Below are 57,671 nucleotides of genomic sequence, written 5' to 3' on the forward strand. Positions count from 1 at the left end.
GTCAGCTTCGGCGGCCCCTTGCCACATCTTCGCGCCTGGGCTTCACCAGCGCCGCACCGCACCAGCACTCCCCTAGTTCATCACAGCAGAGGAAAGCCCCCGCACCTGGCTGCTCCCCCGCGCGACAACGGCATTCGCGAACCCATAGCAAGCTGAACTAACGTTCGAATGGTGCTTGGACATTCACATGCGACCAGTGGCGCGTTGGCCTGGTCGGCGGCAGTGGCGACGCTGCCGGTAACGATCTTGACGTTTCCTGCTCTCCAGGATGCGACGGGGCATCTCGGTACCGTCGATCTGTTGCTGGGGGTCTTTCTCACCGCCGGGGCCGCGCTGCTGCCCGATGCGGACCACCCTCAGGGCACGATCTCGCACGCCCTAGGTCCGATCACGCACACTGCGTGCAAGCTGATCTCCTGGGTCTCGGGCGGCCATCGCGGTGCCACCCACTCCTTGGCATTCGTCGCGGCCGTCGCCTACGGCACGTGGGCCGGCGAACACTGGCTCGGACGCTGGTTCACCCTGAGCCTGGTCTTCTTCCTTCTGGCCCTGGCCGTGCGCGCACTGCACCTCTGCCCGTCCGGCAACAACTTCAAGGCTTGGGGTCCGATCGTGGCGCTCGCCTCCGCGGGCACCTTCGCGATGGAGCATTGGATCGCCGACAAGCCGGTCTGGTTGCCGTTCGCGGTGGGGCTGGGCGCGCTGGCCCATCTGATCGGCGACTGCCTCACCGAGCGTGGCTGCCGCCTGTTCTGGCCCTTCGACCTCCGCGTCAGCCTTCCCATCATCGATCGCACCGGGAACAGGGTCGAAACCTTCATCGTGGCACCATTGTTCACGCTCGGCACACTGGCCATCCTCTGGTACACCATCACACACCAGCCCTGATACCTCGGCGCTGCTGTCCAGGCTCCGGCGAAGAAGTCGCGACGAACGCCGGCAGCAGCGCGACTCCGGGTAAACCTGCCTGCTACGCGTAGCCGCCGCCGGATCCGTTTCCTCAGACCCCCTCCCCTCTTTGCTGTTTTGGATGTCTTGGAGCTGGGCGGGGGTGGTAGGAGACACATTGTTAGATGCGCATATCTACGTAAGGGCATATTTTACTTCCAATGCCCACCTTCGCCGAAGTGGGCTCGCCTGCCCGGCATCGTTTCTCCCGGAACTCCGCACTCACGGGGCTACCCTGATGCCATGCTCGCCTCGACCATGCAGCCGCAGCGGTGGACGCCGCCGCCCTCCCCCGCTCGGGCACGTCAAAGCCGCAGTACCCCTCCCCTTCCGGGAGTACGGCGTCTCGAATTGCCCGGCGCCGGACCGGAGGATGTGGCGCTCTCCCCCGACGGCAGGATCATCGCGGGCGTAGCGGGCGGTGCGATTCTCAGCATCGATCCGGCGACCGGAGACGTACGGGAACTCGCCAACACCGGCGGCCGCCCGCTCGGTCTGCATGCCGACGCCGATGGGCGTCTGCTGATCTGCGATTTCGAGCGTGGACTGCTGGAGCTGGACACTTCGGGCACGCTGACCGTACTGGTGGACGAGATCGATGGAGAGCGACTCCGATTCGCCAGCAACGTCGTGCGCGATCCCGACGGCACGATCTACTTCTCCGCGTCGTCGCGCCGGTACTCGCTCGACGAGTACATGGGCGACATCCTGGAGCACTCGGGTACCGGTCGCTTGTTCCGCCGGGATCCCGCGGGCAAGGTGGAAACGCTCATTCACGATCTGCAGTTCGCCAACGGCGTCGTCCTCGCGCCCGATCGTTCCAGTGTCGTCGTCGCGGAGACCGGCGGCTACCGGCTCACGCGCTATTGGCTCACCGGCCCGAAGGCGGGCACGCAGGAACGGTTGATCGAGAATCTGCCGGGTTTCCCCGACAACCTGGGGCTCGGCAGCGACGGCCTGATTTGGATCACCCTCCCTTCGCCGCGAAATCCTCTGCTGGACCGCCTCCTTCCACTTCCGGGCATTCTGCGGCGCATCGTGTGGACGCTGCCGGAGTGGGTGCAGCCGAAGCCGGCGCGGACGGTGTGGGTGATGGCGGTCGATTTCGAGGGTGAGGTCGTGCACGACCTCCAAGTGGAGGGCACCGATTATTCGATGGTGACCGGTGTGGTCGAGCAGGACGGCGTGCTGTATCTGGGCAGCCTCAGTGAGCGGGCGGTGGCCGTGTCGCGAGTGCCGTAGGACTCCTCCGCTCACTTTTTCAGTGCACACTTGTACACTCATGCCATGACGGAAGAGGCGCGCCGACGGCAAGCGGAGGTCAGGGCGCTGGCCCGGCTGGCTGGTGACGAACTCGGTGGAGCGGTCGACGGGATCGCGGCCGTGCACCGCGCGATCGCGCAGCGAGTGTTCGCGGCCGTGCGCTGGGGCGTCGGCCCGGCGGCGGCTCCGGTCGAGCTGATGCACGATGCGATCGCCGAGAGTGTCTATCGTGTGGTCAGCGGATCGGCGGTGGCGGCGGGCATGGTCGCGGAACGGACCGCGGATCTGCCGGGGGCCGCGCCGTCACGCACGGTGTACGGGTCGGGTTTACTCGCGGCGGTGCAGGGATTCATCGGTGACGAGCTCGAGCGGGAGCGACCGATTCTGGCCGGGCCGATGACCTTCCGGATCGACGGTGCTCCCGTACCCGCCGAGCTGGTCGGCGCGCGTGCGCGGCGGCCGGGTGCGCATATCGTGGTTTTCCTGCACGGGTTGGTGGAGACCGAGCATGCGTGGCGGTTGGGCGGCGGACCGACCTATGCCGAGCGATTGGAGTCCGATACCGGCTGTACGGCGCTACAGGTCCGGTACAACAGCGGTCTGCACATCTCCGAGAATGCGGCACAGTTCAGCGAACTGATGCAATGCCTGGTCGAGCGGTGGCCGGTGCCGGTGGAGCGGGTTTCGCTGGTGGGTCATTCGATGGGCGGGCTGGTCGCGCGGGGCGCGTGTTTCGTGGCGAGCGAAGCCGGGGTGCCGTGGGTGCGGCTGGTGCGGCAGGTGGTGTGTCTCGGTTCACCCCATATGGGCGCGCCGCTGGAGCAGTTGGTGCACTACGCGTCGGCGGCGCTGGTGCGGTTGCCGGAGACCCGGCCGTTCGGGCGTCTGTTGCGTCGTCGCAGCGCCGGCATTCGTGATCTTCGGGATGGCTCGTTGGTGGACGAGGATTGGCGGGATCTGGATGCCGACGCGTTGCGTCGCCGGGTGATCCGCGAGGTGCCGCTGCTGATGAGTGCGGAGCACTATTTCGTCACGGCTACCGTCACGCGCAGTCCGCGGCATCCGCTGGGCCGCGTGATCGGTGACGGGCTGGTTCTCGCACCGAGCGGCGGCGGGCGGAACCGGACGCGTCGGATCGGCTTCGACGTGGACAAGGGTATGCATCTCGCGTCGGCGCATCACTTCACGCTGCTCAATCATGATGCGGTCTACCGCGCGCTGCGCGCCTGGTTGGCCTCGGAAGCGGCACTGGTTCCCGGCGAAGTCTCCTGTTGAGCGATCCTCGGGCGGGACAGGGCGCGGCCGTGTCCCGCCCGAGCGTTCAGAGGAGGTCTTCGGGGTCGGCGTCGGCTTCGAGGCGCACGTCTTCGGCGAAGTGGGATTCGGGGTCGGCGTGGTCGGTGTTGGCGGCGTAGAGCAGCAGGCAGCCGCGGATGCCGTCGAGGAGGTCTTCCAGGAGGTCGAGGGCGGGGCGGGCGGGGTCGAGGCGGCTGATGCGGAAGCCGGTGAGCATTGCCTCGCGGGTGTCGGCGTCGACGCCGAAGCGGTGGGCCTGGGTTTCGATTTCGGCGACGCGGGCGACGAGGCTCCACGGGGCCGGGACGCGGCCTTCGTGCACGGCCATCGCTTCGGCGATCAGTTCGAGGACGACTTCGGTGGGGGTATCGCCCGCGGCGAGTCGTTCGAGCACGAGGGTGGGGGTCTCGACTTGGAGTGCTTCGATGTCGTCGGCTTCGGCGACGACATCGGTGGTGGGTACGCTCGCGGCCTCTCCGGCGACTTCGGCGGCGGCGTAGAGCCAGTGCGCGGCGGCGACGGAGGCGGAGGCGGGGTCGAGTTCGGTGAACAGTTCGATGCTGCCGAGCGGGTCGGCGCGCAGGAGTGCGTCGGCGGCGTGGACCTGGGCCGGGGAGACGTCGGGGCGGGACAGTTCGACGGCTTGGCGGGCGCGGGCGGAGAGGTCGCCGCGTTCGGCGGATTCGATGGCTTCTTGTTCGGTGCGTACTTCGGCGGCGATGGTGTCGAGCAGGGTGTCGTCGTCGATGTCGTGCAGGGTGCGTCCGATGCGGTGGGCGGATTCGACGACGCCGCTGTAGGAGACGAGCAGTCCTTCGTCGGTGGGCAGGTGGGGGCTGCGCAGTCCGGTTTCGACTTCTTTGAAGTTCCGGCGTTCTTCGGCGCGGCGCCATGCTTCGCTGTTGGGGACGTCGGGGTCGCCCGCGGCGCTGGCCGGGTGGGTGTAGGTGCGCCATTGGAACCGCGAGAGGGTGGTGAGGTTCGACGCCAGATCGGTTGCCTGGTCCTTGGTCACCTGCGGGGGCAGGGTGGCCACCGTCTGGGCGAGGTCGCCTCGTCCGGTCGCCCAGGTGGCGACGAGGGCGGCGCGGTCGGCGTCGAATGCGTATCTGGTCACTGGGCAAGTCTGGTCGATCGGCGGCGGATGTGCTCGGTCAATTGCTTCGCTCGTGGGAGGTTGTGCGGCGTTTCGCCTGGACGCGCTGGAAGGATGGGGGCATGACTGTCGATCATGGTGCTCCTGGTGACGGGCCTTCGGTGCCGCCGCCGCTGGCTCCGGTGTTGAATCCGGCTCGACCCTCGGCCGCGGAGGAGGCGAGAACCGTTGCGGCGTCGGTGAATACCGCGACGCTGGCGAGCCTGGCGGAGGATGGTTCGCCGTGGGCGTCGTTGGTGACGTATGGGTTGTCCGCGGGGCAGCCGGTGTTGTGTGTGTCGCGGCTGGCCGAGCACGGGCGCAATCTGGCCGCGGACGGGCGGGCGAGCTTGGCGGTGGTGGCGCCGGATCCGCCCGCGGACCCGTTGGCGGGGGCGCGGATCACGCTGTCGGGTGTGGTGGAGCGGCCGGTGGGTGGGGAGGCGGTCGCGGCGAGGGAGGCGTATCTGGGGGCGGTGGCGGCGGGGCGGATGTACATCGACTTCAGCGATTTCTCGTTGTGGGTGTTGCGGGTGCGGCGGGTGCGCTGGGTCGGCGGGTATGGGCGGATGGATTCGGCGAGTGCGGAGGAGTATGCGGCGGCGGAGCCGGATCCGGTGATTCCGGTGGCGGCTCGGGCGGTGGCGCATCTCAATGATGATCATGCCGAGGCGTTGCTGGCGATGGCGCGGCGGTTGGGCGGGTACCCGGATGCCACCGGGGCGAGTTGTGAGCGTGCCGACCGATACGGTTTGGATATGCGGGTGGTGACGCCGCGGGGTGTGGCTCGCACCAGGGTTGGGTTTGCGGAGCGGATCAATGCGGTCGAGGAGTTGCGGGCGGCGACGGTGGAGTTGGCGCGGCGGTCGCGGATGGCGTGAGCGCGGATCGTGACGGTTGCGCGACCGGCGACACGCGATTTCCTGCCCAGGCAGCCAGCAATCTGACAGCTACGCTACGGCGATGCGTACACGCACTCACCGGCGCGGGTTCGCCGCGCTGTCGGCTGCCGCGGCGGTGCTGATTGCTTCGGGTGTTTCCGCTGCTCAGCCGAGTCCGGCGCTGCCTGCGTTCGATGCGGAGTTCCTGTGGGGTGTGGCGTCGTCGGGGTTCCAGTCCGAAGGTCATGCGCCGGACAGCAACTGGTCGCGTTTCATCGCGGCGGGTGGGACGGCGGATCCGTATCGGGATTCGGTGGACTTCGCGCGCCGCTATATCTCCGATATCGATCTGGCGGCGCGTCTGGGGGTGCGGGTCTACCGGGTGGGTATCGAGTGGGCTCGGCTGCAACCGGCGCCGCATGCCTGGGACGAGGCGGCGTTCGGGTTCTACGACAATGTGATCGCGCGGATTCTGGCGGCGGGGATGCGGCCGATGCTGACCTTGGATCACTGGGTGTATCCGGGGTGGGCGTTGGATCGGGGCGGGTGGCGTAACCCGGGCATGGTCGAGGATTGGCTGGCGAACATGCGCAAGGTGGTTGGCCGGTACGCCTCGCGTGATCCGCTGTGGGTGACGTTCAACGAGCCTGCCGCGTATGTCGGCACGGAGTTGCGGACGGGTGGGATCGGTGGCGATGAGGCGCCGGTGATGCTGGATCGGATCGCGCTGGCGCACAACGAGATCTACGACGTCATCCACGGTTATCGGCCGGATGCGCAGGTGACCAGCAATCTGGGTTATGTGGCCGGTGCGGAGACGGAGGTGAATCGGCCGGTCGTGGATCGGATCTCGGCGAAGCTGGATTTCATCGGTGTGGATTACTACTTCGCTCCGCTGCCGCAGACGGGTGAGTCGGCGCAGGGCGGTGCGGAGGGAGGTCCTGCGATGTGGGAGCTGCCGGTGCATCCGGAGGGTATCTACTACGCGTTGCGGCATTACGCGCGCCAGTTCCCGGGGCGTCCGCTGTATGTGGTGGAGAACGGTCTTCCGACGGAGAACGGGCAGGTCCGTCCGGATGGGTACAGCCGCGCCGATCATCTGCGGGACACGGTGTATTGGCTCCAGCGGGCGAAGGCCGACGGGATGAATGTCATCGGTTACAACTATTGGAGTCTGACGGACAACTACGAGTGGGGTTCGTACGCGCCGCGGTTCGGGCTCTACACGGTCGATGTGCTGACCGATCCGACGTTGGCGCGCCGCCCGACCGACGCGGTCGATGCGTATGCCCGGCTGATCCGCGCGGGTGGTGTGGGGCCGGATTATCAGCCGACGCGGGCTCCGCTCCCCTGTGTCCGGATCGATGCGCCGGACACCTGCGCCGGGGACGACCCGGCTTAGGACCGCGCGTGGGCGGATGCCGGTTGTGGCCGAGCGGTGGTGGTGTTCCGGTAACGTCGGCGGGAGTGCACGTGTCGCGTTCGCGGGTGGGGCAGCGTCCACCCGGAAAGGTGATCATGACGACCGATAGTCACCTGCCGCTCGGCTTGCAGTACCCGGCGGCGTCCTTCTCGGAATTTCTGCGCCGGTACGCGCCGCGGTTGTTGCCCGATGTGGGTTTCGAGGCGGGCGGCGGTGGGGACGGCGCCGCGGCGCACGGGACGACGATCGTCGCGATCAGTTATCGCGGTGGTGTGCTGGTGGCCGGTGACCGCCGGGGCACGATGGGGCATCTGGTGGCGACGCGGGATATGCGGAAGGTCTTCGTCACCGACACCTATTCGGCGGCCGGTTTCGCGGGCACGGTCGGGATGGCGTTGGAGATGATCCGGTTGTTCGCGGTGGAGCTCGAGCATTACGAGAAGATCGAAGGGGCCCCGCTGACGTTCGACGGCAAGGCCACGAAGTTGTCGGCGATGGTGCGCGCGAATCTGCCCGCGGCGTTGCAGGACATGGCGGTGATTCCGGTGCTGGTCGGCTATGACCTGGACGCTGCCGAGCCGCAGCGGGCGGGGCGGATCGTGTCGTACGACGCGGTGGGTGGCCGGCAGGAGGAGCGTTTCGGTTACACCGCGGTCGGTTCGGGGTCGGTGTTCGCGAGGTCGTCGTTGAAGAAGACCTATCACCGCGATATCGATGAGCAGGCGGCGTTGCGTCTTGCGGTGGAGGCGCTGTTCGACGCGGCCGATGACGATACGGCGACGGGTGGCCCGGATCTGCTGCGCGATCTCTATCCCACCGCGGTGCTGGTCGACGCCGAGGGCGCGGTCGAGGTTCCGGCCGAGCGCCTGGCGGAGATCACCCGTGGGGTCGCCGACGCGCGGGTGGCGGCGGAAGGACGCTGAACGGCGGCGGGTCGTTCGCAGTCCGGTTGTGCGCCAGATGATGACCGGGTGGCGGGACCGGATCGGCGAGCGTCCGCTCTCGATATGGGCGTGACCCGGTTTCGGAGGTCTCGGCCCGCTGCGGGTGGTGCTGATCGAAATACGGTCCGGCACCGTGTTTTCCATTTTCCGGATGTTTTCACCGGATGTGGTGCAAGTTTGTGACCGACGTCGCAGTGCGCACTTGTTAGGCCTGTCACAGCAATTCGGTTGCGCCGGGCAAGTAATTGTCGCGGCGAAACCGTGAAGGCCGAGTTCAACGCTGTGTACGAAATGTTACTCACCGGTTGGGTCACTCTGCGGTCGGACGCGGCGGGAGCTGCGGTGATGCGTGGGACATCGATCACGCTTGCCCGGTGTCGCCGCGGTGCTTACGGTAAATTCCGTCGATGGCCGATGACGCCCGATCGAATTTCTTCTCATTGATGTGCCGCGTTTTCCGCCCTTCAGGCAATTTTATTGTTATTGCTCTGGGCGGCAGCGGAATTCATGCGGCACCGGCGAAACTGGAGCAATGGTACAACCAACCCCCTGGCAGGTAACCGAAGCGCGACACCGCCGGAGCCGTGGCTCCGGACGCCCGGCACGAAGCGCGACGCCACCACGGGGAGTGGACTGGGGGTTCTTGTTCGCCGCGGCCACGAATGCGGTCACGTTCGCCCTGCTGTTCCAGCCGTGGCTGTCGGCGTCGGGTTCGGGTGGCGAGGCGCGTTCGGACGCGTTCGGCCGGGTCACCGGTGTCACGAACGGTTTCGACGAGTGGTCGGTGTCGAAATTCCGTGAGATGAACATCAGCGGTGCCTGGGGTCTGCTGGCCGCCGCCGCGGCGGTTGTCACCGTGTTCGCCGCGGTCGCGCAGGTGCGGTCGCGCTCCCGTGCGCTCGCCGCTCTGGTGATGGGATCCAGTGTGGCCGTGACGGTTCTGGTGCTCATCTGCTTGCTGTATCTCGATGCCAAGGGGCCGGAGTTGCGGACGCTGATCGATCCGGGTGAAGGTTTCGGTTCGGGGTGGCTGCGCCGGATCTTCGACGAGGACGGTACGGCCGTTTCGGGTGCCGGTGAGCAGCGGATGGCAGGCGCCGGACTGACCCCCATGGCGTTGTTCGCCGGGGTGCTGAGTTCCGCCGCCGCGGTGGCCGCCGTCGCGCAGGGCGCCCGTCGTTACGGCCTCAGCACGATGCGGGCGTTGTCCTGGCTGGTGACGCCGCTGCCGACCGAGCCAACGCCGCCTCCGGCGGCCGCGGCCGCGCCCCGTCCGGTTGCGCAGCCGAGGCCGGATGCCGCCGAGCGGGTGCTGTGGGACGAGCTGGTCTTCGATGACGACCTCGTCGCCAACGTCACCTGGGTGCGGAATACGAACCCGCCGGGGAGCGAAACCTCGGCGCACCGTTCGACGCCGGTCCTCACCCGGTAGCGGTCGGCGGCTCGCCGGTCCCGCGGCTGTGCTCGCGTCCGGGCGGCCACGACGCGCGTGATCTGCGGATGAGCCCCGCCGCCTCGATGGCGAAATGGCTGCGGGCTCATCTCGCCGAGGGGTGTGAGTGCGCCTCAGTCCGGTAGCGGGGGTAATTCGAGGTTTTCACGGAAGGTCGCGCCGACGTAGTCGGAGCCGACGATGCCGCGGCGGCGTAGTTCGGGCAGCAGTCCGTTGACGACGAAGTCGCGGGTGCGTTCGTCGGCGAGTCCGCCGAGGGAGATCACGTCGAGGACGCCCGCGTCGTAGCGTTCTTCGATGGCGTCGGCGAGTTGCTCGGGTGTTCCGACGGCCGCCCAGTGGCCGGTGTCCTTGGCGGCGATGATGAGCTCGCGCAGTGTTTTTCCCGATCGGGCGAAGTTGCTGAAGATCTCCACGCGGCCGCGTCTGCGGTGCACGGACGTCACGTCGGGCAGCAGGCTCTCCGGCAGGGGCTTGTCCAACGGTAGGCCGGACAGGTCGACGCCGCCGCCGAGCATGTCGGCGAGGGCGGCTCGCCCGGCCTCGAAGTCGGTGGCCTCCGTTTGTTCCCGCGCCAGGCGCCTGGCTTCGGATTCCGTGGCGCCGTAGGTGGCGTGGAAGGAACTCATGATCAACGGCAGGCCGTCGGCGCGGCCGAGTTCGTTCGCGCGGGCGCGGATGCGCTTGGTGTAGGTCACCGCGTCTTCGAGGGTCGGCAGCGAGGTGAACACCACTTCGGCCAACCGCGCGCCCAGTTCGATGCCGCCGGCCGACTGCCCTGCCTGGAACTGGACCGGCCTGCGCTGCGGCAGGGGCGGGATGTTCAGCGGCCCGCGCACGGTGAAGTACCGCCCGGTGTGCTCGATGGGCCGCACTCGGGTGGGGTCCAGGATCGCGCCACCGTGCCCGTCGGCGCTCAGGGCGCCTGGCTGCCAGCTGTCGAACAGGGCGTTGACCACCTCGAGGGATTCGGTGGCGCGGGCATAGCGGTCTTCGGGGCTCGGCAGTTCCTGATCGCCGTAGTTCTCCTCGCCCACCGAGGAGGTGACGGCGTTCCAGGCCGCGCGGCCGTTGCTGATGTGGTCGAGGGTGCCGAAGAGCCGGGCGAGATTGTAGGGGTGGTGGAAAGTGGTGGTCACCGTCGCGATGAGCCCGACGTGCGAGGTCACGGCGCTCAACGCGGACAGGAAGATCAGTGGTTCCTGCGCGCCGATCGCACCCTGCGCACCGAAACTCAGGAGGTCGGCGGCGAACAGAGCGTCGAACTTGTGTCGCTCGGCGATCTTCGCGACCTCGATCGATGACGCGACCGTGGTCGCGTCCGGATCGATGGCCGCCGCGTACACGCCGACCGCACCGCTGACTCCCGTGACGGTCTTCAGCGGCCGCCGCCGCCCACCAGCTTTGCCCATTGCGGCGACGCTACCGGCGCGCGCCGGCGAGGTAACGGTTTGCGATCAGCGAGATGTTTTCCGCGCGAGCGGGATCCGACGTGTCATGCCTGCTCCCGTTGGTCGCCGGCGGTGGGTGGTTGCGCGCGCGGTACCCGGACCACGCCGGTGTCGAGATCGATGTCGAACCGCGGCGTGTAGGCCTGTCCGTCGCTGTCCTCGCTGCCCTCGTGGGTCAGCTTCTTACCTGGGAACAGCTCCCCGATGACGCCCATACGATCACGATACGCCGGGAGCGGGATGGCGAGTCGCCACGCGATAGCCAAGAGACGGTTCCATTTCGGCACCTGTGGGGCTGGGGCTCGGTTAGCATCAGTTTGCTCCGATCGGCCGAGGACCGCGGCACGGGAGTACTGGGCGACCCGACACCGTAATCGAACGACAGATCGGCCACCGCATGGAACAAGACGCCGACCTCGCCCAGGCCCGGGTCTTCTTGGAGTTGCTCACCCGGCGAGCCCAGGCATTGGCGCGGGATATCGAATTCTCCCACCGCGGCGATCCCGCCGCACGCCACGAGTTGCACAGCGAGTTGTGCGCCGTGCGCCGCTTCATCGACCGGTTGCACCGCAGATTCCCGGAAGCAGCGCAGCCGCACGCCGATCGGCAGCCGGCCGCTGTCCCGGCGAGCCGCGTCGGGGCGCGGCGGACGTTGGGTTGAGGCAGCCGTGCCGGTATCCGGTCGCGCCGGTGTCAGCGGCGCGGGGCGGCGGCTGGGTGGTCGTGGACGGGCACGGTGAGCATGGCGACGATCATGTCCACGATTTCCGCGGCGTCTGCGGGGTGGGCGGTGCGGACGCCCGATTCCAGGGTGCGCTCGTAGTCGGCGATCAAGGCGAACATGACGGTGGCCATGGTCTCCAGGCGCTGTCTGCGCAGTCGCCGCGGCAGCCCGGTCAGCGCGGCGTCCAGGCGGGTGGTGATGATGCGGACGGCGGCGCGGTCGGCGCCCGCGAGGCGGTGGGCGTCCGCCACCACGGGGTGGGTGCGCACGACTTCCAGGAACCGGCCTAGATGGGTCACCCGGTCGTGGCCGAGCAGTTCCAGGATCGGGGTGACGAGCATGGCGACGAGAGCGTTCACGTCGTTGGCGCGGCCGTCGGCTTCGTGGACGGCCAGCAACTGCATGCGGCGCTGTTCGAGCCGGTTCATCCGTCGCTCGACGATGGCTTCGATCAGTCCGGTACGCGATTCGAAGTAGTAGTGCACCGCGGAGTTGTTGCGCTGACCGGCGGCGGCGGCGATGTCGCGCAACGGCACGTCGACGCCGCGTTCGGCGATGAGGCGTTCTCCGGCATCGAGCAAGGCGGCGCGCGATTCGTCGCTCGGCATATCCGCACTGTACTGAACACGAGCCTTGACGCTGTTAAACACAGATGATTAATTGAACGGCGTGGATGATGTGGCGGTGGTCACCGGTGCCGCGCGGGGCGTCGTGCTCGTGGCGCCCGACAAGGTGGCCGCTCACCGATGGTGTCCGAACTGGATGAGCCGCCTCGGGGGCCGAGGATGATCACCGGTGGCCCGATCTTTCAACTGTGCTGGGTGGTGGCCGATCTGGCCGCGGCCACTCGGGCGTTCACCACTCGGTACGGAGTCGGCGACTGGTTCACCATCCCGGAGGTCCATTTCGGGCCCGATACCGCCGAACTGCGCGGGGCAGCCGCCGATTACACGATCGGCGTGGCGCTCGGTTACGCGGGCGGGCAGCAACTGGAGCTGATCGAGCCGCGTGGCGGGGTGAGCCTGTATTCCGAGCACCTGGCACGTTTCGGTCCCGGCCTGCATCACGCCGCCTGGGTGCCCGACGACTACGACGCCGCGCTCGCCGAGGCCACCGAGGCCGGCATCGAGATCGCCGCGCGTGGCAGGTTCGAGGGCGTCGGGATGGAGTTCGCCTACCTCGACGGTGGGCCGATCGGCTCGTACATCGAACTGCTGCGGCTCTCGCGGGAGATGAGGGAGATGTTCGACCACCTGATTCCGGAAGGCTTCACCAACCCATGGCAGTAGGCGGTGATCCACCGGGCGGCCTCGGCACCATCGAGGTGGCCCGGTTCCGCTTGCGGCAGTTCCTCTCACGTCTCGGCGCCGGCCCATTCCCCCGGCACCGGCGCCGGGACCCGCGCGGCGCGCTGGACGCGCCAGGAAGGCGAGCACCATGCGCTTCACCTACGCCGAGACGATGACCGATCCGTCGTATTACCTCGCTCTCGCCAAAGCCGCCGAGGAGGCCGGCTACACCTCCATGGCGGTCGCCGACAGCGTGGCGTATCCGAAGGAGTCCGACGCGAAGTATCCCTACACCCCCGACGGCAGCCGCGAATTCCTGGAGGACAAACCGTTCGTCGAGGCGTTCGTGCTCAGCGCGGCGATGGCGGCGGTCACCACCACGTTGCGTTTCACGCCGTTCGTGCTGAAGCTGCCGATCCGGCCGCCCGTGCTGGTGGCCAAGCAGGCCGCTTCGGTCGCCGCGCTGAGTGGCAACCGGTTCGGGCTGGGCGTCGGCATCAGTCCTTGGCCGGACGATTTCGAGATCATGGGGGTGCCGTTCGACAAGCGCGGCGCGCGGATGGACGAGTGCATCGACATCGTGCGCGGGCTCTCGGCGGGCGGCTACTTCGAATACCACGGGCAGTTCTACGACATTCCGCCGATCAAGATCAGCCCGGTGCCGACCGAACCCGTGCCGATCCTCGTCGGCGGGCACAGCAAGCCCGCGTTGCGCCGGGCCGCGCAGCGCGGCGACGGGTGGATGCACGCCGGTGGCGACGGCGCCGAACTGGACCGGCTGCTGGCCGAATTGGACGCCCTGCGCGCGGAGTACGGCACCCGCAAGGATTTCGAGGTGCATGTGATCTCGCTGGACGGGTTTACCGTCGACGGCATCAAACGCCTCGAGGACAAAGGGGTCACCGACGTGATCGTCGGCTTCCGGCTTCCCTACACCACCGAGCAGGACACCGAGCCGCTGGAGACGAAGATCGCCAACCTGTCGCGCTTCGCGGAGAAGGTCATCGCGCGGGTCGGCGGGTAGGCCCGGACGCGAGCGCCGCGGTGGCCGCGGCGAGGGTCTGCGCGCGGTAGCCCGCGCCGAACAGCACGAGGTGCACCAGCAGCGGGTGCAGTTGATGCAGCGGCGTGCGGGTTCGCCATCCGTCGGCCAGCGGATGGGTCTCGTGGTAGGCGGCCTGGATGCGGTCCAGGTGCGGAATGCCGAAGAGGGCGAGCATGGCCAGGTCGGTCTCGCGGTGGCCGGCGTGCGCGGCGGGATCGACGAGCATCGCCCGTCCCCGGGTCCACAGGACGTTGCCCGACCACAGGTCGCCGTGGATGCGAGCCGGTGGTTCGGCGGGCCCGGCCAGGTCATCGATGCGATCGATGACGCGCTCGATCAGGCGTGTTCCGTCTTCGCCGAGATGCGGGGCCGCCCGGGCGAGGTAGGGAGCGAGGCGGTATTCGGCGTACCACCGCGACCACGGTCCGCTGGTCGGGGTGTTGGGCAGGGGCAGGCTCGCGATCCACCCCTCCCACGGCGCACCGAACAGCTCGGCTCGGTGGGCGTGCAGTGCGGCCAGTGCGCGACCGAATCGCTCGGCGGCCGCGGGGGTGGGGCCGGTTTCCTCCAGCCACGGCAGCACCAGCATCCGGTCGTCGACGGCCAGCACCTCCGGCAGCATGGCCTGGCCGCCGTCGCAGGCCGGGCCGGGCGCGGTGTCTCGCAGCCAGGTCAGACCCGCCGCTTCCGCCGCGAAGACGGGTGTCGGCTCGGCCGTCGCCTTCACGAACAGCGCTCGGCCGTCGGCCGTTTCGGCGCGGTGCAGTGTCCACCCGTGATGGGGGCCGAGGTCGGTGACGGTACGCACGGGCACGGTCAGCAGCGCCGACAGCTGGGCCGCGCGGATCACCGGGCGCCCGCGGTGAGCCGCTTCATGGTGTCCTCGTCGGCGGGGAAGAACGACTCGATGGCCAGTTCGGCGACGGTGACGTTCATCGGGGTGCCGAACACCGTGGTGACGCTGAGAAACGACAGCTCGTTCCCGTCGTGCTCGATCCGGAGCGGGACCACCGCCTGGTCGGGTTCGGGGACGGCGAGTTCCACTTCGCCGCCGGGATAGGACCGCAGCTCCTCGAGCAGATCGGCCAGGTCCCGGGACCCGGTGACCTCGGCTTGGCGCGCCAAGCGGGCGAAGATGTGGCCGCGCCACTCGGCGAGGTTGCGGATGCGGCCTGCCATGCCGTCTGGGTGCAGGCTCAGGCGCAGAGCGTTCACCGGCGGTGTGACCAGTGCCGGATCGATGCCCGCGATGAGCACGGACACGCCGCTGTTGGCGTCGACCATCGTCCAGTTCTGGTCGATGGCCAAAGCGGGATAGGGCTCGTGACCGGCGAGGATCTGGCGCATGGCGCCGCGAACGGCGTCCATCGCGGGGGTGTCCAGGCCGGGTTGCGCGTAGGCGGGGGCGTAGCCCGCTGCCAGCAGGACGCGGTTGCGTTCGCGCAACGGGATCTCCAGATGCTCGGACAGGTGCACGATCATGGTGCGGCTCGGGGTGGCGCGCCCGGTTTCGATGAAGCTCAGATGTCGCGCCGAGGTGTCGGCCCGTCCGGCCAGTTCCAGCTGGCTCAGCCTGCGTTCCAGACGCCAATGTCGCAGCAGGTCACCTGCCGTTGGAGTGCTCACGTCCCGATCCTACGAACGGCCGGGGGGCGAGGCCATTACCTCTCGGGTAATGACGACTACGCCTGCGCGGCACGCGGATACCCGGCCGGAAAGCTCGCTTTCCGGCCGGACGTCCGTGCTTTCACGCCATCTCGGGTACGCGAAGGTGCGCGAAGGCCAGATCGAACTCCCCCACCTCCAGGACGTTGGCGCCCACCCGCTGGGTCGCCGTGGCCCTGATCTGATTGGTCTGCTCGCGGCTGCCGTCCATCGCCTGCCGGTTCTCCCATACGGTCGCCCCCACCGCTCGGCCGCTGTCGCGGTCGATGAACAGGCTCGCGCTGCAGAATCCGTCGAGCATCTCCGTCTGCGGCAGCACTTCCATCTTGAACATGTCGGCCAGCCGGTCGACCTGGGCCGGATCGACCTGGACCCAGGTGCAGCGGGTGCAGGCATCGTTGCCTGCCGGGTGGTCACGGTGCATCACCGCGATCTCCCACTCCTCCACGCGCTCGGCCCGCCCGCCGAGGCGCCGGGCCATGCCCTCACGCAGTTGCTGGACGCGTCCTCTGCTGGCATGCAACGCCTCCTCGGTCTCCCACGAAGTCGTCGCGATGCAGCGTCCCGTCGACCGGTCGGCCATCAAGGACAAACCGACCCACCCCTGGATCTCGGACAGATTCGGCATCAGTTCATCACGCAGATATGCGAGCCCGTCGTCCATCGATGACGGTTGCGCCGCGATCGTGCTGGAACGTGCGTACACGGGCCACCTCCTGCCCTGTCAGGGTGGCGCCCCGGTGGCGCCACCGGACACAACTCACCTTCCTCCAGCCCACGCCCGCACGCAATGCCCGCACCCGTGGGCACAGTGCCCGATGTGGGCGGGACACTTCCCGACGGCCCGATCTAGCTGCCGTAGCCTGGGACGATGACCGACGGGGGGATGCTCGAGGATTCGGAGTCGCTGCGCTTGGCGAGCCTATTCCTCGGCGGGACAGTCGATCTCGTCATCGACCGTCCCTACGGGAGCCGTCACCCGCGGTGCGGTTTCCGCTACCTCGCCAACTACGGCTACGTGCCGCTCACCCGTGCTCCCGATGGGCAGGAGCTCGACGCCTACTATCTCGGACCGTCCGAACCGTTGATTTTCGCGCGCGGACATTGCGTCGCGATCATTCACCGGCTCTACGACGATGACGACAAACTGGTCGTCGTCCCGCCGGGCAGTCCCGTCCCGGACGACGCGGCGATCGATGCGGCGGTCGCGTTCCAGGAGACCGCCGGGCACTATGTCCTCCTGCGGAACCGACCGGCGATAGCTGGACGCGTGCCGATTGGGCGCGCGGATACCGGGTAGGACCCGGGCATGGAACTGTTGGTGATTCTCGCACTCGCGGTGCTGGTCGGCGCCGTGATCCTGTATCGGAAGAGGACCGGTAAACGGCCCGGGGCACCCGAGGTGCCGGGCAACGACGGCGAGTAGGGAGCGGCTATGAGTGCGATGGACCCCGATCCCGCGAAAACCCCCGATCTGGAACCGGGCGGTGGAGTGGCGCCGGGCGCGACCCCGCCGGACACCCCGCAGACCTCCGGGCTGTCGGCGCCGGAGCCCAGCACCAGCCATCACTTCCCGGTCACCGGGGTGGTGGCGATGCTCATCGGGGCGCTGGTGATCTTGTTGTTCCTCGCCGTGGCGGTCGGCATCGTGGTGTCGATGCTGTGACCCGCCCCCCGCTCCCGGTCGGCCGTCACGGCCGACCGGGCGGGTCATCGCGCGCGAAACGTCACAGGATCGGCCTGCCACCGGTGACCGCGATGCGAGCGCCGGAGACGTAGCTGCCGTCGTCGGAGGCCAGCATGACGTAGGTCGGCGCCAATTCGGCCGGTTGACCGGCGCGGCCCAACGGCGTGTCGTCACCGAACTTCGCGACCTTCTCGACCGGCATGGTGGAGGGGATCAGCGGGGTCCAGATCGGTCCCGGCGCCACGCTGTTGACCCGGATTCCCCGTTCGCCCAGCAGTTGCGCGAGGCTGGCGGAGAAGTTCGCGATGGCCGCTTTGGTCGCGGCGTACGGGGCCAGGGTCGGCGAGGGCATGTCGGAGTTGACCGAGGAGCTGCCGATGATCGACGACCCCGCGGGCATGTGCGGCAACGCGGCCTTCACCAGGTAGAAGTAGGCGTTGATGTTCAGTTTGACGGTGTGCTCGAATTCCTCGTCGCTGATCTCCTCCAGCGTCTGGTGTGTCATCTGGAAGGCCGCGTTGCTCACCAGGATGTCGATCTTCCCGAATTCCCGCACGGCCCGATCGATGACGGCGCGGCAATGGGCGGCCTCCGACAGGTCGCCGGGCACCAGGACGGCTTTGCGTCCGGCCTGCGTCACCAGGTCGGCGACTTCCTTGGCGTCCTCGTCCTCGTCGAGGTAGGAGATCAGCACGTCCGCGCCCTCGCGCGCGTAGGCGATCGCCACCGCACGGCCGATTCCGCTGTCGGCGCCGGTGATGACGGCGGACTTGCCGGTCAGTTTGCCGGAGCCGCGGTAGCTGTCCTCACCGCAGTCCGGCACGGGGGTCATCCGGGCCTGGATGCCGGGTACTTCTTGCTGCTGCTCGGGAAACCCCATGTCGGTGTTCTCCTTCTCCGCTTCGTGGGCTGGTTGTGATTCACGTGTCCTGGTTCTGCCGCCAGTCGCGCACCGCGTCGCGGGCCCGGTCGAACACCGCCAGCGGCGGGCCGGCCAGCAGGTTCGCGAGCGCGGACTCTCCCGCGTGGGGGTGCGGGCGGGTGGGGGCCACGGCTTCGGCGGCGCGTACCGAGCCCGCCATCCGCCGCAACTGGCTGGTCGAGAACTGCGCGCGCAGCAGGGTGAACTCCTCGGTCTCCTCGTGCGCGGCGTGCTCGGCCACGGCGTCGGCGAACTTCGCGAGCCGGGCGTCGAAATCGGGATGGTCCACCCCCAGCTCGTACAGGTCCGCGAGGGCGCGTTTGGCCGCGTTCTCCTCCTCCAGCCGCGGCTGCACGATGTCGGCGTCCGCGCCGAAACGGGCCCGCCCGGCGACCGGATGCACGACCTCCTCCTCGGCGCTCTCGTGCACGGCCAGCAACCGCACCAACTCGGTGAACAGATCCTGTTTCCCGTCCTCGCCCGCCTTCAGCCGCGCCAGCAACGCGAAGATCTCCTCGTGCTGGGCGGTCAGCAGCTCGACGACATCCTGTTCGGTCATCGCACACTCGTTTCTGTCGCTACGGAATGAACTCCTGGACTTTGGCTTTCGCACCCTGCGCGATCAGATGCCAGGCATCCGGGTCGCCGCGCAGCACGGCTTCGGCGGTGTCCTTCATCTGATCCCAGGTGGCGTGCGGCGGGATGGGCGGCACGTCGGGGTCGCAGTGCACGTCGAGCACCACCGGGCCGTCGGCGTGCAGGGCGCGGTCCCAGGCCGGTCCCAGCTCCTCGGGTGTCCGCACGGTGATGCCGGTCAGGCCCGCGCTGCGGGCGACTTCGGCGTAGGAGACGTCGGGAAGGGCCTGCGACTGCTCGAATTTCGGTGCGCCGCCCATGGCGCGCAGCTCCCAGGTGACCTGGTTGAGGTCGTTGTTGTGGAAGACGCAGACGATCAGGCGCGGGTCGCTCCAGCGGGGGCGGTAGCGGGCGATGGTGAGCAGTTCGGCCATCCCGTTCATCTGCATGGCGCCGTCGCCGACCAGCGCGATCGCGGGCCGGTCGGGGTGGGCGAACTTGGCGCCGATGGCGTAGGGCACGCCCGGCCCCATGGTCGCCAGGGTGCCCGACAGTGACCCGCGCATCCGGCCGCGCAAGCGCAGGCAGCGGGCATACCAGTTGGTGGAGGACCCGGAATCCGCGGTGACGATGGCGTCGTCGGGAATGCGCTCGGACAGTTCCCACACCACCCGCATGGGGTTGACCGGGCGGGCGTCCAGCAGGCACTGGCGTTCGATGGTCTGCCACCAGCGGGCGACGTTCTTCTCGATCTTCTCCCGCCAGCCGCGGTCGTCCTTGCGCCGCACGAGCGGAATCAGTTCCGCCAACGTCGATCTCGCGTCGCCGACCAGGTTCACCTCGGTCGGGTACCGCATGCCGATCATGGTGCCGTCGATGTCGATCTGCACGGCGCGGGCCTGCCCGAATTCGGGTAGGAACTGGCTGTAGGGGAAGTTCGATCCGACGATCAGCAGCGTGTCGCAGTCGCGCATGAGTTCGTAACTGGGCCTGGTGCCGAGCAATCCGATCGCTCCGGTGACGAAAGGCAGATCGTCGGGCAGGACGTCCTTGCCCAGCAGAGCCTTCGCCACGCCCGCGCCGGTGCGCTCGGCGAGCTCCAGGACCTCCTCGGCGGCCGAACGGGCGCCCTGCCCGATCAGGATCGCGACCTTGGATCCGGCGTCGAGCACCTCCGCGGCGCGCCGGATGTCCTCGTGCGCGGGAATCACGCGCGCCGTCGCCTGTCCGGGCGGGCTCGACGGCACCTGCTTGAAGGCGTGCTGCGGTGGCTCGTAAGGCTGCTCCTGCAGGTCCGACGGCAGGATCACCGCGGTCGGGGCCCGCCGCGCGATCGCGACCCGGAAGGCGCGATCCAGCGCGTTGGGCAATTGGGCGGCGACATTCACCTCGACCAAGTAGTCGGACGCGACGTCCTTGAACAGGTTCTGTAGATCGACTTCCTGCTGATAGCTGCCGCCCATCGCGCTGCGCGCGGTCTGCCCGACGATCGCCACCACCGGAACGTGATCGAGTTTCGCGTCGTACAAACCGTTGAGCAGATGGATCGCCCCCGGGCCCGAGGTCGCGGTGCACACGCCCACCTTGCCGCTGAATTTGGCGTACCCGGTGGCCTGGAACGCCGACATCTCCTCGTGGCGGGCTTGGATGAACGCCGGGTCGTCGTCCGCGCGGCCGAAAGCGGCGATCAGGCCGTTGATCCCGTCGCCGGGATAACCGAAGACCTGCTCCACGCCCCACTCCCGCAGACGTTGTACGACGTAGTCACCGACCTGTCGAGCCATAGGGGTCCTCCTGTCCTGTGCCGGTGGCAGGGTCCGTCGCCAGGCGGGTACCCGGGCGGTGCGGCGCCAATCAGCGCGCCACCAGCGCTGGTGACTGCGCCTGGGGCAGCAACCGAGGAAGCAGCACGGCGGCGGCGGTGGCGGTCGTCGCGCAGGTGGTCGCGATCCCCCATCCGACGGGATCCAGCGGGCGGCAACCGAAATAGGTGCACAGCCCCGGTGTCATCACCACCGCGCCGAGCACCGCGCCGCTCGCGGCGGTGGTGAGCCACACCAGCGGGCTGCGGTAACCGGAGACCAGCGTCTGGCCGAGTTGGGTGCCGATGAGCGCGACCAGGCCGATGGTGGCGGCGCGCCGCTGGGTGCCGGTCACGCGGCCGAGGGTCCACGCGACCGAGGCGCTGGTGGCCGTGGCGACACCGCGGACGCCGAGGGTGCGCAGCAGATCCGTGCCCAGGTGCGCACGCGGGAGTTCGGCCAGGCGTTCGGCCGCCCGCTCCGCCTGGGCCTTCGGGTCGTCGGTGTCGTCGGGATCGACCGCGTCCCCGTCCCGCGACAGCGCCAGCGCCATCGCGGGGAACATGTCGGTGAGCATGTTCACCAGCAGGAACTGCCGGGTGCCCAGCGGCGCTCGGCCGCTGACGGCGGTGCCGTACAGCGTGAAGGCCACTTCGCCCGCGTTGCCGCCGACCAGCACGCCTACCGCGTCGGTGACCCGCTGCCACATGCCGCGCCCTTCGACGAGGGCATGCAACAGCACGAGGGGGTCGGGGCGGGTGAGCACCATGTCGGCGGCATTGCGCGCGGCGATGGAACCCTGTGCGGCCAAACCGATTCCGACGTCGGCGGTGCGGATGGCGGCGGCGTCGTTGCTGCCGTCGCCGGTCATGCCGACGACGTGACCCGCGCGGCGCAGCGCCGCCACGATGCGCACCTTCTGTTCGGGATCGACGCGGGCGAAGACGGTGCCCTGTTCGATCAGCTCGGCTTGGGCGGTCTCGTCGAGGCGGTCGAGATCCGCGCCGGTCACGACCTCGCCCGTCTCGATGCCGAGCTGGCGGGCCACCGCCGCCGCGGTCACCGGGTGGTCGCCGGTGATCATGCGCACGCTGATGCCGTTGCGTTGCAGCGCGGTGACCAGCGGCAGCGTTTGCGGCCGGGGGGCGTCGGCGAGGCCGAGGAACCCGAGCAGGGTGAGTTCCACGACCGCCGCCTCGACGTCGTCGGGTTCGGTGGAAAGGTCGCGCCGGGCCACCACCAGCACCCGCAGGCCCTGCTCGGCCAGATCGCGCACCGCTCGTTCGGCGCGTTCGCGCATGCGCTCGTCGAAGGGGTGGTCGGTGTCGTTCACCCGCACCCTGGTGCAGCGCGACAGCACGACTTCGGGTGCGCCCTTCGCGATCAGCCGCAGTTTGCGGGCGGTGTGGCCGAGGGTGGCGGCGTATCCGCGGTTGGATTCGAACGGGATCTCCTCGATCGCATCCCAATGCCGGGCGTCGTCACCGAGTATCTGGGCCGCGGCGTCGACGACGGCGCGGTCGGTGGCGTGCGCGATCGGTCCCTCGGCGGGATCGGGGCAGGCGCGGGCCGCGGCTCGCAGCAGACGGTGCGCGTCTTCGGAGCCCGCGTCCGGGGACCACTGGTCGTCGAGATCGGCGAGGGTGGTCAGGCGCAGCCGCCCCTCGGTGAGGGTGCCGGTCTTGTCGAAGCACAGGGTGTCCACCCGGCCGAGGGCCTCGACGGTGCGGCTGGCGCGCACCAGCACACCGTGCCGCGACAACCTGCGGGCGGCGGCGAGCTGAGCGACCGTGGCCACCAACGGCAGTCCTTCGGGGACCGCGGCGACCGCGACCGCGACGCCGTCGGCGATGGCAGTGCGCAGTGGCCTGCCGCGCAGGATGCCCAGCCCGGTCACGACGCCGCCGCCGGACAGGGTCAGCGGCAGGGCGCGGTCGGTCAAGCGGCGCAGTTGCGCCTGCACACCGGCCTTCTCGGGCGGGATGGCCCCGGCGGCCGCGCGGCCCGCCTGGGTGTCGTGGCCGACGGCCACGACGATCGCCCGCCCGGCGCCGTTCACCACGGTGCTGCCTTCGAAGACCATGCAGGCGCGGTCGGCCACCGACGTGCCCGGGGTGGCGGGGACCTGCTTGTCGACGGTGATCGACTCGCCGGTGAGGCCGGATTCGTCCATCTCTAGGTCGTCCGCGCGCAGCAGCCGCGCGTCGGCGGGAACCACGTCCCCGGCGCGCAGCACGATGACATCGCCCAGTGCCAGCAGGTTCGCGGGCACGCGGGTTTCGCACGGTTCGCCGGCGTCGAGTTCGGCGCGCTCGATCACCCGGGCGGTGAGCTGCTCGCCTTCGAACAGCCGGTGCAACGCGCCCTCGGCGCGCTGCCGCTGCCAGGCGGACACCAGCGCGTTCACCGCGAGGACCGACGACAGCAGCACGGCGTCCGACGGGGCACCGAGCACGGCGGTGGCGACCGCGCCGACGCCGAGGATCGGGGTCAGCGGGTCGGCCAGTTCGCGGCGCAGTTGGCCCGCGAACGACGCCGCCGAGGTGAGCACGCGCACCCCGGGGATACGGGCGGCGGTGTCCGGCTGGGCTCGTTCCTGCACCGGCCCGGGCTGCGGCAACCGGCTCAATACCTCGCCGGGTTCGAGGGCGTGCCAGGGCAGCAACGGGGCGAGGGTGGCCGGTGGCTCGGTGCGTGCGGTGCGCCATCCGGTGTAGGCGCCGCTGAGCAGACCGGTGTAGTGGGCGGCGGTCATGGGCGAGGCCCGGCCCGCGCTGTCGGGGGCGACGGCCAGCAGCAGCCCGCCCAGCGCGGCCGCCGACAGCGCCAGCGAACGGCCGCGTTCGCTCACCTGCCGGGCCGGGGCGACGGCGGCGAGGACGCGGTGCGCCTGTCCGAGGTCGCGGCAGACCGCGTCGGCGGTCCAGGGCATCTGGAGGGCGCTGCCTTCCCGCACAGCCAGCCCGATCCCGACATCGGCGCAGGCCAGGGCCTTGTGGGCGCGGGGGCTGAGCACCGCGACGACGTGGCCGTCCTGTTGCAGCGTGCGCACCCGCTCGCTGAGCGAATGCGACGGGGAGACGAATTCGTCGGCCATCGACCGCAGTTCGGCGGCGTCGGCGCCCGCGGCGAGGGTGACGCGCAGGCCCGCGCTGCGCGCCCGGCTCAGCAGCGCGTGTGCCCGCCGGTCGAGTTCGCGGCCGATCAGGACTCGTCCGACCGGTTTGCCGTTGTCGTGGAGTTCGCGCCACACGGGGCGGGGTGTGGCACCGTCGTCGGGTTTTCCGGTGGCCGGGTGCACCAGTGTGCGGTGGCCCCCCGACGACAGGTAGCGATCGGTGTCGTCCGGCTGCGCTTCGTTGTCCGCGCCTTCGCCGGCCTCCCGCTCCCACAGCAGGCGCTGGCCCGCGCTCCACACGTCGGCGACCGACCATCTCTGGTCGGTCGTTTCGGCGTCGAGTACCAAGCGGCGTGAGGTCAGCAGCGATTCTCCGTCGATGACCAGGGCCGACAATCGGTCCAGTCGCCGCCAGACCCGTGGGTGCAGCGTCAGCACGCCCGCGCGGCCGAGCACCGTGGAGACGAGGGCGCCGTAGGCCTCCCGGCTGGCCCGCGCCGCCTTGGGCGCGCCGAGTTCCAGCGCGTCGGCGGCGCCGAACAGGCCACGCCCGCCGAGGACGGAGGTGACCGCACCCACCAGCGCGCCCGCCGCTGTTTCGTCGGCGACCCGCTCGATCGGACCCTGCGGCATCTCGACCACGCGGATGGACGGTGACAGCGGATCGCACACTTCCGCCGGACGGCGGTCGATCTCGGTCTCCCAGTTGCGCCACTGCGCGTACCTGGTCATCGACTCGGTCAGGGTGAAACCGCGATGCACCGCGTCGATGACCAGATTCGCCGTGCCCGCCGCCGCGCTGTTGCCCAGGGCGTTGCCGATGGCGTTGGCGGTGGTGAGCACCATATCGGTGCGTGTGCGGCCGAGCTGTTCCTCCAGCCGTTTGCGCAGCCGGGGCTGGGTGTCGACGAAGGCCGCCGCCGCGCGCAACATTCGGGCGGGCCCGCGCAACGGCAGCACCGCGCCCACCGCGGACAATCCGATCGCACCCACGTCGCCCGCGACCTGGATCGCGGCCGCGAGCATTGGTTCCCGGTCCCCGGGGTGCTCGCAGCCGCGGCTCCAGTCCAGGTCGCCGACCGCGGTGTCCGCCTCGACGGACTCGATGGCCGACACCAGGGCGGGCAGGTCGGCCGCGCCGTGCTCGAGCGCGGCGACCACGCGGCCGGTCACCGCGTTCACCCGCCACCAGCGCACATCGCGGCGCCGGTCCAGCGTCCGGTGCAGCGCCTGCGTGACGTCATCGCTCTTACCGGAGTCCAGCCCGCGCACCTCGACGGTGGCCCGGTCCTCGTAGAGCGCCACGCGGCGGCGTGAACGCAGCGCGTGCGGATCGATCAGGGCCGCGAACTCGTCGCGCAACTCCTCGTCGCGTCCCAGGTTCAGCAGCGACGCTCCCGCCCGCGCGCCCGCGGCCACCGCCTGCACCGGCGCCTGTGCCGCTTTGGTTCCCAGATCGACGACCTTCTCCACCCCGGCGCGGGCCATCTCCGCCGCCACGGAGGTCGGCGCCTCGAGCCACCACGGTGAGACGACTCCGCGTAGTAAAAAGCTCATACCCGGCAGCTACCCAGGCAAAGACAGAGCAAACCGCCCGCGGCCGGGGTCTCGGACCTCGGCCGGGCCGGTGCACCGGTCAGTTCGTGGCGGTCGGGTCGAGCACCACCTTCACCGCACCGTCGGTCTTCTGCTGGAACATCGCATAGCCCTCCGCCGCGCCGGTCAACGGCAGACGGTGAGTCGCGAAGGTGTCCACGCCGAGCGGGTCGCCGTCGCTCAGCAGCGGCATGATGTCCTCGACCCACCGCTTGACGTTCGCCTGGCCCATCCGCACCTGGATCTGCTTGTCGAACAGCACCCGCATCGGCAGCGGGTCGAGCATGCCGCCGTAGACGCCGATCACCGAGATCGTGCCACCGCGCCGGACGATGTCGATCGCGGAGTTCAGCGCTGCGAGCCGGTCGACGCCCGCGGTGTCCATCACCTTCTGGGCCACCAGATCCGGCAGGAACGCCGCCGAGCGCTGGGCTGCCGACGCGATCGGCGACCCGTGGGCCTCCATTCCCACCGCATCGATCACCGAGTCGGTGCCGCGGCCATCGGTCCAGCCGCGGATGATGTCGCCGACCGGCTCGTCGACGGCGCCGATGTCGATCACCTCCACACCGCGCGCGGCCGCCCGCCCCAGCCGTTCGGGCACTCGGTCGACACCGATGACGCGATAGCCGCGATGCGCCGCGACCCGGCAGGCCATGTCCCCGATCGGGCCGAGGCCGAGCACGGTCACCGACCCGCCGTCGGGCACCGCGGCGTATTCCACCGCCTGCCAGGCGGTGGGCAGCACGTCCGACAGGTACAGGAAGCGGTCGTCGGCCGGTCCCTCGGGCACCTTGATATGGGTGGCGTCGGCATGCGGCACCCGCAGATACTCGGCCTGGCCGCCGGGCACCTGCCCGTAGAGCTTGGAGTAGCCGAACAGGGCCGCGCCGCAGCCGTATTTGCGGACCTGCGTCGTCTCGCACTGGGTGGGCAGGCCGGTGCGGCACATGTAGCAGGCGCCGCAGCTGATCTGGAACGGGATGACGACGCGATCCCCGCGGGCCAGGCCGGTGACGGCCGAGCCGGTCTCGACCACACGTCCCATGGGTTCGTGGCCGAGGACGTCGCCGTTGCTCATGTACGCGCCGAGCACTTCGTACAGGTGCAGGTCGGATCCGCAGATTCCGCTGGAGGTGACCTCGATGATCGCGTCCGTCGGAGCCTCGATCCGCGGATCGGGCACCGTCTCCACGGCGACTTTGCGTCGCCCTTGCCAGGTCACTGCCTTCATCCGCGCGCTCCTCCGGTCGAAGTCGATACAGTCCCCGTCCTACCCGGACGCCTGTGCCCGAAACGAGCGGCGACCGGGTTCGCGAGTGCGGACGCCGGTAGGCGCGGAACGCGACCGCATCGCCCGGCCCGGGAGGGCGCGACCGTATGGTCGCCGCACGCCCGGGTGCCCCGTCCGGACCTGGATCCGGTCGCCGATGCCGAGCGGTGGTCGCCGTCGGGCGGCGGTCCGGAACACCGACGGACTCATCCCATTGCGCGGCACGGGGATTCGGGGCACTGTCGGAGACCGCGGCGGTGGGGGTGCGCGGGATGCCATGAGCCGGCGGTGCGCCGGATGTGTGCCGCCGCAGATCCGGGGTAGGCGGTAGCCGTGGACCATACACGAGCTCCTCTCCTGGAAGCGCTTGCCGACTATCACCGGCTGGGCCGCTACGGCTTCACGCCGCCCGGGCATCGGCAAGGACGCGGAACCGACGAACGCGTCCTGGAGGTGATCGGCCGGGACGCCTTCGGCTCCGACGTGCTGGCCACCGCCGGGCTGGACGACCGGCTCTCGCGCGGCGGCTATCTCGCGCGGGCCGAAGCGCTGATGGCCGACGCGGTCCGGGCCGAATCGGCGTTCTTCTCCACCTGCGGCAGTTCCCTGTCGGTCAAGGCGGCCATGATGACGGTAGCGGGCGGCCACGACGGCGGCCTGCTCGTGGCACGCGACAGCCACAAATCCGTCGTCGCCGGGCTCGTCTTCTCCGGCGTCCAGCCGCACTGGATCACGCCGCGCTGGGATGCCGAGCACCATTTCGCACACCCGCCCTCGCCGCAGCAGGTCCGCGAAGCGTGGGACGCGCACCCCGGCGCCGCGGGGGCGCTGGTCGTGAGCCCGAGTCCCTACGGCACCTGCGCGGACATCGCGGGCATCGCCGAGGTCTGCCACGAGCGGGGCAAGCCCCTGATCGTCGACGAGGCATGGGGCGCGCACCTGCCCTTCCACGAGGACCTGCCGACCTGGGCGATGGACGCGGGAGCGGATCTGTGCGTGGTCAGCGTGCACAAGATGGGCGCGGGCTTCGAACAGGGCTCGGTGTTCCACCTGCAAGGCGATCTCATCGACCCGGTCCGGCTCAGCGAATGCGCCGACCTGCTGATGACCACCAGCCCGAACGTGCTGGTCTACGCCGCGCTCGACGGCTGGCGCAGGCAGATGGTCGAGCGCGGCCACGAACTGCTCGGCGACGCGCTGCGGGTCGCCGAAAAGGCCAGGCGGCAACTCGCCGAGATACCGGATATCGAGGTGCTCGAAGACGAACTGCTCGGCGCGGAAGCCTCGCACGACCTCGACCGGCTGCAGGTCCTTATGGACGTCTCCGGCACCGGGGCCAGCGGCTACCAGGCCGCGGACTGGTTGCGCGAGCACCGCCGCATCGACATGGGGTTGAGCGATCACCGCCGCCTGCTGGCCACGCTGTCGATGGCCGACGACAAGGACACCGTCGACACCCTCGTCGACGGCGTCGCCGCCTGGCGCGATCAGCTGACCGATCCCCAGCCGCCGCGCATCGACCTCCCATCACCCGAGGACCTGCAGCTCGAGACCGTGATGCTGCCGCGCGACGCCTTCTTCGGCCCGGTGCAGACGGTGGACGCGCGCGACGCCGTCGGCCGGATCGCCGCCGAGCAGCTCACGCCCTACCCGCCGGGCATTCCGGTGGTCGTGCCCGGGGAACGCATCGATGCCGCCGTCGTCGAGTACCTGCGCACCGGGCTCGACGCGGGAATGAACGTGCCCGACGCCGCCGACTCCCGGCTGCGCACCATCCGGGTCGTCGCCCGCGACTGAACCGGAACACCTTGTGAACCAGGAGGTTTCCTTCATGGCCGGACCCACCGCACTCGCGCTGGTGTGCACCCTGAAGAAGTCGCCCGCCGAATCCAGCAGCGACCTCATCGCCCGCCAGGTGCTCGACGAACTGGCCGGGCACGGCGTGCGGGGCACGGTGCTGCGCGTGGTGGACTACGACGTGCTGCTCGGCGTCACCGCCGACGAGGGCCCCGGCGACCAGTGGCCCTCGATTCGCGAGCAGGTCGCGGCGGCCGACATCCTGGTGGTCTCGACCCCCACCTGGGTCGGGCACATGTCGTCGGTGGCGCAACGGGTGCTGGAGCGATTGGACGCCGAGCTGTCGGAAACCGACGACGCGGGCCGTCCGGCGATGGTCGGCAAGGTGGCCACGGTCGCGGTGGTCGGCAACGAGGACGGCGCGCACAAGATCGTCGCCGATCTGTTCCAAGGGCTCAACGACATCGGATTCACCATTCCGGCGCAGGGCTGCACGTACTGGAACGATCAAGCCATGGGCGGCACCGATTACCAGGATCTCGATTCGGTGCCCAAGGCGGTGGCCTCGGCCACCGCCGCGCTGGCCAGGAACGCCGCCCACCTGGCCCGGCTGCTGGGCGTCCAGCAGTACCCGCCCGCCGACTGACCGCCCACACGACGGCGCCGGCGCCTCCCCCGAGGCGCCGGCGCCGTCGTCTGTTCAAGCCAGCACGGCGTCCACGGTCTTCTTCAGCGCCGAGGGCTGGGCGGGCGAGGTCGGCGCCTTCTTCCTCAGTTCCTGCATCCGGGCCCCGATCTCCTGAAGCTGCTTGCGCCCCAGGCTTTCCCGCACCTTCGGGAACCACTCGTTCTCTTCCTCGTCGATGTGGTGGTCGACGTTCTCGATCAGCACGGTGGTCTTGGCGGTGAAGCGCTCGTCGTCGGGCTTCATCATCGACAGCTCGGTGACCAGCACGTCGGCGACGTGATGCTCCTCGTAGGACTCCAGGATGTCGTCCTCGAGCTCCGGAACGAGTTTGCGGACCTCGGGGTACATGCACTCGTTCTCGAGATACGTGTGCACGGTGAGCGCCTCGATGATCTTCTTCACCACCTTGCCCTTGGTCTGCGTGGCGTCCTCGCCCGCCTTCTCGAACTCGCGGAACAGTTTCCGGATCGCCTTGTGGTCGTCGCGCAGCAGCACGATCGCGTCGGTCGTCATCGCTTTCTCCTTGCGTCAGGGCCGGTTCTCTGCCGACATTCCCGGCGCCGCCGCACCGAAACGGAGTGGCTGCCGTGCGGTCGGACACGGGCCGGGCCGTATGGTGAGCGGCAGACAGCGCAGAAAGGACGCAGATGCCACAGGCGGACGAGAACGCACACGAGCTGGCCGAATCGGCGCAGCGGTCGGAGATCACCGTGGCGGTCGCCGAATCGCTCACCTCCGGCCGGCTTTCTGCCACGCTGGGCGCGGCGCCGAACTCGTCCGAATGGTTCCGCGGCGGCCTGGTGGCCTACAGCACGGAGGTCAAGCGCACGGTTCTGGGCGTGCCCGACGTGCCGGTGGTGTCCCAGACGGCGGCCGAAGCGATGGCCACCGGAGTCCGCGGCTTGCTGAAAGCGGCTGTCTCCGTAGCGGTCACCGGTGCGGGCGGCCCGGACCCGCAGGACGGTCAGCCGCCGGGCTCGGTCTGGTTCGCGATCGCCACCGAGCACGGCGTGCGCGCGTGGCACCGTCAGTTCGACGGCGAACCGGCGGAGGTGGTCGAGCAGACCGTCGCCTGCGCCACCGAATCACTGCTCGACACCGTCCGCTCGCTGGGCTCGGACGGTGCCCGAGCGTGACCCGCGGTCACGACGAACGGCGATGCCTGCGGTGGCTGGTGTCGCAGAACGGATAGTTCTTCGAGCGCTTGCACAGGCACAACGCCACCAGGAACCGGTCGGAGCGCACCGTCCGCCCGTCCGCGGTGACGAACTCCACCGGACCCTCGATCAGGGCGGGACCGTCGGCGGTGAGCGTCACTCGCCGCCACTGCTCATTGTCGGATGCGGTCGGCACGGATCACCACCAGATCTTCCATTCGCTGACCGGGCCCGATCAGCCCGGCCGATTCCAGCCACTGCGCGCGCCGGCGCAGCACCGGCCCGAACGGCACGGTGGCCCGTGCCACGATCGCGGCCTTGAGTTCTCGCTCACGCAGTTGCGCCAAGGTCGAATCCGGATCGCTCAGCGCCGAATGCACGATCAACGCTACCCCCCGCGGTTTCAGCAGAACGGGCAGCGCCGCGCACAACTGGTCGAGGATCGCCCTGCCTCCGGCCCCGGCGTCCCAGGCCCGGGCGAGGCCGCGGCTGTCGGTGCCCTCGGGCGCGGGGACGTAGGGCGGATTGGCCAGCACCAGATCGAAACTGCGCCCGCCGAGGACCGCGCTGAAATCACCGCGCAACACCTCCGCGTCGATGCCGCGCAGCCGGCAGTTCAACCACGCGGACACGACGGCGGAACGGGACACGTCCACCGCCGTCACCCGCGCGGCTCCCGTGTACGCGGCGGCGACGGCCAAGGCGCCCGTTCCGGTACACACGTCCAACGCGTGCCCCCCGCGCGGAACGCCCGCTTCGGCCAGAGCACGGACGAGCAACCAGGTGTCCAGCTGCGGCGAATAGACGCCGGGAGGTCGAATCAACATCACATTCGGCGAATAGCCCGCCGAGCGCTGCTTAATCGTCCGCGCCGCCACGCCCGCGCCCGCCGTCCCGCAACGAGCCGCGACCCGCGCGCCAGGACTCCAGCACATGATCAGCGAATCGGTCCTCCAGCAGATTCGTCACCTGGATACCGAACGCCACCGACTCGGTAAGCTCGGGTTCGCGCCGCAGCAGGTCGCCGATCACCCCGGTGCGCATGATCTGCTCGTGCACCGCGTCGGCTTCGACGTGCTCACGGTAGAACAGCACGCACGCCGGATCGGCGTCCAAGCGCTCCAGCGCCTGCACCAACCGCTGGGCGCCGGGCGGGGAGGTGATCTCCACCGTGGCGAAATGGCCCACCAGCGCGCCCCGCCACGACCGGTGCAGCCCGAACAGCGACATCATGTTCACCAGCGCGAGCATCGGCGCGGGAACCACGTCCAGATAATGCAGATAGTCCGGATTCAGACCGGCGGCGGCCAGCAGGTCGGCGTACAGCTGCGCGTGCACGCGTTCGCCGCGCCCGGCCCCGAACTCGTCGAACTCGACCGCCACCAGCGACGCCTTGGCTTGGCCGCGCAGCCGGGGAATCACCCATGCGTAGGGGTCGGCCTCTTTGTGGTGGTAGATCGAACGGTGCACGAAGTATTCGCGCATCTGCCACCACTCGCCCTCGTCGCGCAGGAAACGGCTCACTCCGTCCGGGTCGGCCGGGGTGACCAGCAACTGGTCGAGCTCCGCGTCGAGATCCCCACCGCCGGGTACGTCCTCGCGCAGCGCCCGCAGGAACCGCTGCTCCAGCGCGGCGCGCAGACCCAGCAGGCCCGGATCCCATTCCCATCCCGCGTCGACCGCCGGGAATCCGTGATAGTGCAGCTCGTAGCAGGTGTGCAGAGCCAGGTGCAGGTCTTCGCCATACGGATCCGCCGGACCCGGCTCCGGCACCGAGCCACCCGGTTCGCCGCGCAGCAGCTCCACCACCGCTTCCGACAGCTCGCCGCGCGGGCGGGGTAGTTCCTGCTTCGGGGCGCCTAACATGACCGTCATACCGGTCGCTTACCCCGGGGCGGCGCTGTTATCGCGGCATCGCGCGGAAAAGTATGCCGTGTGGCCGTCCCGCGCCGCCGCCGCGGCGCGGGCACTTCAGGCCACCGATCGATGAACTTTCCGGAATTACCCGTTCGCCTTCTTGTACGCCTCGACGACCTCGGCGGAGATCCGTCCACGCGCCGACACATCGATGCCGTTCTTGCGCGCCCATTCCCGGATCACCGTGGCCTGTTCCCGATCGTTCGCCGACCGCAGAACACCGCCGCGGCCGCGGCGCGCGCGACCGACCTTGCGGGCATACGGAACCCATTGCTCGAAGAATCCACGTAACTGACCGGCATTGTCCGCCGACAAGTCCATCTCGTAGGCCACGCCGTCCACGGCGAAAGACACTGTTTCCTCGGCCTGAGACTTGCCGTCGTAGTCATCGACCAGTGTCACGACGACCTTGCGTGCCATAGAGATAATCCCTTCACGGTTACCGAGCGCGTGCAGTCGAAAAAACAATCGTAGCCAGTAGATAACAGATCGGTTCCGCCCCTGGAACGGCGGGGTCCCTTCCGCGGCACGGGATGAGTCGCAGCGAGCGACGCACGCCGACAACCGTCGAGCCTCCACATATTGCCCGCGCATCGGGCGAAGCCGCAAACTCCGCACTCGGATCCACCCGGACGAGGCTGGCTGTGGCACGGACATTTCCGGCGATGCCCCGGATTCCGGGGGCACCGCCGACGCCGGTGTCGTGGCGGCGGTCACCGGGCTCGACCCGCACGACGGCGGGTCACCGGCCGGCGCCGGGCTGGTGCACGGCACCGAAATGGTCGTTCGCACTCCGCACCCGAGCATCCCCGCGCGCCGGAATCGGCTGCCGCCGAGAAGTTTTCGCCGATCCGACGCGCGACATCGCGGTCGGACCACTCCCACCGGTGAGAAGGGAACGATTCGGCCCGCGCCTAGTCTGGACGGCGCCCGGTCGAGCCGGAATACTGGCCTGCGCCGGTTCCGCAGGAGCCGATCACGCCGGGTGTGACGCGGCCGGTCGGCTCACCTTCGGACGAAAGGATCATCTCCCGATTCTGCGAACAGTGTCGGCCCGTTGAGAACGGCGGGGGGCCGAGTACCGTTCCGAACTCTGTCGAGCGAGCAGGACGTCCGCGGGAGGCGGATCCCTGCAACGAACCAGATATCGGCCGATTCGTGGAATCCGGCCGGACGAGCCCAGTGCACGAGCGGAAGTCGATAGTATGCGTGTGGCCTTGTTGCCCGCAGGTACCAGGGGCGATCATCAACCGTATCTCGCGTTGGCGCACGAATTCCGCGCCCGCGGGCACGAAGTGGAAATCACCGCCACCCGCAATCAAGCGCACATCGTGCGCAAGGCGGGCTTCGAGCCCCGGGTGATCCCCTTCGACGCCGCGGAACTGCTCGAGACGACCGCGGCGAAGCGAGCACTGGCCTCCGGAAAGACGCTGCCGTTCATTCGCATCATGCTCGACACGGTGCGGATCATCGAGGGTGAACGTGGTGTGGCGATGCACGAGGTGCTCGCGCGAACCTGCGCGTCCGCCGATGTCGTCGTCGCGTGCGCCTCGACGCTGCCGTGGGCGATGGAGTTCCGCGAGAAGACCGGTACCCCGGTGATCGGCTGCCTGCCCTACCCGCTCGAACGCACCGATGAGTTCCCGTCGTCGTTCATGGCGAAGAACATGACCTCGTCCCGGATTCTGTCGCGGGCGACCTACAGCCTTTTCGAATTGTCCTACACGTTCCTGTATCGCAAGGTCGACCGTCAATTGCGCCGTCAGATGGGTTTGGCGGGCAGGCCGCGCAATCCTTTCCGGCGGCTGCGTGCCGAACGGATACCGCTCGTCCACATGGTGAGCCCCGTGCTGTTGCCGAAGCCGCACGATTGGCCCGAACGCGCCACGATCGTGGGCGCCTCCGTTCTGCCCCCGCCGCTGCGCGACGCCTGGGGCGAAGCGGTCGTCGACCCGGAACTCGACGCGTGGCTCGACGAAGGGGAACCCCCGATCTATTTCTGCATGACCGGAATGCCCGTGCTCGATCCGGTGGAATGCCGAGAGATGATCGCGACGGTCTGCGCGCGCTTGGGAGCCCGGGCACTCGTCACCGTGAAAGGCGAGGGATTCCCGAAAGGTTTCAGCGCCGACCGCGCCCTGCTGATCATCGATTCGTTCGATTACGACCGCGTCCTGCCGCGCTGCGCCGCGGTGGTGCATCACGGCGGCAGCGGAAATACCCACGACGTGGTGCGGGCGGGGATTCCGGCCGTGGTGATCCCGGTGCACAGCGATCAATTCTTCTACGGATGGCGGATCGCCGCGCTCGGTATCGGCGCCACGTTCCCCTATCGCACGATCACCACCGATCGTCTGCACCAGGCGCTGGCGCAGACCCTCACGCCTCGGGTACGGCAGCGAGCGGCCGAGACCGGCCGCACGGTCGCGCAGGAGAACGGCGTACTCGCCGCGGTCGACGCCGCCGAGAAACTGGCCGCCGCGACACCCCGACCATGAAACGCCGGGCAGCCGCCGCGCGCGATCGCGGCGTCGTCCGGCGCGCGCACGACCACCGTGACAGTCGAGTTCCGAAGGTTGTTACCGCATGACCGATTACCGTTCGTTCGTCGATGTCCTGCTCGCCCGCGGCGAGACCCTGACCGGCACCACGGCGTACCGCTTCCTGCGCACCGGTGACGCCGACGGCGCCATCGACGAGATCGCCTACGCCGCCGTGTCGGCCCGGGCGCGGGCCATCGCCGCCACGTTGCAAGACGGTGGCATCCGCCGGGCGCTGCTGCTGTATCCGTCCGGATTGGATTTCATCGCGGCCTTCTTCGGCTGCCTGGCCGCGAACGTCGTCGCCGTGCCCGCGCCACTGCCGCAACTGGACGCCCGCTCGCTGCGGCGGTTGCGGCACATGGTCACCGACGCCGACGTCGGCGCGGTGCTCACCACCGGCCGGGTCCGCGTCGACGCGACCGCGGCGGTCGCGGAAGTTCCCGAGCTGGGTGCGCTCACGTGGCTGGCGACCGACGAGATCCCCGACGACGCGGCCGCCGCATGGCGACAGCCCGCCGTCGGCCCGGACTCGGTCGCCTTCCTGCAATACACCTCGGGTTCGACCAGCGCGCCCCGCGGCGTGGTGGTCACCCACGCGAACCTGCTGCACAACGAGCGCGCCATCGCCACGGCACTGGGCCATACGCCGGAGGTGCTGGCCTCGCTCACCGACGCGCTGTTCGTCAGCTGGCTGCCGATGTACCACGATATGGGGCTCATCGCGCCGGTGCTGCAGACGATGTTCGTCGGCGCGAACGCGGTGCTGTTGTCTCCCCGGCACTTTCTGCAACGACCCGAACGCTGGCCGCAGGCGGTGTCGGAGTTCGGCGCGCACACCAGCGGCGGTCCCAACTTCGGCTACGAGCTGTGCCTGCGCCGGATGACCTCCGCGCAGATCGACCGGCTCGACCTGCGCGGCTGGAAGGTGGCGTTCAACGGCTCGGAGACGGTGCGTCCGGCCACCGTGCGCCGGTTCGCCGACACCTTCGCGAGCGCCGGATTCCGCGCCGAATCGTTCCAGCCGGTCTACGGCTTGGCCGAGGCGACGCTCATCGTCAGCGCCGCCGAACTCGGCGCGCCTCCGACGGTGGTCCTGCCGCCCGGGCGCTCCGAGCTGGCCGGGGTGGGACGCGCGGCCGAAGGGCTGTCGATCGTCATCGTCGACCCCGAGCGCCGCACCGAATGCGCCGAGGGCACCGAGGGCGAGATCTGGGTGTCCGGGACCAGTGTCGCCGCCGGATATTTCGGCAACGAAGCGGCCACCGCCGAGACCTTCCATGCCCGGCTCGGCGACGACGATCGCGCTTTCCTGCGTACCGGGGATCTGGGTTTCGTGTCCGGCGGTGAGCTGTTCGTCACGGGCAGGCGCAAGGATCTGCTGATCGTCGACGGCAAGAACCACTACCCGCAGGATCTGGAGCTGACGGCCGAAACCGCGCACGAGACCGTGCGCGCGGGCTGCGTCGCCGCGTTCTCCGTGGACGAGGGCCTCGACGGGGAACTGCCCGTGGTCGTCGCGGAGGTGCGCACCGAGGATCCGGCCGAACTCGCCGACGCCGAGGACGCGATCCGCGCGGCGATCGGCGCTGAGCACGGACTCACGCTGCGATCGGTGGTCTTGATCCGGCCCGGCGCCCTGCTCAAGACCAGCAGCGGCAAAGTGCAGCGGCAAGCCTGCCGCGCCGCTTATCTCGACGACGCGTTGTCCCCGTTGCTGTCCCTCCGAGGCGAATTCGACGAGGTCGGCGTCCCGCCCACCGCACCGGGCGGTGCGGCGATGACCGCCGAAGCCATGCAGAGCCGACTGGTGGACATCATCGCCCGGCTGGCGTATCTCGATCCGGCGCGCATCGACGTGCACCGGCCGCTGGTCGAATTCGGCCTCGGCTCCGCCGATCTGGTCGAACTCGTCGTGGAGCTGTCCGACCAGGTCGGGCGGACCTTGGACACCAACCTGTTCTTCGAGCACCCCACCATCGCGCAAGTGGTGGCGGCGCTGCACCCCGCCGAAGCAGGGGCCGCACCCGTCCCGGACCGGCAGCGCACCGACAGCGAACCCGCCGCCGGGCCTGTCCTGGCGCAGGCACGCACCGGGACCGAGGCCGCGCCCGTCCCGTCCGGGCGCACCGACGATGCCATCGCGATCATCGCGATGGCCTGCCGTTTCCCCGGCGGCGCCGACGATCCGGAATCGCTGTGGCGCCTGCTGGACGAGGGACGCGACGGCCTTTCCGAGGTGCCGCCCGGGCGCTGGAGCACCGACGGGCTCTACGACCCGGACCCGGCCGCCGAGGGCAAGGCGTACACCTTCCGCGGCGGATACCTCACCGGGGTGGACGAGTTCGACGCCGCGTTCTTCGGTATCGGCCCGCGTGAGGCGGCGGTGATGGACCCACAGCAGCGGCTCATGCTGGAACTGAGCTGGGAGGCGATCGAACGGTCCGGTCGCGACCCCAGGCGGTTGCAGGGCAGCATGACCGGTGTCTATTTCGGGGTGTACAGCACCGGCTATCTCGCCGACCCGGCTCCGCAGCAGTTGAACGGGCAGGTCGGCACCGGGTTGTCGCCGGCCGTGGCATCCGGGCGAGTCGCGTACACACTCGGATTGCACGGTCCGGCCGTCACCCTCGACACCGCGTGCTCCTCCTCGATCGTCGCCATGCACCTGGCCGCGCAGGCGTTGCGCGCGGGCGAATGCGATCTGGCCTTGGCCGGCGGCACGACGCTGCTGATGAGCCCCACCGCGCACGTGGAGCTGTGCAAACTCGGTGTGCTGTCGCCGACGGGGCGGTGCGCGCCGTTCTCGGCGGGGGCGGACGGCACGGTGTGGGCCGAGGGCGCCGGTCTGGTGCTGCTGAAGCGGCTCGACGACGCCCGGCGCGACGGCGACCGGGTGCTCGCGGTGTTCCGCGGCTCCGCGGTCAACCAGGACGGCCGCAGCCAAGGCATCAGCGCTCCCAACGGTTTCGCGCAGGAGCAGGTCATCAAGGCGGCATTGCGCTCGGCCGGGCTGACGCCCGCGGACGTGGACTACGTCGAAGCGCACGGCACCGGCACCGCCCTCGGCGATCCGATCGAAGCCCGCGCCCTGGCGCGCGTCTTCGGTCCCGGCCGCGAACCCGGGCGCCCGCTCGGCGTGGGCTCGCTGAAGTCCAATGTGGGCCACACCCAGGCCGCGGCGGGAATCGGCGGGGTCATCAAACTGGTTCTCGGGCTACAGCACGAGCGGATACCGGGGATGGCCCACGACGGGCCGCCGACATCGCACATCGACTGGGCCGGTAGCGGTTTGGTTGTGCACACCGATTCGGCACCATGGCCTCGGGGCGATCGGCCCCGTCGCGCGGGCGTCAGTGCGTTCGGGCTCAGCGGAACCAACGCCCACCTGATCCTCGAGGACCCGCCCGCCGTAGACGACACCTCCGGCTCGTTGGACGACGCTCCCGACGACCGCCGGGTCGCGCTGCTGCCGATCTCGGCCCGCAACCGGGCCTCGCTGCACGGTCAGGCGCGTCGCCTGCTCGAGCACGTCACCGGTGACCCCGCGCTGGACCCCGCCCCGGTGTCGCGCTCGCTGGCGTTGCAGCGCACACCGTTCGAATGGCGGGCCGTCGTGGTCGCGGGCACACGCGACGAAATGCTGTCCGGTCTGGGCGATCTGGTCGAGGAACGGGCAGCGCCCGATGTCGTGGCCGCCACGGACGCGGCGCTCACCGCGGGCAAGACGGCGTTCGTCTTCCCAGGGCAAGGCGTGCAGTGGGTGGGGATGGCACGCGACATGCTGGCCCGGTCGGAGGTGTTCCGCGCCGAGTTCGCCCGCTGCGACGAAGCGTTCCGGCACCGCACCGGCTGGTCGCTGGCGACCGGGCTGTTCACCTTCACCGCGGCGCAACTCGGCGACTTCACCGTCGTGCAACCGTTGCTGTTCGCCACGATGGCGGCGCTCGCGGCCACCTGGCGGGACGCGGGCGTCACACCGGATGCCGTGATCGGGCACAGCCAGGGCGAGATCGCCGCGGCCTACGTCTCGGGCGCGCTGAGCCTCGACGACGCCGCCCGCGTGGTCGTGGCACGCAGCCGCCTGATGGCGGACATCACCGAGGAAGGCGCGATGGCGATGGTCGGCCTGCCCGCGCACCGGCTCGCGGAACACTTGGCAGCCGACGAGGCGGTGTCGGTCGCGGCGATCAATGTGCCCGGCTCGACGATCGTGGCCGGAGCCCGTCACTCGGTGGAGACACTGGTGCGTGCACTGCGGGACGACCAGGTCGAGGTGCGGGTGCTGGCCGCGGGACCGGCGCTGGCGGGGCATTCGGCGCTGCTGGAACCGATCCGGCAGCGACTGCTGGACGAACTCGCCGGGTTGAGCGCCGCCCCACCGGACGTCACGTGGTACTCCACCGTGCTCGGCGAACAGATGGCGGACGACTCCGCCGACGGCGGCTACTGGTACCGCAACGCGCGCGAACCGGTCCGGTTCGCGAGCACGATCGAGCGCATGATCGGCGACGGGTTCCGGTATTTCGTCGAGCTCGGGGTGCATCCGCTGCTGACCACGGCGGTGCGGGCGGTCGCGGAGGACATCGGCGGCGAGGTCGTGGCGGTCGGTTCGCTGGTGCGCGACCAGGACGGGCCACGCAGCCTGGCCCGCGCCCAGGCCGCGCTCTGGGTGGCGGGCCGCGACCTGGACTGGTCCCGCCTTGTGCCCGCGCGCGGCAGCGTCGAGCTGCCGACCTACGCCTTCGACCGGCGGCGGTTCTGGACCGAGTCGGTGTCCGAGGACGCCGCGGCACTGGGGTTGCGGCCCGCCGGTCATCCTTTCGTCGGCGCGGTCGTGCCGCACCCCGATTCCGGCGGCGTGACGCTGACCGGCCGGATCTCCCTGCGAACGCATCCGTGGCTGGCCGAGCACGCCGCCCCCGCCGCGGTCGTCCTGCCCGGTACCGGGCTGGTCGAGCTCGCGGTCCGCGCCGGTGACGAGGTGGCCGCCGGACACGTGCGCGAACTCGTGCTCCACGCGCCGCTGGTGCTCGCGCAGGATGCCGCGGTGCAGATCCAAGTGGTGGTCGCCGACGCCGACCCCGACGGTGACCACCCGGTGTCGATCCACTCCCGCCTCGAGCGCGATCTCGACACCTCGTGGACGTTGCACGCACGCGGGGTGCTGGCGGCGACCCGCAGAGCCGAAACCATCGGCGGCGACACCGCGCAGTGGCCTCCGGCGGGTGCGACGGCCGTGGACGTGGCCGACATGTACGCGCGGCTGTCCGATCGCGGACACCGGTACGGGCCGCTGTTCCGTTCGGTGCGCGCGGCGTGGCGGCGGGGAGAGGAAGTCTTCGCCGATGTGGCGCTTCCGGAGTCCGCGCACGGCGACGCCGCGCGGTTCGAGATCCATCCCGCGTTGCTCGACTCCGCCCTCCACGCGGCGCTGCTGCTCGGCGCCGACGACAGTGGTTCGCCGCTGCTGCCGTTCGCCTGGGCGGGGGTGAGCTTGCATGCCTCCGGCGCGACGGCGTTGCGCGTCCGGATCTCCCGTGACGGCTCGGACGGGGTGCGTGTCCTGGCGAACGATCACACCGGCCGCCCGGTCGTGTCGGTGCGGTCGCTGATCCTGCGGCCCGCGCCCGCCGTGCAGGTGCTCGACGGGGCGCTGTCCGCCGCGCATCGCACATTGTTCCGGCCGGAGTGGTCGGCGCTCGCGGCGCCGGCGGCGGTCCGGCCGGTCGCGGCCGTGCCCTGGTCGCTGCTCGGCCCGCACGATCCGGCGCCGGAGGCGGTGCTCATCGACGTCGCCGAGGGCGATTCGATCGACGCCGTGCACGCCGCGGTCCGGCGGACGCTGGAAGCCTTGCAAGCGGCACTCGACGATCCCCGCCTGACGGCGGCGACCATCGTCGTGCGCACCCGCCGGGCGATGGCGCTGCCCGGCGAGGACGTCCCCAACACCGCGGGAGCGGCGGTCTGGGGCCTGGCGCGGGCGGCGCAGTCGGAGAACCCGGATCGCATCGTGCTGGTCGACAGCGCCGACGCCGAGGTCGATATCGCGACCGTCCTGGCCACCGGAGCGGCACAGGTTCTCGTGCGCGACGGCGACCTGTCCGCGCCGCGGCTCGCGCGAGCGCCCATGGCCGAGGCCGCGGCGAGCAGCGTGGAGTTCGGCGACGGGTACGTGCTCGTCACCGGAGCGCCGGGACGGCTCGGCTCGCTGCTGGCCCGGCATCTGGTGCGGGCGCACGGGGTCGGCAAGCTGCTGCTGGTCAGCCGCCGGGGCGCCGACGGTCCCGGCGCCGACGAGCTGCGCGCCGAACTCACCGGTCTCGGAGCGGACGTGGTCTTCGCCCGCTGCGACGTGGCCGATCGCGCCGCGCTGGCCGAGGTGCTGCGCGGACGCACGCTCAGCGGCGTCGTCCACGCCGCGATGGTGCTCGACGACGGCACGCTCGGCTCGCTGACCGCCGACCGGCTCGCCGCGGTACTGCGGCCGAAGGTCGACGCGGCACATCACCTGCACGAGCTGACCGCGGGCATGGATCTGTCGTGCTTCGTGCTGTTCTCGTCCGTGGCGGGCGTCCTGGGCAATCCCGGTCAGGCGAACTACGCCGCCGCGAACGCCTACCTCGATGCCCTCGCCACCCAGCGCGTCGCCCGTGGGCGCACCGCGCAGTCGCTGGCGTGGGGTCCGTGGAGCCTGGACATGCACGAGGTGATGGCGGCGGCGGACATCCGTCGCATGGAACGCTCCGGCATACGCCCGCTCGGCGCGCAGGACGGTTTGGCCGCGTTCGACGCGGCGCTACGGCGGGCCGAGCCGGTGCTGGCGCCGATGCGGATCGATGCCGACGCGATGCGGCGCGCGCCGTACGTGCCGTTGCTGCTGCGCGGGTTGATCCGTCCGCCCGCGCGCCGCACGGCCGCGCACCGCGACGTCGCCGACCCGTCGGTGCGGTCGCGCTTCGCCGAGCGGCTGCGCGGATTGCCGCCCGGTGAGGCGACCGCGGTCGCGGTGGACGTGGTGGCGCGCGTCGCCGCCGACGTGCTGGGGCATACCGGTGCCGACGCCATCGCACCGGACCGGTCGTTCCAGGGGCTGGGCATGGATTCGCTGATGGCGGTGGAACTGCGCAACCGGTTGCGCGACGATACCGGCATCCTGGTCCCGCTCGGCGAGATCCTCGCCAACCAGAGCGCGGCCGCGCTGGCCGAATACCTCGTCGCCGAGGCGGCGCACACGGACACCGCCGTACCTGCCGCGCGCCCGGCCGAGCAGGACGTCCCCGAGGTGGTCACCCTGCCCGTCACCCGAGATCTGATGCGGCTGCTGCGCACCGCCCAGCAGGGCATTCCGAGTGTCGCCCAGACCGGCGGACTGGCCATGCGCCTGCCCAGGGCGATCGACCACGCCGAAGCGGAAGCGATGCTCGCCCGCCTCGCCGGACGCCACGCCGCGCTGCGCACGGTGATCGTGCCCAGCGACGAGCACGGCACCCGGCTGCAGGTGCGGTCCCGCCCGGGCGGGCCGCTGCTGCGCAGTTCGGCCGTCGACCGGCTCGACGACGCCGTCGCGCGCGCCCGGTTCCGTGAACTGATGCGCGAACCGTTCGACCTGGCGCAGGGGCCGCTGTGGCGGTTCGAACTGCTGACGTCCGAGTCCGGCGAACAGACGCTGATCTTCGGCGCCCACCACGGCATGTGCGATGTCCAATCGATGATGCTGGTCGCCGGGGAGATCGGTGCCGAGCTGTCCGGCGCGGCCTCCCCGGAAATCTTGTCCAACAAGGACATCCACGATCTGCTCGCCGCGCAGGCACCGCAGGCCGAGCCCGACGCCGCATGGCGCGGGGAGTTCGCCAACTGCCGCCGCCTCGACCTCACCCTCGCCCATCCCCGGCCCGCGCAGCGCAGTCACCGAGCCGGGGAGGTGCTGCTGGAACTGCCCGCTGGGCTGCAGGCTCGCGCGGCGCGGCGGGCCCGGGAGCTGGGCATCACGCCGGCGGCGCTGTTCCTCGGCACGCTGACGGTGCTGCTGGCCCGGCGGCAGGACACCGATCGTTTCGCGCTCGCCGTCCCGGTGGACACCCGCATCCACGCCGACGCGCCGACAGCCGTCGGCTATTTCGGTGTGCCGGTGCCCTATCCGGCGACCGTCGAGCCCGGCGAGTCGATCGATGACCTGCTGCGCCGGACCGGCGACCGGCTGCGGCGGCTGCTGGTGCCCGGAGCGGGTTTCTCCGACGTACTCACCACGCTCGCCGCGGAGGGCCTGTATCGGGACAACGCGCCGCTGGTCGAGGTGTACTTCAACTATCTGCGGGCCAATTCCGCCGTCCATCGCGCGGACCTGGTTCCGGTGGGGACCGGTTACTCCGATCTCGACCTCATGGTGGCCGTGCTGGCCGACGCGGATCAGGTCTGGTTCACCTACAACGCCGACATCATCGACGACGCGACCTGCACCCGTCTCGGGCAGGACTACCTGGCGCTGCTCGGCGAGGTGGTCGAGCACTCCGGGCTGCCGGTGCGCCCACCGCGCACGGACACACCGCGAGGCGTCGCGTTCGGGGCCACGTTCGCGCTGGGGAAGCTGCCGGATCTGTACAGCGCGGCGGCGCATGCCCACGGCGCGGACGGCCGGACCGTGCTCGAAGCGCCCTACCATCACGTTCTGGCCGGATTGCGCGACCCGTCCGGGGTCTTCGCCCAGCCGTCGACCGCTCTGGGCATCGTGCTGCTGCGGGCGGCGGACCTGGAGCGATTCGGTCCGCTCGCCGACGACTCGCTCGCCGAACTGGCGGAGCAGTACCCCGCCGCCGTCCGGGAGGCCGCCGAGCGTGCCCGGGTGCCGATCATCGTCGGCCTGCTTCCCGCCCCCGACCTCGACGAGCGGTTGCTGCGGTGGGAGCGGCTGACCGCCGAACGGCTGCGGGAGATTCCCGGCGTCGCGGTGCTCACCGAAGCCGACTGGACCCGTGACCACCCGGTGGCGCACCGTTTCGACGAGCAGACCGACGCGCTGGCGCACCTGCCGTTCACCGAGGAGTTCCAGGCGGCGGTGGCGCTGACGCTCGCCGCCGTCGCGCGCGTCGCGTTGCTGCCCGCCCCGAAAGTCATCGCCGTGGACGGCGACGACACCTTGTGGAGCGGCGTCGTAGGCGAAATCGGGCCCGCGGCGGTCACCTTCGACCCGCCGCGGATCACGCTGGCGCGGCGGCTGCGGCAGTGGCGTGCCGCGGGCACCCTGCTGGTGCTGATCAGCAACAACGACGACGATTCCGTGCACGCCGTCCTGGACCGTCCGGACAGTCCGCTGCGCGCCGCGGACTTCGCCATCGTCTCCACCGGATGGGACAGCAAGGCCGAACGGCTCGAGGAGGCCGCGCGTACCTTGCGTCTGGCATCGGACGACGTGGTCTATCTCGACGACAACCCGGTGGAGATCGCGAAGATGCGTTCCCGACTGCCGGAAGTGCTCGCGGTGACCTGTCCGCCGATCGAGGAACTGGAGGCCTTCCTGACCCGGTTGTGGCCGGTGACGCCGGTGGCGATGACCGCGGAGGACGCCGAGCGGGCGGAGTTCTACCGGCACGAACGCGAACGCGACCTGGCCCGCGAACAACTGGACTTCGCGCGGTTCCTCGAGAGTCTGCACCTGGTGGTGACCGTCGAGCGGCTCTCCGGCCGGAGCCGGGCGCGTGCCGCTCAGCTGATCCGGCGCACCAGCCAATTCGTTCTGGGCCCGAGCACCGAACAGGATATCGACCGCTGGCAGGAGGACGGCGAGGTGTGGACCGCGGCGGCGCGCGACCGGTTCGGCGACTACGGAACGATCGCCGTGCTCGCGCTGCGCGCCGACGGGACCGCGCTGGGTGTGCGCGGATGGCATCTCAGCTGCCGCGCCCTCGGACGTGGCGTCGAGGAACACCTGCTGGGCTGGCTGGCCGACCGCGCGGCCGCGCTGGGTTGCACGACGGTGCGCATGACCGTCCACCGCACCGAGCGCAACGTCCCCGCCCGCCGGTTGTCCGCCGCGCTCGGCGGTGGCGCCACCGACGCCGAGCGGCTCGAAGTCGAGGTACCGCTGGATCGCCTGCGGACGTTCCGGTCCTGGGCGCGCTGATCATGGCCGACAAGGAGTTTCCCGTGCGCAGTCCGAACGGCGAGCACCCGCCGCGTCTCGAGCGAGCCGATCGGCGCGACCTCGCCGAGGCCATCGAGCGCGGTGGCGGCCTGGACGTGTCCGCGTTGCTCGCGCGCGCGGGTGGCGACGCGCCCCCCGCGACGGCGGCGATCGAACGTCGCGGACAGTGGGATCCGGAGTCGCTCACGGCGGCGATCACCCAGCTGGCGAACCGATTCACCGCCGAAACCGTCGGCCCGGACACGGATTTCTTCGACGGCGGCGCCACCTCCGTCGCGGCGGTGCAGTTCGTGGCGGCGCTCGCCCGCGAGCTCGACGTGCACCTCGAGTTGGATGACGTGTTCGCCGACGCGCGCCCGCGCAGGCTCGCGCAGCGCTGGCTGGGCACCGGTCAGGACGCCACGAACCACGAGACCATCGCGCCGGCAACCGATTCCGTGGACGACGAGTTCGCGCAGCTGATGTCCGATGTCGCCGGAGCCGACCAGTTGCCGCTGGTCGACCCGCCGGAGCGAGTGGTCCCACGCCGTGTGCTGCTCACCGGCGCCACCGGTTTCCTCGGCAGCCATCTGCTGCTGGACCTGTTGCGCGGCAGCGACGCCCACGTCGTCTGCCTGGTTCGCGCGCGGGACGAGACCGACGGCCTCGACCGGCTGGCCGCCGCGCTGACGCGGTTCCTGCTGCCGTGGTCACCGGAGGTGCGCAGGCGGGTGACGGTGCTGACCGGCGACCTGCGGGAGCCGAACCTCGGCCTGTCCGAGCAACGCTGGACCGCGCTGGCGGACGAGGTCGACGCGATCGTCAACGTGGGCGCCGCGGTGGACTTCCTGCGCGGCTACCGGTCCCTGCGCCGCGGCAACGTGCTCGGCCCGCTGACCCTCGCCCGGCTGGCCGCGACCGGCAGACCGAAACCGCTGCACCACATCTCCTCGATCGCGGTGTTCAACGAACTCGGCATCGCCTCGATGGGCGAGGACGATCCGGTGGCGAATATCGGCAAGCTCGTGATCGGCTACGACCGGACGAAATGGGCGGCCGAGGCGGTCATGCGGCGGGCACGCGAGCACGGACTGGTGGTCACGGTGCTGCGCCCCGGCGGAATCGGCGGACACCGGGAGACCGGGGCGCACAACCCCCGCGACCTCAACAGCGGCATCATCGCGGCGCTGTCGCGGTTCGGCACCGTGCCAGCGCTGCGCAATCTCCATGTCGCCCCCGTGGATTGGGTCAGCAAGGTCGCGGCGGCAATCGTGTGCGCGCCCGGGGCATGGGGCCGCAACTACCATCTCACCGGCACACCGACCACGCTGGAGCAGATGCTCGGCGAGTCGGCGGCGATCGGCATGGACATGCGGGTGCAGCATTGGGCCGCCTGGTGTGACGAGGTGGTGGAACGGATCCGCACCGAGCCGGTCCCGGAGCTGGAATCGCTGGCGCAGGTGTTGCAGAGCCCGGTCGCGCGCCACCCGCTGGAGACGATGGCCTCCGTCCCCGCCGCCACCGACGACCGGACCCGCGCCTTCCTGCGCACCCACAACCTGCCCCAGCCGGTCCGCTACGGCGCTCAGTCGCAACGCAAGACGCTGGAAATGCTCGCTGGCACCGGTCTGGCCCGGCTGCCGCAGCCGCAGGACGTACCGTATCTGTGGTTCACGGAAACCCTGGCGGGCACCCTCGGAGCCGTGGGCGGGGCAGCCGACACGTCCTGCACCCTCGATCTGCGCTTGTCCATCGCGAGCACCCACCAGCTGGTGGCCGGGCGCACAGTCGATGTCGGTGGCGAACTACGGTGCGCACGCCTGCACGACGAACCCCTCACCGTGTCCGGTGTGCTGTCGGTGCGCCCGCACGACGGCATCCCGATCCGGCACGGACTGCGGCATCCGCTGATGCACTACCGGCTGTCGCTGCGCAACGCCGACGGCGGGACGTGGTGGCTGTCCGGTTACAAATACGCCGAGGCGCGCCGCACCCTCATCAGGCAGGCGCGCACGCTGACCGTGGAACTCGGCCGCGAGGGCGAACCGGCGAGCCTCGCCGGCGAAGTCGCCGTGCCGCTGGAGACCTACCTGCGCGATCAGATCGACGGCATCCAGGTCGATCCGCGATTGTCCGAGCGCCAGCGGCGGACCGCGAAACTGTTGTGGCTGAGCTGGTTCGGATCCCAGCTCGGTAAGGGCCTGCTGGAACCGGCGTTGCGCGTTGGCACCGAGCTGCTGGATCTGCGCCGAAACGCGAAGGAGTCGCGCTGATGCTCACCCCGATCCGGCCGGGCGCCGCCCCGACGCTGGAGGAGATCCCGTTCCGTGCCGCCGACGGCCTGCGGCTGGGCTTGCGCCGCGTCGTCGCCGCCGAAGCCGACCGGCCCGCGGTCCTGCTGGTCCACGGCCACGGCGTCTCCTCGGATATGTTCCTGGCGCCGGAGATCCGCACGGTCGTCGACGCGCTGCTCGACGCGGGATACCAACCGTGGCTGCTGGACTGGCGCGGCAGCTCCCGACTGCCCTACAACGCCTCCGGGCCGCGTTTCAGCTTCGACGACGTGGCGCTCTACGACCTCCCCGGAGCCGTCGAGGAGATCCGCCTGCGCATCGGCGACCGGCCGCTGTTCGTGGTCGCGCACTGCGTCGGGGCCTTGGCGCTGTCGATGAGCATGGCCGCGGGACTGCTTCCCGGATTGGCCGGTGTCGTGGCCCAAGGCGTCTTCCTCACCCCGAAGGTGAGCAACGCGGTGCGGATGCGCGTGCTCGTGGGTGGCGAACTGCTCGGCTCCCGCGTCCACCACCTCGAGTCCGACTTCCGCAGAGTCGGGCTGTGGTCACGCAAAACGCTGCTCTACGCCCTGCTCACCCGGAAAGGGGAATGCACCGACCCCACCTGCCGGATGGTGCACGGCAGCTGGGGCATGGGCGCGCAGCTGTTCGTCCACGACCACCTCGATCCGCGCACCCACGACCGTTTGGCGGAACTGTTCGGGCCGATCCCGGTTCATGTGCTGCCCCAGCTGCGGCGGATGGAGCTGGCGCACGCGGTGCAACGCTGGAACGACAACGACGACCGCTACCGCGTGCTCCCGGAGAACGCCCTCGACCACGCCGACCGGATCGATTGCCCGGTGCTGCTGTTGTCGGGCAGCCGCAACGAGGTCTGGCTCGACTCCAACAAGCTGTGCCACGACGTGCTCACCACCCGCCACCCCGGGCTGGACGTGCGCTACATCGAGATCCCTTCCTACGGCCACCTGGACACTTTCCTCGGTCGCGGCGCCGCGCTGGATGTGTACGGGCACATCCTCGAATTCCTCGACGGCTGTGTGCCTTCCGCGGCCGGACGGGGCACCGTGTGAGCGCGGACGACCGCTCGTTGCGCATCGCGATGTTCGCGGACTTCCATCCGGCCACCCTCGGGGGAATCCAGACCTCGATGCGCGCGCAGCGCACGGCCTTGGAACGGCTGGGGCATGACGTCACCGTGTTCACCATCCCGCCGCCGGATCCGGTGCCGCCGGATCCTGGGATCGTCGTGCTCGCGACCACGGCCGGATTGGCCGTGAACGGCTATCCGGTCGCCCTGCCGACCCGGAGGAATGCCCGCCTCATCGACGCGGTGTTCGCCGAGCGCGGTTTCGATGTGGTGCACGCGCAGACCACCTACGGAGCGGGCATCGCCGGATTGCGCGCCGCGCGCCGCCACGGCCTTCCGGTAGTGCAGTCCATGCACAGCCGCGACGACTCCTTCATCGAACGTAATTCCCCGTTCCCCTATCTCGCCGCGCTCACCATGCGCGTGCTGCACGGCAGCTTCGTCGGCCTGCGCGGGACGATGCCGAAGTCGGCGGAAAGCCGCACGGCGCGCCACGCCTGGCGGCCGCTGGTCGCGCAGGCGCGGGCCGCCGACCACGTCGTGGTGCCGACACGGCATTTCGCCCAGCGGTTGGCCGCGCACGGGGTGGATCGGCCGATGCACGTGGTGTCCAACGGAGTCGACGACGATCTGGTGCGCGCTCTCCCCGAGCGGCCCCGTGGCCGGGATCCGTTGCTGCGCGTGCTGTGGTGCGGCAGGTTCTCGGCGGAGAAGCGGCCGCTGGACGCCATCGAGGCGGTGCACCGGGCCGAGGGCTGCACCCTCGACATCTACGGTGCGGGAGCGTTGGAGGCGCGCCTGCGCGCGGCCGTCGACCGGCTCGGGCTGCACGAGCGGGTTCGGCTGCATGGCGAGGTGAGCCAGGCGCAGTGCTTGGCGGCCATGCGTGCCCACGATGTGCTGCTGTTCCCCTCCGCCGGGTGTGACACGCAAGGCATGGTTCTGCTCGAGGCGGTCGCGGTGGGCCTTCCCGTGCTGCACTGCGACCCCGATGTCACCGAAACCGTGCCCGAGGGCGGCGAATTCCGGGCTCGCGACGCCTCGACGGCCGCGCTCACCGAAGCGCTGCGGCTGCTGGCCGCTCAGCCGGACCGGCTCACCGCCATGCGCGAGGTCTTGGCACGCCACGCGGGACGAACGCTGCAGTCGCGGTTCACCGAACGACTGGTCGCGGTCTACACCGAGGCGATCACGGCCGCCGCGTCAGGCCGGTTGCCGTAGCGGCAGGCCGACGGCCGCGTAGATCGCATCGATGACGGTCATCGTCGCCACCGCGTCCTGGGCGGAGGTGAGCACCGGCTCCCCGTGCCGCACCGCCGCGACGAAGGCGTCGAGCTGATAGGCGTAGGTGCTACGGCGCGAGATCTTCTCCGTGCGCCTGCCGCCCTCCGAACGCACCGACAGCCTGCGCGGCAGTTGCGGCGCCACCGGATTGAGCAACCGCAGTTCACCACGCTCGCCCACCACGCTCGCCCCGATGCGCAGCAGGTCCGACGACCACATCGAGCAGCGCACCCGCCCGGTGTGCCCGGAGGGAAAGCGCAGTTCCGCGCTCATCGCGCGGTCGATGTGCGGGCCGCGCAACTTCGCGGTCGCCGCGACGACCTCCGGGTTCTCGCCGCCGAAGACCCGGGCCATGTGCACCGCGTAGCAGCCTGCGTCCATCAGCGCCCCGCCCGCGAGGGCGTAGTCGTAGCGGATGTCGGAGAATCGCGGCAGCGGAAAACACATCGCGGTGTCCACCCGCACCAGCTCGCCGAGTTCGCCGGAGGCGATGATCTCCTCGGCCCGCCTGGTCATCGGGTGGTAGCGGTAGTGGAAGGCCTCCATGACCACCCGGTCCGACGTCGCGGCCAGTGCCGCGATCTCCTCGGCCTCGGCGGCGTTGGCGGTGAACGGTTTCTCGCACAACACGTGCTTGCCCGCGGCGAGCGCCTCCTTCGTCCACCGGCCGTGCAGACCGTTCGGCAGCGGGTTGTAGACCGCGTCGATGTCGGGGGCGGCGATCAGCGCGGCATAGCTGTCGAAGACCTGCGCGATGCCGTGTTCGCGCGCGAACGCCCGCCCGCGTTCCGGCTCGCGGGCAGCCACGGCGGCGACCACCGTGTCCGCGTTCGCCCCGGCGGGTCGCACGACGGCGGCGGGCGCGATGCGGGCGGCGCCCAGGATGCCGATCCGCAGGGGCTGTCCGGATTGTGTCATGGGCGCGACTGTAGCAATGGATCCGCTTGTGCCGCCGGGTGTTCCGTCAGGCCGACGGGGCGTCGCCGTACACCGTCAACCAGATCGCCCGGCCCAGCGCCTCCGCCAGCGCGTCGTCGGTGACCCCGGAGCCGGAGGAGAAGCTCACCGCGATCGCGCGTTCCACCATCGAGGTCAGCACCAGGGCGGTGGCCTGCGGATCGATCGCCGGGCTGATTCGGTCCGCGGCACGGTCGGTCTCCAGCCGCGATCGCACCACCGCCACGAACGACGCGACCCGGCCGCGCCAGTACGCGCCGACGTCGCGGTCGTAGGCGGCGACTTCGCTCAGCGCCAGCAGCAGCGAACGGTGCTCGCGGAACCCCGCGATCATGGTGCGCACGGCCGCCACCACACCGGCCTGCCGCCCGGTGTGCTCGGTGATCCACCAGCGCTCCGCGGCCTCGAACAGATCCGCGGTGGCCAATTCGGCCATGCGGATCAGCAGCCGGCTCTTGTCCGGGAAATACCGGTAGAACGTCGACCTCGCCGACTGCGAGGCGGCGGCGATCCGGTGGACGGCGATCTCGGTGTAGGGCGTGCCGTCGGCGAGCAGCTCCTCCACCGCGGCGAGGACGCGTCGCTCGAACTCCGCGCGCCGATCGTCGACCGGTTTGCGTGCGTTTCTGGGGACACGGGTCAGCGAGGGCATCCGGGTCCTCTCTGCGGCGCGGCGGCCGCGTGCTCGGCTGTGCCGGTCGGGTGCGTCCCCCCATTCTGCCGACACGGCACCGATATTGACATTCGGGCACCCACCGCTCACCATCGATCGGACACAGTGTCCGAGACTACGTGACCGAGGTGTTCGGGCATGCGCGGTTCCTCTCCCCCGGCAATCGAGTACACCGACGTGGTCGTGGTGGGCGCGCGGTGCGCGGGCTCCGCGACCGCCATCGCGTTGGCGCGAGCCGGGCGCGACGTGCTCGCGCTGGACTCGGCGCGTTTTCCCTCCGACACCCTCTCGACGCACCTGCTGTGGCCCGGCGGCTTGGCCGAACTGCATCGCACGGGCGCACTCGACCGTGTCCTCCGGCTCGGCGCGCCCCCACTGACCACGGCCTTCGCCGACGGCGGCGGCTACGCGGTCCGGTCGTCCTTCACACCGGTGGACGGCGTCGACTACGCGATGTGCGTGCGGCGGACCGGACTGGACGCCGCGCTCGTGGCCACCGCCGTGGAGGCGGGAGCACGGATCCGCGAGGCCGTGCGGGTCACCGATCTGCTGTGGTCGGGGGATCGCTGCGCCGGCGTTCGCTATGCCGACGGAAGCGGCGAACACGAAATACGTGCCCGCCTGGTCGTCGGCGCGGACGGCCGCCGCAGTACGGTGGCCCGGCTCGTCGGCGCCAGCCGGCCCCGATTGTCCGCACCGAGCGGACGGGACTGCTTCTTCGCCTACTGGCACGACGGCGCGGCCGACCAGCGGCATATCGCGGCCCAATGGCGACACGGTCCCGATCTCGGCACCGCGTTTCCCTGTGACGACGGCTTGCTGCTGAGCCTCGTCCAGCCCCCCGCGCAGCCCGCCGAACCGGGTGGCGGGCGCGCCGAGCGCAGGTATCAGGAGGCGATCGAGCGCCTGCCGGGACTTCGATTGCGCCTGCGTGATTGCCACCGCGTCGGGCGGGTGCGTTCGGCCACCGGACTGGCCTCCTACTTCCGGCGCTCGACCGGGCCGGGCTGGGCGCTGCCAGGGGACGCGGGCCATTTCAAGGATCCGGTGACCGCGCAAGGCATCCGGGATGCCTTGCGCTACGGCCGGTTGCTCGGCGAACTGGCCGCCGCGGCCCTCGATGACACCGAGCACCTCGACACCGCCTTGGCCGCGTGGGAACGGATACGCGATCGCGAATGCCTGAGCGTCTACCAGTGGACCAATCGGCTGGCCCGGGGTGCGGCGATGCGTCCCTTGGAAATCGAGCTCTACCGCAGGGCCGCGGCCGACCCCGCGCTGGCCGACGCGGTCACCGAGATCTTCTCGCGCACCGTGGCTCCCGAGGACGTCTTCACTCCCGCACGCGCGGCGGCGCTCGCGGCGGGAGCATTGCGCGCATCGTGGCGCGCCCCCTGGCCGGTCCTCGCGAATTTGGCGGACGAATGCCGCGACACAGTCTCCGAACGGAGGGAAGCGCGCGCCTTCACGCGCCCCGGTCCCGCCGACGCCATCCAGTCCCGGCCGCCGCGGCGCGTTCTCGCGGCATCTTCAGGAGATCGACATGCATGACCCGCGTCCTCGGCCGACCATCGACCTCACCCGCCGCGACCTGTTGCGCGGCACGCTCGCGGCCGGACTGGCCCTCACCGCCGCCCCGGCACACGCCGCACCGCCCGGACCACGCCGAACGCCCGGGCTGCGCACCGGAGGAAAGTCGGTCGCGGTGCTCGGCGGCGGCGTCGCCGGGCTGTCGGCGGCCCACGAACTGATCGAGCGGGGATACGCGGTCACCGTGTACGAACCGGCGTTCCTCGGCGGCAAGGCGCGCAGCATGGGTGTGCCGGGCACCGGCACCGACGGGCGTTCGGACCTGCCCGGCGAGCACGGCTTCCGTTTCTTTCCCGGCTGCTATCAGAACCTTCCGGACACCATGCGGCGCATCCCCTTCCCCGGCAATCCCGATGGTGTCGCGGGCAACCTCGTCCGCGTCGAGGGCACCGTCGCCGGTTTCCGGGGCAGGCCGCCGATCTACGCGCCGGTCGAATTCGGGGGCCTCGACCAGATCAACCCGCAGCGGTTGCAGAGCACGCTGATCGGCGCGTTCGGTTTCATCCCGGAACTGTCACCGGCCGAACTGGCGTTCTTCGCCAAACAGATGGCCGTCTGGTTCACCTCGTGCACCGAACGGCGTTTCGGGCAGTGGGAATACGTGACGTGGGAGCAGATCCTGCGCGCCGAAGGCAAGTCACCGGCTTATCGCGAGTACCTGGTCAGTGCCCTCACCCGGATCACCGTGGCGGCGAAACCCCAGCTGAGTTCGGCGCGCACGATCGGCACCATCGGGGAGGCCCTGGTGCTGGCGGGGACCGGGGCGATCCCGCAGTACTCCGCTGGTATCGACCGTATTCTCAACCGTCCCACCAACGAAGCGTGGATCGACCCTTGGGTCGCATATCTGCGGTCGCGGGGCGTGCGATTCATGCCGGGCCTGCGGGCGGCACGGCTGGAGCTGCGCGATGGCCGGATCGCCTCGGCGACGCTGACGGATCCCGGCGGCCGCTCCACCGTGGTCACCGCGGACTGGTATCTGTGCGCGATGCCGGTGGACAAGGCGGTCACGCTGCTGACCGATGACATCCTGGACACCGACCCGCATCTGGCGGGCATGCGGGAGCTGCGGACCGACTGGATGGTCGGTATCCAGTACTACCTCGCCAACCCCACCGAGTTGCCGGAAGGCCATATCGCCGCTCTCGGCTCCCCGTGGGCGCTCACCGCCTTGCGCCAGGCGCCCATGTGGGTCGGCGACTTCGCCACCCGTTACGGCGACGGCACGGTGCGCGAATGCCTTTCGGTGGACATTTCCGACTGGGATTCCCCCGGCATCCGCTTCCACCGGCCCGCCAAACAATGCACCGCCGCCGAGATCGCCGAAGAGGTGTGGGCACAGCTCACGGAGTGGCTCAACACCGGGACGGGATGGCTGCGGCCAGAGGACATCCGCTCCTGGCATCTGGACCCCGGAGTCACCTGGACCGCGAACGGCGTGCACAACGAGACTCCGCTGCTGGTCAACACCGTCGGCTCCTACGACCACCGGCCGCAGGCCCACTGCGCCATCCCGAACTTGTTCTTCGGCGGCGATCACGTACGCAACCACATCGACCTCGCCACGATGGAGGGCGCCAACGAATCCGGGCGCGCCGCCACCAACGCGATCCTCGACGCCGCCGACGACCCGGCCCCCCGCGTACCGGTCTTCCCGCTGGTGTCCCTGCCGGTCTTCGAACCATGGAAACGCATCGACGCCGACCGGTATCGCGCCGGATTGCCGCACCTGCTCGACGTGTGACCAGGCGGGCCCATCGCCGTCCTCCGGGCGCTACGCCGCGGAACGCGCAAGGCCTAGGGCGCCTCGGCGGTGACGCTGGTGGTGGTCAGGATCGTCTGCGCCACCAGCCGCGGGTCATCGATCATCGGAACATGACCGGTGTCCGGCAGGATGGCGTACCCGGCCTCGGGCAGCCGCGTCCGGGCGATCGGCCCGTGGATGTGTTCGGGAAGAACACGATCGTGTTCCGACCAGGCCACCGTGATCGGGCACGGCAACGGGTCGAGCGCGGCGATCTGCTCGTCGGTGCCGAGCAGATCGGCGGTGACGGTGCATCCCAGCAGGTCGCGTAAGCAGGTCAGGGCCTGCGCCGAGCTGATGCGATCACCGTGCACGGCGATGTTGCGCAGAGCGATTCGCCGGGCCGCCGCACTGCGCAGCGCCAACGGGGCGAGCGAGCCCAGCAGCCGCCCGGTGACCGCCTCCCGGGCGATGCGGCGGGTCGCGGCCGACCGGCTTCCGTCCCCGGCATCCCAGAACCCCGCCGGTGAGAGCGCGCAGACGGACTCGGCTCGACCGCGACGGGCCAATTCGATCGCCATCCAGCCACCCAGCGAATTGCCCGCGACGTGCACCCGGCGCAGCCCCAGCGCGTCCAGGCGCTGCTCGATGTCGTCCACCAGATGCTCGACCCGCGCCGGGCGCCGCAGGGCGGGCGGCCCGCCCCGGTGGCCGACGGCGGTGGGCGTGATCACCTCGTGCCGGGCGGCGAGCAAGGGGGTGACGTCGTCCCACACCCGTTCGGACATCGTGACACCGTGCAGGAGAACGAGCGGGGGCTTGCTGGGCATTGGCGTCCCTTCGAGTTCGTAGTGCGATCTCGAAGGTGGATACCACAACCTCACCTATCGTGGCAGCGGAAACCCCGACTTCTGCGACAGATCACCAAGTTTGCTCGCCGGAATGCTGCGGCCGCAACGGTATCGCCCTTCCGCCCGCGCCGAGCCGGCTCCCACCCCGGCCGGACGACGCCGGATCCCGCTGACCGGCGCCGTGCCACGTTTCAGGTGCGAGGCGCACCGAAGATCGGATCGGCAGTGTTCGACCCGGCCGAGAGCAGAGGCGCGCGGCCGGGAATTTCCGTCCGCTCAGACGGCTTCCGGCCGCCAAGTGGCGATCGCCCAGATCACGACGATGTTCAACGCGATCACCAGAACCGACCATGCCGGGTAGTACGGCAACCACATGAAGTTCGCGATGATCGACAGGGCTGCCAGAACGATCGCCACGACCCGCGCCCACATGGCGCCGGTCATCAAACCCAGCGCCGCGACGACCAGGAGTATGCCGATGACGATGTGGATCCAGCCCCACGTCGTGGTGTCGAACTTGTAGACGTAGTCGGCGCCGACGACGATCAGGTCGTCCTCGGCGACGGCGGAGATCCCCTCGAAGATCGACAGCACGCCGACGGTCAGCAACAGGATCGCGGCCGCTATGGACGTACCCGCCGCGATGCCACGGCGGACGGGGTGTGGCTCCGGTTCGGTCATGTGCGTCATCGGTCGCCCCTTTTCTCGGGAAATAGTGGACAGGCGTCTTCCGAATGTCCACCAATCCCACCGTCCGGCACTTCACCCGTTTCGGGTGACTCCGATATTTCGCGGTCGCCCGAAATGAAAATTCCATAACGACCACACACGATCTGATCGAGCGGACTACACACCGGGTAAGTTCCGCTACCGAGGCGTGGTAGTGATCTTGTCAGCACACGGCCCGGGAGGCACGGTGACCACCTCGCACGTCCCCGCTCTACGCCCCGTCCCCGCCGCGGCGGAATCCGTCACCGGGATACCCGCGTTGCCGTTCATCCCGATCCCCCGGCTCGATCTGTACGCCGCCGCCGACGGCGTGTCGAGCACCCGCGACGGACACGTGCTGCTGATCTGCGCACCGGCCGGGGCCGGGAAGTCGGTACTGGTGGCCGATTGGGCCGCCCGGCACGCCGCGGGTGCGTCCGACGTCGCCTGGGTGACCGTCACCGAGCAGCTCGACGACGCGACGGCGTTGTGGACCGTGCTGCACGCCCGCCTCGAGATCGCGAACCCGAACTGCCCGGGCCCGCCGGCCGCGCAGGCAGCGGCCCTCGCCGACACACTGGCCGCGCGCACGACGCCGACGGTTCTCGTGCTCGACGACGCCCATCTGCTCACCGATCCGCTCGCGCTCGCCGGCATCGAGTACTTCTTGCAGCACGCCCCGCCGAACGTGACGACGGTGCTGTGCGCCCGCTTCGCTCCGCCGCTGCGCTGGCACGTGCTCGAGCTGCATTCGCGACTGACCCGGTGGGGTCCGAGTGAACTCGCCTTCACCCCGGCGCAGATCGATGCGCTGTGCCGTGACCACGGCTGCGAGCTCACCGGCGACGAACTCGTGACGCTGCACGCCCTGACCCGGGGCTGGGCAGCCCTCGTGCGCATCGCCGCGACCCATCTGGCCGCGAGATCCGACGACCGAGCCGCTGCGCTCACCGTTCTCGCGCGCCCGGCGCGCGCGGTCGCCGATTTCCTGATGAGCGAGCTCATCGAGGGGCTGCCGCCCGCACTGCGCCGGTTCCTCACCTACACCAGCATTCCGGTTTCCTTCACCGAGCAGCTCGCCGACGAACTCCTCGGCGGTGGCGCGGGGCATTGTCTGCACGAACTCGATCGGATCGACTTCCCGATCGATTCCGACGTGCGCGACGGCGAGGACTGGTTCTCCTGCCATCCGCTGGTGCGCGCCCACTTCCTCGCCGAAGCCCGCCGCCTCGGACCGGACCTGTGCGCGGAACTGCATCGCCGGGCGGCCCGCTGGTTGCGGTCCGCAGGGTTGCCCTCCACCGCGCTTGCGCATCAGCTCGCGGGCGCGGACCGCGATCAGCTGTGCGAATTCCTGTCCACGTGTGCGCTGCGCATGGTTCTCGACGGGAGGGGCGCGACGCTGTTCGATCAACTGGCCCGTTCGGCGCCCGCTCTGCTCGACGATCCGTTCCTGTGGCTGGTGCGCGTCGTCGACGCCCTCGTCACGGGCAGCACCGCCGCCGCGGTGGCGTGCCTGGATACCGCCGCGGCACGGCGCGCCGCCAAGATCTCCTTCGCCTCGCCCGAACGGCTGGACGCACTCACCCTCGCCGCGACGATCGACGTCGCGGCGACCACTGGGGCCGACCTTCCCGGTTTCCCGGACCGCGTCTCGCCCACCGGCGATCCCGATCTCGACGCGTACACCCAGATCCAGATCGCCACCGCCTTCGTCGCCGGTGGCGCCGTCGCTCGCGGCGAACAGTTGCTGCACTCGGCGCTCGCACT

At 70.1% G+C, this 57,671-nt stretch carries 45 protein-coding genes (1 of these 45 cut by a window edge); 24 read left to right on the forward strand and 21 right to left on the reverse strand.

The window, feature by feature from the left end; all coding sequences use genetic code 11:
- Positions 1 to 168 precede the first annotated feature (168 nt).
- The 3 genes from ABZ420_RS20395 to ABZ420_RS20405 all read left to right on the forward strand — a co-directional run bounded on the left by ABZ420_RS20395 (position 169) and on the right by ABZ420_RS20405 (position 3,486).
- Complete coding sequence (locus ABZ420_RS20395; RefSeq protein WP_357124840.1) at positions 169 to 888, forward strand: metal-dependent hydrolase; 720 nt, start codon at positions 169 to 171, stop codon at positions 886 to 888.
- 303 nt (positions 889 to 1,191) lie between these two features.
- Positions 1,192 to 2,190 carry an SMP-30/gluconolactonase/LRE family protein gene (locus ABZ420_RS20400; protein WP_357124843.1) on the forward strand — a complete coding sequence of 333 codons (999 nt, stop codon included), beginning with the start codon at positions 1,192 to 1,194 and terminating at the stop codon, positions 2,188 to 2,190.
- Between the two features lie 45 nt (positions 2,191 to 2,235).
- Positions 2,236 to 3,486, forward strand: coding sequence for an alpha/beta fold hydrolase (locus ABZ420_RS20405; protein WP_357124846.1), 1,251 nt, complete (start codon positions 2,236 to 2,238; stop codon positions 3,484 to 3,486).
- A 46-nt stretch (positions 3,487 to 3,532) separates the two neighbouring features.
- Here ABZ420_RS20405 and ABZ420_RS20410 read toward each other — a convergent pair whose 3' ends face one another.
- On the reverse strand, positions 3,533 to 4,624 hold the full coding sequence (locus ABZ420_RS20410; protein WP_357124848.1) for a hypothetical protein: 1,092 nt from the start codon (positions 4,622 to 4,624) through the stop codon (positions 3,533 to 3,535).
- A 101-nt stretch (positions 4,625 to 4,725) separates the two neighbouring features.
- On the opposite strand from ABZ420_RS20410, the gene ABZ420_RS20415 reads away from it, so the two are divergent.
- The 5 genes from ABZ420_RS20415 (at position 4,726) to ABZ420_RS20435 (ending at position 9,322) form a co-directional block, all read left to right on the forward strand.
- Positions 4,726 to 5,523 (forward strand): DUF2470 domain-containing protein, encoded by a 798-nt coding sequence (locus tag ABZ420_RS20415; RefSeq protein WP_357124851.1) that lies wholly within the window; start codon positions 4,726 to 4,728, stop codon positions 5,521 to 5,523.
- Positions 5,524 to 5,605: 82 nt separating this feature from the next.
- Positions 5,606 to 6,925 carry a family 1 glycosylhydrolase gene (locus ABZ420_RS20420; RefSeq protein WP_357124854.1) on the forward strand — a complete coding sequence of 440 codons (1,320 nt, stop codon included), beginning with the start codon at positions 5,606 to 5,608 and terminating at the stop codon, positions 6,923 to 6,925.
- A gap of 116 nt (positions 6,926 to 7,041) precedes the next feature.
- Positions 7,042 to 7,869, forward strand: coding sequence for a proteasome subunit beta (prcB, locus tag ABZ420_RS20425; protein WP_357124857.1), 828 nt, complete (start codon positions 7,042 to 7,044; stop codon positions 7,867 to 7,869).
- Between the two features lie 428 nt (positions 7,870 to 8,297).
- Positions 8,298 to 8,450: a hypothetical protein gene (locus ABZ420_RS20430; RefSeq protein WP_357124860.1), complete on the forward strand. Its 153-nt coding sequence runs from the start codon at positions 8,298 to 8,300 to the stop codon at positions 8,448 to 8,450.
- A 68-nt stretch (positions 8,451 to 8,518) separates the two neighbouring features.
- Positions 8,519 to 9,322, forward strand: coding sequence for a hypothetical protein (locus ABZ420_RS20435; RefSeq protein ID WP_357124863.1), 804 nt, complete (start codon positions 8,519 to 8,521; stop codon positions 9,320 to 9,322).
- Positions 9,323 to 9,456: 134 nt separating this feature from the next.
- Here the strand turns inward: ABZ420_RS20435 and ABZ420_RS20440 are convergent, their stop codons facing one another.
- Both ABZ420_RS20440 and ABZ420_RS20445 read right to left on the reverse strand, forming a co-directional pair.
- Positions 9,457 to 10,755 carry an NtaA/DmoA family FMN-dependent monooxygenase gene (locus tag ABZ420_RS20440; protein WP_357124866.1) on the reverse strand — a complete coding sequence of 433 codons (1,299 nt, stop codon included), beginning with the start codon at positions 10,753 to 10,755 and terminating at the stop codon, positions 9,457 to 9,459.
- Positions 10,756 to 10,838: 83 nt separating this feature from the next.
- Entirely contained in the window at positions 10,839 to 11,009 is a 171-nt protein-coding gene (locus ABZ420_RS20445; RefSeq protein ID WP_357124869.1) for a hypothetical protein, read from the reverse strand.
- A 182-nt stretch (positions 11,010 to 11,191) separates the two neighbouring features.
- Here ABZ420_RS20445 and ABZ420_RS20450 point away from each other — a divergent pair, with 182 nt between their 5' ends.
- A complete protein-coding gene (locus ABZ420_RS20450; RefSeq protein ID WP_357124872.1) occupies positions 11,192 to 11,455 on the forward strand; it encodes a hypothetical protein in 264 nt (87 codons plus the stop codon).
- A 32-nt stretch (positions 11,456 to 11,487) separates the two neighbouring features.
- Here ABZ420_RS20450 and ABZ420_RS20455 read toward each other — a convergent pair whose 3' ends face one another.
- Positions 11,488 to 12,126: a TetR family transcriptional regulator gene (locus ABZ420_RS20455; protein ID WP_357124875.1), complete on the reverse strand. Its 639-nt coding sequence runs from the start codon at positions 12,124 to 12,126 to the stop codon at positions 11,488 to 11,490.
- Between the two features lie 138 nt (positions 12,127 to 12,264).
- Between ABZ420_RS20455 and ABZ420_RS20460 the strand changes: the two genes are divergently transcribed.
- Positions 12,265 to 12,807, forward strand: coding sequence for a VOC family protein (locus ABZ420_RS20460; RefSeq protein WP_357124878.1), 543 nt, complete (start codon positions 12,265 to 12,267; stop codon positions 12,805 to 12,807).
- A gap of 148 nt (positions 12,808 to 12,955) precedes the next feature.
- Positions 12,956 to 13,831, forward strand: a complete 876-nt coding sequence (locus ABZ420_RS20465; RefSeq protein WP_357124881.1) for a TIGR03619 family F420-dependent LLM class oxidoreductase — start codon at positions 12,956 to 12,958, stop codon at positions 13,829 to 13,831.
- Here the strand turns inward: ABZ420_RS20465 and ABZ420_RS20470 are convergent.
- From ABZ420_RS20470 to ABZ420_RS20480, 3 genes are all read right to left on the reverse strand, one after another.
- Positions 13,809 to 14,702: a fructosamine kinase family protein gene (locus ABZ420_RS20470; RefSeq protein WP_357124884.1), complete on the reverse strand. Its 894-nt coding sequence runs from the start codon at positions 14,700 to 14,702 to the stop codon at positions 13,809 to 13,811. The genes ABZ420_RS20465 and ABZ420_RS20470 overlap by 23 nt on opposite strands.
- Positions 14,699 to 15,478: a helix-turn-helix transcriptional regulator gene (locus ABZ420_RS20475; RefSeq protein ID WP_357124887.1), complete on the reverse strand. Its 780-nt coding sequence runs from the start codon at positions 15,476 to 15,478 to the stop codon at positions 14,699 to 14,701. Before ABZ420_RS20475 ends, ABZ420_RS20470 begins: the two co-directional genes overlap by 4 nt.
- 121 nt (positions 15,479 to 15,599) lie before the next feature.
- Positions 15,600 to 16,223 (reverse strand): hypothetical protein, encoded by a 624-nt coding sequence (locus ABZ420_RS20480; protein WP_357124890.1) that lies wholly within the window; start codon positions 16,221 to 16,223, stop codon positions 15,600 to 15,602.
- A gap of 165 nt (positions 16,224 to 16,388) precedes the next feature.
- On the opposite strand from ABZ420_RS20480, the gene ABZ420_RS20485 reads away from it, so the two are divergent.
- Together ABZ420_RS20485 and ABZ420_RS20490 are read left to right on the forward strand one after the other, a co-directional pair.
- Positions 16,389 to 16,817: an inorganic diphosphatase gene (locus ABZ420_RS20485; protein WP_357124892.1), complete on the forward strand. Its 429-nt coding sequence runs from the start codon at positions 16,389 to 16,391 to the stop codon at positions 16,815 to 16,817.
- Positions 16,818 to 16,952: 135 nt separating this feature from the next.
- A complete protein-coding gene (locus tag ABZ420_RS20490) occupies positions 16,953 to 17,183 on the forward strand; it encodes a DUF6480 family protein (protein ID WP_062970613.1) in 231 nt (76 codons plus the stop codon).
- 61 nt (positions 17,184 to 17,244) lie between these two features.
- On the opposite strand, the gene ABZ420_RS20495 is transcribed toward ABZ420_RS20490, so the two are convergent.
- From ABZ420_RS20495 to ABZ420_RS20515, 5 genes are all read right to left on the reverse strand, one after another.
- Positions 17,245 to 18,084, reverse strand: coding sequence for an SDR family oxidoreductase (locus ABZ420_RS20495; RefSeq protein ID WP_357124895.1), 840 nt, complete (start codon positions 18,082 to 18,084; stop codon positions 17,245 to 17,247).
- Positions 18,085 to 18,124: 40 nt separating this feature from the next.
- Positions 18,125 to 18,685: a hemerythrin domain-containing protein gene (locus ABZ420_RS20500; RefSeq protein ID WP_357124898.1), complete on the reverse strand. Its 561-nt coding sequence runs from the start codon at positions 18,683 to 18,685 to the stop codon at positions 18,125 to 18,127.
- 19 nt (positions 18,686 to 18,704) lie between these two features.
- Positions 18,705 to 20,486, reverse strand: coding sequence for a thiamine pyrophosphate-requiring protein (locus ABZ420_RS20505; protein WP_357124901.1), 1,782 nt, complete (start codon positions 20,484 to 20,486; stop codon positions 18,705 to 18,707).
- 70 nt (positions 20,487 to 20,556) lie between these two features.
- Positions 20,557 to 25,179, reverse strand: coding sequence for an HAD-IC family P-type ATPase (locus ABZ420_RS20510; RefSeq protein ID WP_357124904.1), 4,623 nt, complete (start codon positions 25,177 to 25,179; stop codon positions 20,557 to 20,559).
- Between the two features lie 79 nt (positions 25,180 to 25,258).
- Positions 25,259 to 26,452 (reverse strand): alcohol dehydrogenase catalytic domain-containing protein, encoded by a 1,194-nt coding sequence (locus tag ABZ420_RS20515; protein WP_357124907.1) that lies wholly within the window; start codon positions 26,450 to 26,452, stop codon positions 25,259 to 25,261.
- Between the two features lie 372 nt (positions 26,453 to 26,824).
- On the opposite strand from ABZ420_RS20515, the gene ABZ420_RS20520 reads away from it, so the two are divergent.
- Both ABZ420_RS20520 and ABZ420_RS20525 read left to right on the forward strand, forming a co-directional pair.
- The gene (locus tag ABZ420_RS20520) at positions 26,825 to 28,288 is read left to right on the forward strand and encodes an ornithine decarboxylase (RefSeq protein ID WP_357124909.1); all 1,464 of its coding nucleotides are present in this window, start codon (positions 26,825 to 26,827) and stop codon (positions 28,286 to 28,288) included.
- A gap of 34 nt (positions 28,289 to 28,322) precedes the next feature.
- Positions 28,323 to 28,934, forward strand: coding sequence for an NAD(P)H-dependent oxidoreductase (locus tag ABZ420_RS20525; protein WP_357124912.1), 612 nt, complete (start codon positions 28,323 to 28,325; stop codon positions 28,932 to 28,934).
- Between the two features lie 54 nt (positions 28,935 to 28,988).
- Here ABZ420_RS20525 and ABZ420_RS20530 read toward each other — a convergent pair whose 3' ends face one another.
- Positions 28,989 to 29,489, reverse strand: a complete 501-nt coding sequence (locus tag ABZ420_RS20530; protein WP_357124915.1) for a hemerythrin domain-containing protein — start codon at positions 29,487 to 29,489, stop codon at positions 28,989 to 28,991.
- A 134-nt stretch (positions 29,490 to 29,623) separates the two neighbouring features.
- Here ABZ420_RS20530 and ABZ420_RS20535 point away from each other — a divergent pair, with 134 nt between their 5' ends.
- Positions 29,624 to 30,112, forward strand: coding sequence for a CinA family protein (locus ABZ420_RS20535; RefSeq protein WP_357124918.1), 489 nt, complete (start codon positions 29,624 to 29,626; stop codon positions 30,110 to 30,112).
- 7 nt (positions 30,113 to 30,119) lie between these two features.
- On the opposite strand, the gene ABZ420_RS20540 is transcribed toward ABZ420_RS20535, so the two are convergent.
- From ABZ420_RS20540 to ABZ420_RS20555, 4 genes are all read right to left on the reverse strand, one after another.
- Positions 30,120 to 30,329, reverse strand: coding sequence for a CDGSH iron-sulfur domain-containing protein (locus ABZ420_RS20540; protein ID WP_063052993.1), 210 nt, complete (start codon positions 30,327 to 30,329; stop codon positions 30,120 to 30,122).
- Positions 30,307 to 30,960 carry a HemK2/MTQ2 family protein methyltransferase gene (locus ABZ420_RS20545; protein WP_357124922.1) on the reverse strand — a complete coding sequence of 218 codons (654 nt, stop codon included), beginning with the start codon at positions 30,958 to 30,960 and terminating at the stop codon, positions 30,307 to 30,309. The genes ABZ420_RS20540 and ABZ420_RS20545 overlap by 23 nt, the downstream gene beginning before the upstream one ends.
- A 31-nt stretch (positions 30,961 to 30,991) precedes the next feature.
- Positions 30,992 to 32,008, reverse strand: coding sequence for an iron-containing redox enzyme family protein (locus ABZ420_RS20550; protein ID WP_357124925.1), 1,017 nt, complete (start codon positions 32,006 to 32,008; stop codon positions 30,992 to 30,994).
- A 126-nt stretch (positions 32,009 to 32,134) separates the two neighbouring features.
- Positions 32,135 to 32,470, reverse strand: a complete 336-nt coding sequence (locus ABZ420_RS20555; RefSeq protein WP_062970637.1) for an Lsr2 family protein — start codon at positions 32,468 to 32,470, stop codon at positions 32,135 to 32,137.
- A gap of 785 nt (positions 32,471 to 33,255) precedes the next feature.
- Between ABZ420_RS20555 and ABZ420_RS20560 the strand changes: the two genes are divergently transcribed.
- From ABZ420_RS20560 to ABZ420_RS20580, 5 genes are all read left to right on the forward strand, one after another.
- Positions 33,256 to 34,548 carry a glycosyltransferase gene (locus ABZ420_RS20560; RefSeq protein ID WP_357124928.1) on the forward strand — a complete coding sequence of 431 codons (1,293 nt, stop codon included), beginning with the start codon at positions 33,256 to 33,258 and terminating at the stop codon, positions 34,546 to 34,548.
- A gap of 88 nt (positions 34,549 to 34,636) precedes the next feature.
- Complete coding sequence (locus ABZ420_RS20565; protein ID WP_357124931.1) at positions 34,637 to 44,710, forward strand: HAD-IIIC family phosphatase; 10,074 nt, start codon at positions 34,637 to 34,639, stop codon at positions 44,708 to 44,710.
- A gap of 23 nt (positions 44,711 to 44,733) precedes the next feature.
- Complete coding sequence (locus tag ABZ420_RS20570; RefSeq protein WP_357124934.1) at positions 44,734 to 46,983, forward strand: thioester reductase domain-containing protein; 2,250 nt, start codon at positions 44,734 to 44,736, stop codon at positions 46,981 to 46,983.
- The gene (locus ABZ420_RS20575) at positions 46,983 to 48,077 is read left to right on the forward strand and encodes an alpha/beta fold hydrolase (protein WP_357124937.1); all 1,095 of its coding nucleotides are present in this window, start codon (positions 46,983 to 46,985) and stop codon (positions 48,075 to 48,077) included. The genes ABZ420_RS20570 and ABZ420_RS20575 overlap by 1 nt, the downstream gene beginning before the upstream one ends.
- Positions 48,074 to 49,315, forward strand: a complete 1,242-nt coding sequence (locus tag ABZ420_RS20580) for a glycosyltransferase (RefSeq protein WP_357124940.1) — start codon at positions 48,074 to 48,076, stop codon at positions 49,313 to 49,315. The genes ABZ420_RS20575 and ABZ420_RS20580 overlap by 4 nt, the downstream gene beginning before the upstream one ends.
- On the opposite strand, the gene ABZ420_RS20585 is transcribed toward ABZ420_RS20580, so the two are convergent.
- Both ABZ420_RS20585 and ABZ420_RS20590 read right to left on the reverse strand, forming a co-directional pair.
- Positions 49,298 to 50,296 carry a Gfo/Idh/MocA family oxidoreductase gene (locus ABZ420_RS20585; RefSeq protein WP_357124943.1) on the reverse strand — a complete coding sequence of 333 codons (999 nt, stop codon included), beginning with the start codon at positions 50,294 to 50,296 and terminating at the stop codon, positions 49,298 to 49,300. The genes ABZ420_RS20580 and ABZ420_RS20585 overlap by 18 nt on opposite strands.
- A 46-nt stretch (positions 50,297 to 50,342) precedes the next feature.
- Positions 50,343 to 50,987, reverse strand: a complete 645-nt coding sequence (locus ABZ420_RS20590; protein WP_357124945.1) for a TetR/AcrR family transcriptional regulator — start codon at positions 50,985 to 50,987, stop codon at positions 50,343 to 50,345.
- A 159-nt stretch (positions 50,988 to 51,146) separates the two neighbouring features.
- Here ABZ420_RS20590 and ABZ420_RS20595 point away from each other — a divergent pair, with 159 nt between their 5' ends.
- The gene (locus tag ABZ420_RS20595) at positions 51,147 to 52,559 is read left to right on the forward strand and encodes an NAD(P)/FAD-dependent oxidoreductase (protein ID WP_357124948.1); all 1,413 of its coding nucleotides are present in this window, start codon (positions 51,147 to 51,149) and stop codon (positions 52,557 to 52,559) included.
- The gene (locus tag ABZ420_RS20600; protein ID WP_357124951.1) at positions 52,552 to 54,342 is read left to right on the forward strand and encodes an FAD-dependent oxidoreductase; all 1,791 of its coding nucleotides are present in this window, start codon (positions 52,552 to 52,554) and stop codon (positions 54,340 to 54,342) included. Before ABZ420_RS20595 ends, ABZ420_RS20600 begins: the two co-directional genes overlap by 8 nt.
- Positions 54,343 to 54,395: 53 nt before the next feature.
- Here ABZ420_RS20600 and ABZ420_RS20605 read toward each other — a convergent pair whose 3' ends face one another.
- A complete protein-coding gene (locus tag ABZ420_RS20605; RefSeq protein ID WP_357124954.1) occupies positions 54,396 to 55,172 on the reverse strand; it encodes an alpha/beta hydrolase in 777 nt (258 codons plus the stop codon).
- Between the two features lie 297 nt (positions 55,173 to 55,469).
- Positions 55,470 to 55,883 carry a hypothetical protein gene (locus ABZ420_RS20610; RefSeq protein ID WP_357124957.1) on the reverse strand — a complete coding sequence of 138 codons (414 nt, stop codon included), beginning with the start codon at positions 55,881 to 55,883 and terminating at the stop codon, positions 55,470 to 55,472.
- Positions 55,884 to 56,109: 226 nt separating this feature from the next.
- Between ABZ420_RS20610 and ABZ420_RS20615 the strand changes: the two genes are divergently transcribed.
- On the forward strand, positions 56,110 to 57,671 hold the 5' portion of the coding sequence (locus tag ABZ420_RS20615) for a LuxR C-terminal-related transcriptional regulator (RefSeq protein ID WP_357124960.1). Its footprint extends 1,057 nt past the window's final position; only the first 1,562 of its 2,619 coding nucleotides appear in the window; the start codon lies at positions 56,110 to 56,112; its stop codon lies beyond the right edge, outside the window.

The organism is Nocardia sp. NPDC005745, assembly GCF_040630775.1.
Taxonomy (GTDB): domain Bacteria; phylum Actinomycetota; class Actinomycetes; order Mycobacteriales; family Mycobacteriaceae; genus Nocardia.

What these genes read in the sequence shown, in the direction of transcription:
- ABZ420_RS20395 (WP_357124840.1), top strand. Translation starts at nt 169, where the DNA reads ATGGTGCTTGGACATTCACATGCGACCAGTGGCGCGTTGGCCTGGTCG.
- ABZ420_RS20400 (WP_357124843.1), top strand. Translation starts at nt 1,192, where the DNA reads ATGCTCGCCTCGACCATGCAGCCGCAGCGGTGGACGCCGCCGCCCTCC.
- ABZ420_RS20405 (WP_357124846.1), top strand. Translation starts at nt 2,236, where the DNA reads ATGACGGAAGAGGCGCGCCGACGGCAAGCGGAGGTCAGGGCGCTGGCC.
- ABZ420_RS20415 (WP_357124851.1), top strand. Translation starts at nt 4,726, where the DNA reads ATGACTGTCGATCATGGTGCTCCTGGTGACGGGCCTTCGGTGCCGCCG.
- ABZ420_RS20420 (WP_357124854.1), top strand. Translation starts at nt 5,606, where the DNA reads ATGCGTACACGCACTCACCGGCGCGGGTTCGCCGCGCTGTCGGCTGCC.
- prcB (WP_357124857.1), top strand. Translation starts at nt 7,042, where the DNA reads ATGACGACCGATAGTCACCTGCCGCTCGGCTTGCAGTACCCGGCGGCG.
- ABZ420_RS20430 (WP_357124860.1), top strand. Translation starts at nt 8,298, where the DNA reads ATGGCCGATGACGCCCGATCGAATTTCTTCTCATTGATGTGCCGCGTT.
- ABZ420_RS20440 (WP_357124866.1), bottom strand. Translation starts at nt 10,755, where the DNA reads ATGGGCAAAGCTGGTGGGCGGCGGCGGCCGCTGAAGACCGTCACGGGA.
- ABZ420_RS20445 (WP_357124869.1), bottom strand. Translation starts at nt 11,009, where the DNA reads ATGGGCGTCATCGGGGAGCTGTTCCCAGGTAAGAAGCTGACCCACGAG.
- ABZ420_RS20450 (WP_357124872.1), top strand. Translation starts at nt 11,192, where the DNA reads ATGGAACAAGACGCCGACCTCGCCCAGGCCCGGGTCTTCTTGGAGTTG.
- ABZ420_RS20455 (WP_357124875.1), bottom strand. Translation starts at nt 12,126, where the DNA reads ATGCCGAGCGACGAATCGCGCGCCGCCTTGCTCGATGCCGGAGAACGC.
- ABZ420_RS20460 (WP_357124878.1), top strand. Translation starts at nt 12,265, where the DNA reads ATGGTGTCCGAACTGGATGAGCCGCCTCGGGGGCCGAGGATGATCACC.
- ABZ420_RS20465 (WP_357124881.1), top strand. Translation starts at nt 12,956, where the DNA reads ATGCGCTTCACCTACGCCGAGACGATGACCGATCCGTCGTATTACCTC.
- ABZ420_RS20485 (WP_357124892.1), top strand. Translation starts at nt 16,389, where the DNA reads ATGACCGACGGGGGGATGCTCGAGGATTCGGAGTCGCTGCGCTTGGCG.
- ABZ420_RS20490 (WP_062970613.1), top strand. Translation starts at nt 16,953, where the DNA reads ATGAGTGCGATGGACCCCGATCCCGCGAAAACCCCCGATCTGGAACCG.
- ABZ420_RS20495 (WP_357124895.1), bottom strand. Translation starts at nt 18,084, where the DNA reads ATGGGGTTTCCCGAGCAGCAGCAAGAAGTACCCGGCATCCAGGCCCGG.
- ABZ420_RS20500 (WP_357124898.1), bottom strand. Translation starts at nt 18,685, where the DNA reads ATGACCGAACAGGATGTCGTCGAGCTGCTGACCGCCCAGCACGAGGAG.
- ABZ420_RS20505 (WP_357124901.1), bottom strand. Translation starts at nt 20,486, where the DNA reads ATGGCTCGACAGGTCGGTGACTACGTCGTACAACGTCTGCGGGAGTGG.
- ABZ420_RS20510 (WP_357124904.1), bottom strand. Translation starts at nt 25,179, where the DNA reads ATGAGCTTTTTACTACGCGGAGTCGTCTCACCGTGGTGGCTCGAGGCG.
- ABZ420_RS20515 (WP_357124907.1), bottom strand. Translation starts at nt 26,452, where the DNA reads ATGAAGGCAGTGACCTGGCAAGGGCGACGCAAAGTCGCCGTGGAGACG.
- ABZ420_RS20525 (WP_357124912.1), top strand. Translation starts at nt 28,323, where the DNA reads ATGGCCGGACCCACCGCACTCGCGCTGGTGTGCACCCTGAAGAAGTCG.
- ABZ420_RS20530 (WP_357124915.1), bottom strand. Translation starts at nt 29,489, where the DNA reads ATGACGACCGACGCGATCGTGCTGCTGCGCGACGACCACAAGGCGATC.
- ABZ420_RS20535 (WP_357124918.1), top strand. Translation starts at nt 29,624, where the DNA reads ATGCCACAGGCGGACGAGAACGCACACGAGCTGGCCGAATCGGCGCAG.
- ABZ420_RS20545 (WP_357124922.1), bottom strand. Translation starts at nt 30,960, where the DNA reads ATGTTGATTCGACCTCCCGGCGTCTATTCGCCGCAGCTGGACACCTGG.
- ABZ420_RS20550 (WP_357124925.1), bottom strand. Translation starts at nt 32,008, where the DNA reads ATGACGGTCATGTTAGGCGCCCCGAAGCAGGAACTACCCCGCCCGCGC.
- ABZ420_RS20555 (WP_062970637.1), bottom strand. Translation starts at nt 32,470, where the DNA reads ATGGCACGCAAGGTCGTCGTGACACTGGTCGATGACTACGACGGCAAG.
- ABZ420_RS20560 (WP_357124928.1), top strand. Translation starts at nt 33,256, where the DNA reads ATGCGTGTGGCCTTGTTGCCCGCAGGTACCAGGGGCGATCATCAACCG.
- ABZ420_RS20565 (WP_357124931.1), top strand. Translation starts at nt 34,637, where the DNA reads ATGACCGATTACCGTTCGTTCGTCGATGTCCTGCTCGCCCGCGGCGAG.
- ABZ420_RS20575 (WP_357124937.1), top strand. Translation starts at nt 46,983, where the DNA reads ATGCTCACCCCGATCCGGCCGGGCGCCGCCCCGACGCTGGAGGAGATC.
- ABZ420_RS20585 (WP_357124943.1), bottom strand. Translation starts at nt 50,296, where the DNA reads ATGACACAATCCGGACAGCCCCTGCGGATCGGCATCCTGGGCGCCGCC.
- ABZ420_RS20590 (WP_357124945.1), bottom strand. Translation starts at nt 50,987, where the DNA reads ATGCCCTCGCTGACCCGTGTCCCCAGAAACGCACGCAAACCGGTCGAC.
- ABZ420_RS20595 (WP_357124948.1), top strand. Translation starts at nt 51,147, where the DNA reads ATGCGCGGTTCCTCTCCCCCGGCAATCGAGTACACCGACGTGGTCGTG.
- ABZ420_RS20600 (WP_357124951.1), top strand. Translation starts at nt 52,552, where the DNA reads ATGCATGACCCGCGTCCTCGGCCGACCATCGACCTCACCCGCCGCGAC.
- ABZ420_RS20605 (WP_357124954.1), bottom strand. Translation starts at nt 55,172, where the DNA reads ATGCCCAGCAAGCCCCCGCTCGTTCTCCTGCACGGTGTCACGATGTCC.
- ABZ420_RS20610 (WP_357124957.1), bottom strand. Translation starts at nt 55,883, where the DNA reads ATGACGCACATGACCGAACCGGAGCCACACCCCGTCCGCCGTGGCATC.